The following is a 57671-nucleotide window of genomic DNA, read 5'->3' on the forward strand; positions in this document are numbered from 1 at the left end:
GGTGATGTAATCCACAGCTCCTACTTCAAAGCCTTTGGTTTCATCCATCTCATCTTTTAAGGCAGTGACAAAAATAACCGGAATAGCACAGGTAAGCGGGTTGGCTTTTAAGCGGGCACAGACATCAAAACCTGTTAAGCCTGGCATCATGACATCCAGCAGGATCAAATCCGCGTGTTCCTTTTCCAGCAGCTGTAAGGCTTCTTCGCCGCTTTTGGCAAACAATAAACGGTATTGCTCCTGCAACACAGTGCGCAGCACTCTTAAATTGGTGGGTTCATCATCGACCAGTAACAAGCTTTGTTTTTCTGTCATCAGAGCTGTTCTCCACCCAACTTTTGTTGTAACTGCTGTAGCAGTTGCAGGGCCAGACTAAAGTCAAAATCGTTGATGGCATCCAGTAGCTTTAGAATCATAGGCTGGTGTTCGCCGCTGTAGTGAGACAACTGCTCTATACCTTGATCGTCCAGTTCATGGTGCAATAACGACTGTTGTAATGTACTTAACACAGAAGTCAGTTGCTGATCATTCAGTGGATGCACCTGATCCTCTGGTACTGCAGGTTGGTCAGACAGCAGCTTTTGGTATTCGGCTTCAAACTTAGGCCAGCAGCCCAGAATTTTTTCCAGGACTTCTCTGGCTCGTTGCTGTTGCTGCTGCCGTGCCGCTTGTTCGAGTTCGGCGCAGGCTTTGCTCAGCGGATCCAGACCTAAATTCGCGCTGACGCCTTTGATAGCATGAGCTTGTTGTTGTACGGCTTGATAATCGCCACAGTTCAGCTGTTCTAACGCGAGCAGCACTGTTTGCCTTTGTTGCTGCAAAAAAGCGTGCAGTTGGGGCAGATAGGTTGCCAGATTGCCCCAAAGTTGTAGCGCTTTGGGTACATTCACTAATAGATCGGAGGAGGTTGTCTGTACCTGCAGTGACAAAGGCTCCCGGACTTCAATAGCCAGCACCCTTGCGATTTCAAAACATAAAGCGGCAAAATCTATCGGCTTGCTGGCAAAGCCCTGCATTCCTGCTTCCTTCGCTGCGGTTTTGTCGTCATCCAGCACGCTGGCTGTTAAAGCAATAATGGGTAACGGGGTTTTGTTCTGTTGTTGCTCCCACAGCCGGATTTGTTGGCAGGCTTTCAAACCATCCAAATGTGGCATCTGGATATCCATCAATACCAAATCAAACTGCTGTTGTTGCATTGTCTGAACCGCTTCGATGCCGTCAGTTACTGCTACCACTTGATGACCAGCTCGTTGTAGCAGCAGTTTCAGCAATTCAAGATTTTGTGGAATATCATCAGCAATCAGCACGTTCAGCGCAGGCAGGGCGGGTACATAACCTTGTTGCTGTGCAGTACTGGCTTTACCCTCCTTCAGTGGCAGACTGAATTCAAAACAGCTACCAACCCCTTCGCTGCTTTGCACTGTGATCTGTCCGCCCATCAGTTCGACCAGCTGTTTACTGATGGTGGTGCCAAGACCTGTGCCGCCAAAACGACGGCTCATGGAGGCGTCGGCCTGAGTAAAGGCATCAAAAATATGTGGTAAACGATCGGCTGCTATCCCTATGCCGGTATCTTTAATACTGAATCTAATGTGTTGCTGTGCTGTGGGGCTAACCCGAACCTGTACCGAGCCCTGATCGGTAAATTTAATCGCATTACCAATCAGATTGGTGAGCACCTGACGTAGCCGATCTGGCGCGCCGTAATAGAACTCACCCAGTTGCGGGTCAAGCTCCAGCTTTAACTCCAGCTGCTTTTTCCGCGCCTGAAGCCACAAAGTGGACACCACGGCATCCAGCACGGCAGGCAAAGAGAAATCCTGCAATTCCAGCTCCAGTTTGCCTTTTTCCAGCTTAGCGCTGTCGAGAATATCGTTGAGTAAATGCAATAATGAATGGGCTGAACCATGAATAGTGGCCAGATGTTTTTTCTGTTCAGAAGACAAATCTGAGCTTAATAACAAGTCGCTGAAGCCAATAATGGCATTCATTGGCGTGCGGATTTCATGGCTCATATTGGCCAGAAAGGCACTGCGACTTTCGGCGGCCAGCTCCGCTTTGTTTTTTGCCTGCAGCAACTCCACTTCCATCTGCTTGCGCTGACTGATATCCATCAAAAAACCGTCCAGCCAGACTATTTCATCTTGTGCAGATTTAATGGCCTCGCCATATTCCAATATCCAACGGATGGAGCCATCTTTGTGCCTGATCCGGTACTCAATAGTGAAATGCCCCTGATATAAATCCAGTTGAGTAGTGGTGCTTCTGTCATCCGGATGCACTACATCAGACCAGCTGCGTTTGGGAGAGGGCAGCATAAAATCACTGGCGGGGTAGCCGGACAAGGTTTCAATGGCGTCACTGATAAACACCATATCCCAGTTTTCATTGAACAGGCAGCGATAGGCAGCTCCTGGGATATTGCCAATTAAAGATCGGAATTTTTCTTCGTTTTCTTTTAATGCCTGTTCCATCTGCAGGCGGCTGCTGATATCAGTGATAAAAGCGACAAAAATGTCTTCATCCGGTAATTTGGCATGACCTATCGCCAGTCGCACCGGCACAGTATGGCCATCTTTATGCACAGCTTCCACATCACGGCCTACCCCTATAATTTTCGCTTCGCCTGTACGCAGGTAGTTCTCTAAGTAGGAGTCGTGATCAGGGCGGATAGCAGCGGGAGTGAGGATATTGACGTTTTTATACAGCAACTCTGCCTGAGTCCAGCCAAGAATTTTTTCAGCGGCTTTGTTCATGCCCTGGATCAACCCCTGAGTATTAATAGTGACTATGCCATCGACTGCTGTGTCCATCATCGCCAACAAACGGCTTGCGTTGGTTTTGGCCGCTGCGCTGGCTTCCCGGTACTTCAATAACAGATTTATAGCGACCACTAAGCTGCTGAGCAGCAAAGTGGTAAAGGTGATGCCCATCGCCAGCACCATAGGGAGTTCACCGGCCTGATAGTCTGGCTGAAAACCTGCTGGCGGAACAAAACGTGCCGCCGCCATGCCGGTGTAATGCATGCCACTGATAGCAGCGCCCATCACTACACTACTTAATAGCGTCAGCCAGTGGGGGGCCAGATTTAAGCGTTTTAAGCCAAAGCGGATCCAAAGAGCGAGAATAGCCAGTACAACAGCCACCAGAATAGAGAGTAAAAAGATGGCTAAGTCATAACGCAACGCCACTGACATTTGCATTGCGGCCATACCGGCATAGTGCATAGTACCTATGCCCGCGCCTACCAGCAGCCCTCCGAGCAACAGCTGAGGCAGACTAAGGTGTTTTTTACTAATAAGATCCAGCGCGACCCAGGAGGCAGCAATACTGGGCAGCATGGACAAAGCGGTAATACCGAAGTGATAACTGACGTCTGTGCATAAGGTAAAAGCCAGCATGCCAATAAAATGCATCGACCAGACACCGCCGCCAAGAGCGATACTGCCACTTCCCAGCATCATCAGGCGCAACGACCTTTTACTGACACTGATGGCCTGAGCTGTCACCTGCATCGCCATGGCAGAAGCAAACACAGCTATTAAAAACGACAGTAGCACCAAACTGAGATCGTAACTACCCCAAAGCAGTAATGGATCGGCCGGGTGTTCGAACAACTGACGTAACCAATCCATTACTTTAACCTCTTACTACGCTGTATTAATGTTTAGCTGCATAATCCTCTACAGCACGCCAAACCCGCAATGTATTGCCGGACAGTACTTTTTCAATGTCTTGCTCTGTGTAACCACGCTCTAATAAGCCACGGATCAGGTTAGGGTACATAGAGACATCTTTTAACTGCTCAGGTAAGGAATCACCTACACCATCAAAGTCAGAGCCTATGCCGACATAGTCGATGCCGACCAGATTTTTTACATAGTCGATATGGTCGAGCACCTTTTCTAAAGAGGCAAATGGATAAGGATTTTTCTTTTTATACTCTGCCGTAAAAGCGTCTTTATCGGTTTGGCCTGAGGCTTTAAACGCACCGTCCCGCTGCAAGCCCCATTGATTGGCTGCTGAAACGACAAAAGCCGAGCCGAAGTTAATTTGGATCACACCACCGTTTTTCGCTAGCGCCTTGATCATGTCATCGTCCATATTGCGCTCAAAACCCGGCACAAAAGCGCGTAATGAAGAGTGAGAGGCGATCACCGGTACTTTACTGATCGCAACGGCCTGATAAAAGGCATCGTCAGACACATGAGAGATATCAATCATCACTCCGGTTTCATTCATGGCTTTCACCAGCTCTTTACCAAAAGGGCTTAAACCTTTCCATTGTCGGCGTAAATCGTAGCTGGAGTCGGCTATATGATTGCTTTCAGAGTGAGCGAGGGTGATGTAACGAATACCCCGGTCATAAAAGTGCTGCAGGTTTTCCAATTTACCTTCAATGGGCGTGCCGTTTTCCATCCCCAAGGCTAAAGATATTTTGCCTTCTTTAAAGTGTTTGGCTAAATCGGCGCTGTTGTAGGCCATGGCGAATTTATCCGGCGCGCGGCCTACCAAAGCTTCCATATTGTCGATTAATTGGTTCGCCAGCAAATAACCGCCACCTTTTTTCTCATAAGAGGATGGAATATAAATCGACATAAAAGGCGCATTTAAACCACCGGCTTTGGCGCGGGGGTAATCAAATTCACCTCTTTTGGTGGCTTTGGTCACATCTTCCCAGTCGTCATATAAACGGTAAGGCACGTCGATGTGAGTGTCGATAATAAGCGTATTTTGGGCGATTTTATTCGCTTGTTGCGTGAAGTCCGCGGCCTGAGACTGCAAACTCAAAGCGGCTATTAAACTGATACTAAGTAGAGTAAAGCGCATAGATCCCTCGATAGTTTTCACTGCAATGCAGTTATTTTTTTCTTAATCTATCGCGCTTTGTGCTTTGGGTATAGCTATCTGGTCGCAGTTTTTGCTGTTATGGCAGCAACCAGCCAGATAACCATAAGCTATACAGAGCTGAAGTGTTGAGTAAGACCGTCAGCCAGAACAGCAGTTGAAAACTGACTTTACGGTTTTTATGCCGCAACCAGTGCTGAGCGACAAAAGCTGCTGGCCAGCCACCCGCTAAACCTAATAACAGCAATGTGCTTTCCTGAGTGCGCCAAGCCTGTTGTTCCGCCGCTTTTTTATCGCGCCAGTAACCAAACAAGGCCACAGCGTTGATCAACAAGAATACATATTTCAACCAGGCCGGTACTAATAATTGCCAGTCCAGATAAAGCAACCACAAGGTCAGCAGCACAAAAAGGCCAATACTGAGTTTTAAACTAAAGCGTAAAGTGCTGGTATTCGATTGCATGGACTGATCCTTTGGAAGCCTTTGATAAGAGTTCAGAGCAAAGAGGTTATAAAGCCTGTTGACTCTAAAGAATACTAGCTGAAATGCTGCTGAACCAGAGTTCTTTGTTATTGTTTTTTCTGAAGATATGTTTCACTCCAACCAGACTTCGTTCTGTGCGTCTCTGAATGGAAAACTCTATGAACTCTCTGACTACTACCCGCTGCGCTTTGTTTGCATTTAGCAGCTCTGATCTATCCAGCAGAGCTCCCTTTTTTTGGGATGGTCTTACAGGAACAGTTGGAATAAGGTTAATGAATGGTAAAAAATGTAATTGAAGTGGGAGGTGCTTTAACTGAAGTTATCAATATCGACCATGGTTGTGTAAAAAGCAGGCACAGAGACGGCGCTGTTGCTGGTTTTTTGGGCAGGTGCTTTAGAGCTGGCAAATTCAATATAGTTAATAAAAGGAAATTAAATGAAACAACAGATCCACGCTCTTAGCCTGTTCACGCTAACCCTGTTTTTCGTTGGTTGTGGTACGGTCAAAACTCTGGCTCCTGATCAGGGTAAAGTCAGCATCAGCTACAACGACAAGAAAAGTTATTGCCGCTCTATTCCCCGGATTTATAGCGGAGTTTCACATAACTTTTGCCTGATGTATGGCGAGCCAAATAAAACCAGCTATACCACTGCGGCGGACGTACCTGTCTGGGCTATAGATACACTACTTTGCGCTGTCACTGATACCCTGGCTTTGCCTTACACTATCAGCCGTCAGCTGAAGGATGGTTCACTTAAAGTAGTACGCTAAAGCGTGTTTTTACTATCGTGCCGTACAAGTGGCCTGCCTGCACCTGTAGCAACCCTGGTTCGTAGTCATGAAAGGGTACGAGCTGTAATTGAGGATAGAGGTGCTGATAAAGCTCAAGCGTGCTAAAGCCAGATCGAATACCGACCGGAGAAGACGATGGAATATCAGTCACTGAGCCGATAAAAGCTATAATTTTACTTCATGGGTTTTATTAGTTAAATCAAAGAGCGCCGACACTCATTAGCCCGAGTTCAGGTTAAGTAACAAAATGCCCCGTTAAGGGGCATTTGCGGACAGACTATGAATTTTGCTTAGTTGGCACTAGCTGTCAGCAGCTTGCCATCTTTTACCGGAATACGCTCAGCCGGTTCTTCATTTAAACGGGTTTTATGAACTTTACCGTCCAGCAGGTAAGTGACGTCATAGCCTATGACTCGCTTTTCCTGTTTCTGTACTGTTTTACAGACGCGGCGTGTTGTAGCTTCGACATCCTTGTTTTGCATGTCAGTTTGCACTTGCTTGCCGGCGTAACCACCAGCCGCAGCACCTGCAACAGTAGCAATCTTTTTGCCTGAACCACCACCGACCTGGTTACCCAGCACACCACCGACTACAGCACCTAATACTGTTCCTGCGATTTGGTGTTGGTCCTGGACAGCTTTCTTTTGTTGCACTATCTGATCGGTACACTGTTCAACCGGGACGTTATAGCTTTCATATACGGCTTTACTCGCCACGACTTCCGCATATTCCGGTTCTTTGTCTAAATAACTGTAGCCTGCCATAGAGCCTAAAGCAGTAACGGCGATACCACCTACTACTAAACCTGCAATAAGAGACTTGTTCATGCTGCACCTCAATTCACTGTTATAAAGTTCAATTGCCTTTTGCAATCAAGTTGACAGGAGTTTAGGCGCGTCAAGCTGTACTCAAACTGAATCGCAATACCAAGGTTCAGTTTTTTAACAAAGGCTGCACATAAGAGCAACTTGCCTCTATTTCATAGCCTTGCGTTGTAGCCCATTGCAGACCAGTCTCAACCAATTTTCGGGCCAAACCTTGCCCTCTGGCACTTTCCGGAACATAAGTGCGGTAAAAGTTGATTTTCCGGCTATTTAGGTCAAGGCTATATAAAAGTTCCGCTTGTTCATTGACCCACTGAATTACAAATCGCTGTTCTTGGGGGTAGTGCCTGACTGCAACTGATTCTGACATAAAGACTGCCTTTGATGGCTAAGGAACATTTGATTCAGATTAAAGACTTTCTTCCGGTTGGCATAGAGGTATACGCATGAGATGGTTGTTGTTTTTATGTATCGCCTTTAGTTTTAGTCTGCAAGCTAAGACTGAACTGACCATACTGGTAGGACTGGATAAACCTCCTTATATAGATTTGAACGATAGCTCTGGTTACGAACTGGATTTACTGCGTTTACTGATTAAAAAAATGGGTTATGACGCAGTGTTTTTACATGTGCCTAATGCCCGAATCAAAGATCTGATGCTGGATGGCAAAGCAGACATCGCCACGTTACAAAAACCTGATCAAGCACAGCCACAGTTGTATTACTCACAACCCTATATTCGTTATCAGAATGTTGCGGCTAGTCTTGCCTCAAAAAGCTTACAACTGCATCAATTAGCGCAGCTAAAACCTTATTCTGTGGTCGCTTTTCACAATGCCCGTACCCTGCTGGGCCCGGAATACCAGCAACTGGTGCCTTTTATGGCAAATTATCAGGAAGTAGCCAACCAAAGTCAGCAGCTACAAATGTTATTACTGGAGCGTTGCGACGTGGTGGTGATGGACAGAAACATCTTTTATTATTACGCCAAAGAAGCAGGGCAGAGTATGCAACCTTTTGATATAGCTGCTGTATTTCCAGCCAGCTTATATAGTGCTGCTTTTAAAAATGAGAGATTAAGAAACAAATTTAATAAGGCTCTGGCTGAAGTACAGCAAGAGCCTATTTTTACTCAGCTGCAGCTGAAGTATTTTTCGGATGTAAATCAGCAACTGCAGGCTCCACAGTGGTAGCGTCCGTTGAGGCGGCCTGAGCTTCCTCCGCCTTTTGCTTCAGGCGGATAGAGTTTTTCACCAGAATATTTTTCTTTTGTTTAGCTCTTTTACTGATTTTCTTTTTTAACGCTTTGCTTGAACTCATGATTTCTTTTCTCACGCCAGATATGGCGCTTAGTTTACCTCAGTCTGCTGAATTACCCCAAACACTTGCTGCGTGGGTCATCAAAACCAGCGATCTTTTACCATACCGTAGTGAAAATAACCCCATTGTCCTAAACGTCGCAGTGCAGGTAGCGGGAATCTTGGCAAAGCAGTCTGATACAGCGGGATTTGCGGCAAAGCGATACCCATTAAACCTTCTGCCAAACGTTTGCCAGCCTGCACAGAAAAGGTCAGGCCGCTGCCACAGTATCCCATGCTGTACAGCACATTGCCTTTATCATCGGCCTGTGCCAGATGGGGGATATCGTCCAGCGTCATGCAAATCCAGCCTGACCAACTGTACTCATAACGCAGCGATTGCAAAGCCGGAAAGCTGAGTTTAAGTACTTCCAGCAGACGTTTCGCAAAATAAGGATCTTCAGCGCCCTGGCCCGTAATAGCGCCACGACCACCAAACAAAATTCTGTTATCCGGCAGCTTGCGGTAGTAATACTTCAGTGCTCTGGTATCCATAATCACCTGCGAGGTTAAAAAGTTGCAGGCCGCCAGTTGAGCTTCAGACAAAGGTTCAGTGACAATAATTTGTGATAACACAGGCAAAGTGCGGGACTGCACGCCACTGTGCAACAGTTTGGGTGTGTAACCATTACTGGCGATCACTACTTTTTTGGCCCGCACTAAGCCTTGTGGCGTGATCAGCAACTGCTGCTCCCCCTGCTGTTGCCAACCGGTGACAGGGCTGGCGCTATAAATCTTAGCTCCGGCTTGTCGCGCTAGTTGTTGATAACCCCAGGCCAGTTTCAGTGGGTTCACCCCAAAACCATCATAAAAACGTAAGGCGGCGTATGCATGTTGGTCTGCGACAAATTTCTGGTGCAGTTCATCACGGCTGAACAACTCCACCTGATAACCAAACTCTTTTTGTAATAAGCTGGCTTGTTGCTGCAGAGTTTTTACCATAGAGGGCTTGTGTGCCATTCGCAGATAACCTGCTTCCTGCTGGTCGCAATCTATGCCTGTAGCGATCAGTGATTTGACGGTTTCAAGACCTTCACAAAATTCCCGGTAAATACCATGCATAGCGGCTTCGCCATACTGGGCCCGCATCACTGAATAAGGTTTTCGACCCGAAGATTTCAGTACAAAACCTGCATTACGACCGCTGCAGCCCCAAGCGGTTTGATTGGCTTCCAACACCACAGCTTTGACATTATGCCCAGTCGCCAGATGATAAGCACAGGACAAGCCGGTATAACCAGCACCAATAATGGCCACGTCAACAGATAAATCCTGTTTTAACTGACCATCATCTGCAGGAGCTGTGCCTGAATGAGCAGCCCAATAACTGTTTGGGTAAGGTTGGCCCTGGCCTGGATGGGGGTCTAGCAGCGGGTCGTACATCCGTTTTTCCTTTTAGTTGTATTGGATGAGCATTTTGGCGATCATGGCAAGAACTATAGAAAAAACCAAGAGTGTTTTATGTTTTCCAGCGCTATTGAGTACCGCCAGCTGCAGTTGCAGGATTACGTGGCCTTGTTGCAATTAGCCAATCAGGTACATGGTGATGGCTATCTGGATGCTCAGTCGCTGGCTTATTACCATCAGTTAAGTATCAAAAAAGGCATAGATGCCAGCTTCGTGGCCTATGCTGATAAGCAACTTGTGGGGTTTCGTTTATGCTGGGCAGCAGGGCAATGGCAACCTGATCTGTGGTGCAGCACTGAACTTTGGCAAACCGCTATAGCCGATACCAGCTACTTTAAATGCAATACCATAGCGCCACTTTGGCAAGGGCGGGGTATTGGCGGTGAACTGATGAACCGCTCTATCACTGCGCTGAAACAGCAAGGAGCAAAAGCAGGGGTGGCGCACTTATGGCGACAAAGTCCGGGTAATGCCGCAGTCAAGTACTTCACCAAACAAGGTGGTCAGTTGGTAAAAATTCATCCGGATAAATGGCGGCAAGACAGCCACAACGGTTATGAATGCGTGCGTTGCGGTTTTGATTGTAGGTGTGAGGCTGCCGAGATGATTATCTATTTCTGAAAATCCTGCGTCCTTGGCGCCGCAGCGGCGTTGACTGCGCGCTTTCGCCCCAGTTACATAGGTGAACTATGCTCCTGGGGTCTCTATCGCTTGTCGCCTTGCTGCAACACCAATGCCTTTGGATTTTACGCTGTGTCCTTGGCGGAGCTGCGGCGTTGACTACTCTCGTTCACCCCAATCACATAGGACAACTATGTTCATGGGGATTTACTCGCTTGTCGCCTTGCTGCAACACCAATGCCTTTGGATTTTATGCTGCGTCCTTGGCGCTGCAGCGGCGCGGGTTTATCCCCGCCCGTGCAGCGTTCTGCCTGTGATAAGCCAGCTTATTCCGTCACCCAGGGCATTTCCGGCAATAACGCCAGATGTTCGATATAACGCTGCAAATTGAACGTTTCATTACGTTCAATCACGGCTTCCATTTCTGGTGCCAAAGCGCAGGCCATCAGTTCCAAAGCATCTTCCCTGCTGTGGCCTGTCATGCAGAGACGCATCAGGGTTTCTTTCACTTGTTTTGGATTATTGTCGGCTAGCTGGTTCTCCAGCACTTCAAAAATAATTTCCTGATCGACTAAGGGTTCCTGACTCATTCGGTATTTTTCCAAGCATATGTATCTAAGGGCGCAGCATGCCAGAGCATAGACAAAGCGGCAAGCCGAAGGACCGACCTCTGAATTTTTTCCGTGAGTCTGATGGTGTTCCACTTTGGCTTTGGCTAAGCTGGGCCACGACTTTTTAAATATAAAAACAAAAACTTATGCAACAGGGATATTCGTCGAACTGGCAGAGCAGGCTAAAAGCTTTAGGGCCAGGAGTTTTATTGGCTACTGCTGCTATTGGTGGCTCACATATAGTGGCTTCCACTCAGGCTGGAGCTTTATTTGGCTGGCAACTGGCAGTGCTGATTTTGCTGGTGAACGTGTTGAAGTACCCCTTTTTCCGTTTTGGAGTGGAGTACAGTCTGCACAGTGGTGAAACCTTACTTGAGGGGTATCAAAAACAAGGCCGGGGTTATTTATTAAGTTTTGTCTGGCTGAATTTAATAGCTGCTGTGGTCAATACAGCTGGCGTGTTGCTACTGACCGCTAGTTTGTTGCAGTTTTTTATGCCGGTGCAGTTATCTCTGACTCTGCTTTGTTTGATTTTGTTAGCGGTATGTTTGCTGATTTTATTAGCAGGTCAATACAAGTTACTCGATAAGGTTTCCAAATGGGTGATGGTATTGCTAACGATCACTACAGTGGCTGCGGCTATCATCGCCTTTAACAAAGGTCCAACGGCGGCAGCAGATTTTGTCGGCCCTTCGCCATGGCAGTTGATGTATTTGGGCTTTTTAGTAGCGCTGATGGGCTGGATGCCTGCTCCTATTGAAATTTCCGCTATTAACTCGTTGTGGCTCAAAGCCAAGCAGCAGCATACGCCGGTGAATACACAAGATGGTTTATTTGACTTTAACTTAGGCTACTGGAGCACGACAGCACTGGCATTGGTATTTCTGGCTTTAGGTGCTTTGGTGCAATATGGCTCGGATCAGAAAGTAGAATTAGCAGGCGCTGCGTACACCAACCAGTTTGTATCCATGTATGCCAGCACTATAGGTGATTGGTCAAAGCTGTTAGTGGCTTTGGTCGCTTTTCTTTGTATGTTTGGTACTACGCTGACGGTGCTGGATGGTTATGCCCGTACTATCAATGAATCCTTTCAACTTTTAGGCTGGCAAAAAGCAGAACGAAAACATAGCTACAACTACTGGCTGCTGGCGCAGGCTGCTTCTGGTATGGCGGTAATTTTGTTTTTTAAATCTGCGCTTGGCCCTATGCTTACTTTTGCCATGAGTCTGGCTTTTGTCACGACTCCGGTCTTTGCCTGGCTGAATTATCGTCTGATGCGGGGTCAGCAGAAGCATCTGATGCAACCTTGGATCCGCTTGCTATCCTGGCTAGGGTTAACTTATTTATTTGGTTTTGCGTTGCTGTTTATCTGGTGGTACCTGAGTAAATAACCTGAATAAATAAAATGCCCATACAATCATTCGCTTAAGCTGTATTTACACAAATCTGCTTGCGCTGGTTTAAACCGCTCTGTAGTCTCGAATTCAGAGACCGGTTTAAACTGGCAGCAAGGCAACAGAACACAACCTTTTCCCCGATAAAACAACAACCTATACATCAACGATAATAGAAGTATAAATGATGAATTCATTGGAATTTGTGGGCACCTTTTTGTTGCAACTGGCTGTTATTTTGGTCGCGGCGCAACTTTTCGGTTATCTGGCGCGTTTTATTGGTCAGCCGAAAGTAGTTGGCGAGATGATCGCGGGCGTGGTGTTAGGTCCTTCGTTATTTGGCTTGTTCTGGCCGGATATTCAACAACAGATATTCCCTGCCGACACTATGCCTGTGCTGTATTTTGGCGCTCAGGTAGGCGTAGGTTTGTATATGTTTTTAGTCGGGCTGGAATTTAATACCGGCTTATTTAAACAACAGGCCCGCAGTGCTATTGCAGTTTCTTTGGCTGGTATGCTGGTGCCTTTTACTGTTGCAGCTTTGTTATGTATTTGGCTGCTGGATATGCCAGGCCTATTTGCCGCTGATATTTCTTACGGTAATGCAGCATTGTTTTTAGGGGCTGCTATAGCTATTACCGCTTTCCCTATGTTGGCCCGAATTATTTACGAGCGGGGTTTATCTGGTACTTCGTTGGGTGCTCTGGCACTGGCGGCCGGTGCTATAGATGATGCCGCGGCCTGGACTGTAATGGCTGTGGTGCTGGCTAGTTTTGGTGGTGGTGCTTTGTTAGCGGTCAAAGCTGTAGTGGGCGGTGTGGCGTACGCCACTTTAATGTTTACCAAAGTCACGGGCTGGTTGCAGCCTCTGGCCGACAGGATTGAAGCCAAAGACGAAATAAGCTGGGGGCAGTTTGCTTTCCTGCTAGTACTTTTTGCTATCTCTGCCTATTCGATGGAATGGGTTGGCCTGCATGCTGTTTTTGGTGGTTTTATTTTAGGTATCGCCATGCCCCGTGGTGCCATAGTGGAACTCTTACGTAAACGTTTAGAAAAAATCACCATTTTTGTCTTATTACCGATGTTTTTCACCTACTCAGGCTTAAAAACTCAGCTGACTATATTGGCTGATTGGGAAGTGATGTCTGTTGCTCTGGTGATACTGGCTGCTTCAGTTTTTGCTAAAGGCATAGCCTGCTGGGCCGCGGCCCGTCTCACTGGCAGCGACAATAGAACCGCTATGGCTGTTGGTGCTTTAATGAACGCCCGTGGCCTGATGGAGCTGATTATTATCAATATAGCGCTGAAGTTTGGCGTGATAGAACCTGCGTTATTCTCCATAATGGTGCTGATGGCGATAGTGACCACACTGATGGCCACACCACTGTTTGAGCTGGTGTATGGCCGGCATATGAAAAAGCAAGTACTGGATAAAAGCCCTGTATCAGCGCAGGTTGCAAGTGAAAACCAAAGCTAGAGCATAAAAATAATAAAGCGGACCGAAGTCCGCTTTATTCATCGAATTAAAAACCAGAGTTATTACAAACTCAAAGTCCGTTCACCGCGGGATATGCCAGACACACCACTGCGCACTGTTTCCAGTATTTGGATGCCGCTAAGTGCTTCAATAAAAGCTTCCAGTTTATCCGAGGTGCCCACTACCTGAATGGTGTAGGTATTGGCGGTGATATCAATAATCTGGCCACGGAAGATGTCTGCGCAGCGTTTTACCTCTTCGCGTTGTTCAGCCGTGGTTTTGACTTTGACCATCATCAGTTCACGTTCAATATGAGCTGATTCACTTAAATCGGCCAATTTCACCACTTCAATCAGTTTATGCAGCTGCTTGGTGATTTGTTCTATCACCTGATCATCACCCCGGGTCACCAGCGTCAGACGCGAAATAGTCGGGTCTTCTGTTGCCGCTACCGTCAGTGAATCAATGTTGTAACCACGCTGAGCAAATAACCCTACCACGCGGGCTAAAGCGCCGGACTCGTTTTCCAGCAATACAGATAAAATATGCCGCATTTTAAGTCCGCTCCGTTTTGCTTAAAAACATTTCATTCATAGCGCCGCCTGGTATTTGCATTGGATAGACATGCTCGGTCGGGTCGACATGAATATCTAAAAACACCAGCTTGTCTTTCAGGGCAAAAGCGCGTTCTAAGGCTGGCTCTAACTCTTCGGCTTTGGTGACCCGAATACCGACATGGCCGTAAGCTTCGGCCAGTTTGACAAAATCAGGCAAGGAATCCATGTAAGAGCTGGAGTAGCGGCTGTCGTAGTTCATGTCCTGCCACTGTTTGACCATACCTAAATAACCGTTATTCAGGTTGATGATTTTTACATTCAAGCCATATTGTTTACAGGTCGACAGCTCCTGAATATTCATCTGAATAGAGCCTTCGCCTGTCACGCAGACTACTTCAGCATCAGGGTAATGCAGTTTGACGCCCATAGCGGCAGGTAAACCAAAGCCCATAGTGCCGAGGCCACCTGAGTTGATCCAGCGATTGGGTTTATCAAACTTGTAGTACTGAGCGGCAAACATCTGGTGCTGGCCTACGTCGGACGTGACATAAGCGTCGCCTTTAGTATGACGGTGCACAGCTTCAATGACGGCCTGAGGTTTTAAATGCGATGCGCTGCTGTCATAACGGCCACCATGCACTTCACGCCATTGTTGGATTTGTTGCCACCATTGGCCTAAAGCGTCTTGATCCAATTCGCCCTGGTTTTTCTCCAGCTGATGCAGCATTTCCTGCAATACAGGTTTGACTAAACCCACAATAGGAATATGCGCATTGATGGTTTTGGATATGCTGGCCGGGTCAATATCGATATGAATAATGGTCGCGTTAGGGCAGAATTTTTTGGTGGCGTTGGTAACGCGATCGTCAAAACGGGCGCCTACGGCAAAAATCACATCGGCGTTATGCATCACCTGATTGGCTTCATAACTGCCGTGCATACCCAGCATACCAATAAATTGTGGATCGGACGCAGGATAAGCACCCAAACCCATTAATGTGTTAGTGACTGGTAAATTCAGCTTGCGGGCTAACAGAGTCAGCTCATCTGAGGCCTGGCCTAAAATCACACCACCGCCGGCATAAAGCACAGGTTTTTTCGCCGCTAATAAAGTGGTCAGTGCTTTTTTGATCTGGCCCGGATGGCCTTTCGCGTTCGGGTTATAAGAGCGCAGTTTGATTTCTTTTGGATACTCGTACGGGAACTTCTGGCTTGGTATCGTCATATCCTTTGGAATATCCAGCACCACAGGACCAGGCCTGCCACTTTGCGCTATATAAAAGGCTTTTTTGACTAAATACGGAATATCTTCGGGGCGGCGCACCGACATATTGTGTTTCACGATAGGGCGGGAAATGCCCAGCATATCGGTTTCCTGAAAGGCATCATCGCCAATCAGGTGACTCATCACCTGACCACAGATCACCACCATAGGAATAGAATCCATATAAGCAGTAGCTATGCCGGTAACCGCATTAGTAGCACCAGGGCCAGAGGTGACGAGCACTACACCAGCTTTGCCGCTTGCTCTTGCGTAGGCGTCCGCCATATGGGTCGCGGCTTGCTCATGGCGGACCAGCACGTGTTTCACCTGATGCTGTTGGAACATGGCATCGTAAATGTGTAACACGGCACCGCCGGGGTAACCATAGACATACTCTACGCCTTCGTCAGCTAAGGCGCGGATCAGCATGGCTCCACCAGACAGCAGTTCTGGTTGGGTGTTTTGGCTTGTCATTGTTCAGGTCTCATAGTTTGCACGTGCGAACTTTAAACCCTGTTGCGGGCGCAATAAGGCTTAAAGCAAAAATCACCGCTCCGCTTACGCAGAACAGCATTAATTTTTCTTTTACGTGGACGGACAGAGTAAGGGGTCTGTCAAACAAACTAATCAGGCCTGGTTAGTGACTCGTTGGTCTTTTATTATTTAGCAGGCTTGATGGCTAATTTAAGGGAAGAAGCTTGGAAAGTCGACCGCTTTTTCTGGTCTGACCAAAAAAAGTCTCGCTGCAGCAGCGCAGCGATGATTGCCTGTTGGGGGGAGGGCTGAGAATACAAAATCCTCGGAATAAATTTGAATGTTGGGGCGAATTAGATAAACGACATTTAAAGGCAGCATAGCCTCATATAAACAATGCTCTCCCCCGACTTGCAAATCTAAAGCCCCGGCCACATAGTGATGCAAAGCATTCCATAAAACCGGAGCTATCCGGTTCGCATAAAAATAGGTGAGTTGTGTCCGCTAATATCAAGCCCGTTACTATAGAAAATGTTCGTGAACTGTTAGAGCTGTCTTTTGCCCAGCCTGTGCTGTTTTATTTTTATTCTGAGCGTAGCCCGGCTTGCTTAAATTTAGGCCCTGTATTGCAGCGCATTGCCCAAAGCTATCCGGATGCCCTGACGTTGGCTGTAGTGGATTGTGATCAGGAACAGCAACTGGCAGCGCACTTTGGGGTACGTTCAGTGCCGACTGTGCTTTTTATTAAAGAAGGTCAGCCGGTGGATGGTTTTGCTGGTGAAGAGCCTGAACAAGCTATTTTGCAGCGTTTAAGCGCATTTTTACCTAAGCCTGAAGATCAATTACTGCAGCAGGCTCTGCCTTTGCTGGAGCAACAAAACTGGACTGAAGCTTATCCTTTGCTTAAACAAGCCAATGAACTTGCCTCGGAACGGGTAGATATCCGCTTACAACTGGCGTTAGTGCAAGTGGAACTGGGCCAGTTAGAGGCTGCTGAAAAAGCACTGTCGACCATATTGATGGCAGATCAGGATGCGCTGTATCACAGTGTCAAAGCGCGTTTGGAATTGGCGCAGCAAGCGGCTGACAGCCCTGAAATCAAAGCGCTGGAGCAGGCGCTAGCCACAGACCCTGATAATAAAGAACTGCAACAACAGCTGGCGGTGCAGTACCATCAGGTACAACGTTCGGCTGAGGCCTTGGCCTTGCTGTTTGAAATATTGAAGCAGGATCTGAACTTTGGTGAGGCGAAAAAACTCTATCTGGATATTCTGGCCACTTTACCCAAAGGTGAGCCTTTAGCGTCCAGCTACAGACGTAAACTCTATAGCCTGTTGTATTAATTCCTGATTTAAAAGGACTTCCTATGCTGCAAAAAACATGGACCAGCTTGCTGCTGCTGGTTCTGTGCTGTTGCTCAGCCCCTGGTTACAGCGCTGCTGTTGCGGAAAAAGTATTTGCCGATTATGCCGATGCCTTGTTGCAAATTAAGGTGCTTGAGCACGCTTCGGGAGCGAAGTCGGCCATCGGCAGTGGTTTTTTACTGGCCGAACCTAATCTGGTCGTCACCAATTACCATGTAGTGTCTGAAGCTGTGTTATTCCCGCAAAAATACCAACTGGAGTTTCTGGCGCAAAACCAGCAAAAGGGCAAGCTGGAGATAGTGGCCGTGGATGTGGTCAACGATTTGGCTCTGCTAAAAACCGACTACACAGCAGCCAAAAGTTTTCAGTTGCAACAGCAAGCGCCAGTGCAGGGCGCTGAAGTCTATTCTTTGGGTAACCCGCATGATTTAGGTTTAATCGTGGTGCCAGGCACTTATAACGGCCTGCAAAAACATAGTTTTTACCCTCGTATTCATTTTACCGGCGCTATTAACAGCGGCATGAGCGGCGGTCCTGCAGTGAATGAAGCAGGTCAAGTGATAGGGGTTAATGTGGCATCTGCTGGCAATGGTTTAGGGTTTTTAGTTCCAGCAGCCGCCTTGCAAAAGCTACTAACGAAACAAGCTGTGGCTGATTTAAAACAGGATATTCAGCAGCAACTGATCAGCAACCAGCAGGACATGTTTCAGCAAATCCTGAACGCCAATTGGCAGCTTAAAAGCTTTGGTCCTGCCACAGTACCGGACGAAATAGTGCCTTTTATCCGCTGTTGGGGCACATCCAATGTGGAAAAAGACAAAGATGATGTCAAACGAGTGAATGCCTTTTGTAATCAACCGGAAGAAATCTTTTTATCATCTGAGTTCAGTACTGGCCGCATTGAAATGCAGTTTGAATGGTTGCAGGGCAAAGATTTGCATCCATTGCAGTTTTTCCGCCGTTATCAGCAAAGCATCAACCAAATGAACGCAGATAACAGTGCAGGCGAAGACGATGTGACCGCCTATTCCTGCCAGAATCAGTTGCTCAGCCCCGCAGAGGGGCAGCATGCTAAAGCGGTTTTTTGTTTAAGAGCTTACCGAAACTATCCGCAACTTTTTGATGTGGCTTATATTTCTGCTTCTTTAGACCATCAGCAACAAGGGGTGATCAGTCACTTTACCTTAGCAGGTGTGGATCAAAAAATGGCGCTGGAGTTTAGTCATAAGTTTATTGGAGCTGTGGTATGGCAGTAATAGTGGAAGTACTGAACAAGCAGCAAAAAGTCATAGAACGGCATAAATTTTTACAACAACAGGTCAAACTAGGCCGGGCCTTTGATAATGATGTGATTCTGTTTAACAAGCATGTCTGCCCTTATCACGCCACATTGCAGCAAGATCAGGCGGGGCAGTGGTGGCTGGAGGACTTAAGTTCAGTCAATGGCAGTTTTGTATCAGACCGTAAAGCTGTGCTGGCAAAAGAGCCACTGCGTTCCGGTGAAGTTTGCTGGTTAGGTGAACAGGCGCTTCGTCTGTATGACGATGCCCATCCTGTGCCAGCTACTTTGCCTTTTAGCGCTGTGGGGCAAAAACTGCAGGCTATGGGGCACTGGGCTTTTATTCTGTTATTTGCTTTGATCCTGGCGGTGGATCAGATGGTTGAAATCTGGCTGACACTGCCAAAGCAGCTGGAGCATTTATGGACAGTAAGGTTACTGGAACTGCCAAAAACCTTGCTGATGTTTTGTATCTGGCCAGCCATCCTTGCACTTTGGGGCAGATTTAACCAGCAGGAAAGTCATTTTCTACCTCAGCTTAGCCTGACTTATGCAGCGCTGGCAGCCAGTGCGGTGTGGGGCGTTTTTTGTTATTGGCTGGGTTTTAATCTGGATGGTTCTGTTGTAGCGCAGATCACTGAAGTCACGGGTTATAGCCTGATTTTAGTTGCGTTATTTTGTGGCAATTTATGGCTGGCGACTCATTGGCCGGTCAAAGCTCAGGCTGCAGTCGCTGTGGTTGTCGCGTTGTTGGCCACATCAGGGCAGTGGGCTGGTTTACTGACACCGCCTTCACCTTTTGACCGTAGCTTGCAATACGATTCACGTTTATTGCCTCTGTCTTTTTATCTGGGCAAGGGCAAAGATATGCAGCAGTATGAGCAGGAATTACAGCAGCTATTTGAACAGGTCGAACAGCAGCGACAGGATGTAGATACACAATAAAAGGTCAGAGCTCAGGCTCTGAACTTTTTCGTCACTGTAGCTTTTGCCAGATCTCGCGGATTTGATCAGACAAGGTCATAGGGTCAAAAGGCTTCACCACCACATCGGCAGCGCCTAGAGCTTTGTAGGATTCAATCTCATTGGCTTGTACTTTGGCGGTCATAAAGACTACGGGGATAGCACTTAAATCAAAGTCAGACTGCATCTTTTTTAAAGTGCTGGGGCCATCCATACCTGGCATCATCACATCCAGTAAGATCAGTTGTGGTGCAAAGGCATGGAAGCTCTTTAACGCCTCTTCGCCACCGCTACAGGTTTCTACAGTAAAGCCACCCACCACCTCCAAAGCCACTTTAGCCACAGCCTGAATGGACGGGTCGTCTTCTACATGCATAATACGTTTAAGTTCTGTCACCGCAATCTCTCTTTCATCGAACCATACTGATGTAATTGAGTGTGCATTATTTTTTATGGCTGTGCCAGATGCAGACACTGACTGTTCCGGAAATATTTCCGTGGCAGAGCCTCACAGCTTTTGAGGTATTGGATGCTATAGTAGCGCTAGTTTTCTTGCTTTGGTGTCGTCTTGTTTATGTCCCGGCTTTTGTCTGAACAGTTTTTGCAATTGGATTTATTGTTAGCCCGCTATCAGGCTTTCTGGCGCTTTAGCCCATTCCATTTCTCTGAGTTACCCTGGGGCCAAACTGCGTTAGCTGCCGCTTTACAACAACTTGGGACTGAGCAGAACGAGCGGTTGGAGCTGGATGAAAGCTATAGGCGCGACTATTTTTCGGTATTTTTCCCAGAGTTAAATCAAATCAGTGATTTTGAGCGGACAAGTTTTAATAACACAGGGTCGATACACACTGAACTACCATTCTGGTTTAGTCGTGATATTAAAGGGCGGAAATTAGAACAAATTCAGGCTTTTGCCACGCAGATGCAACAGGGGGACTTACCTGTACTGGAATGGTGTGCCGGTAAAGGCCATCTTGGACGCTGGCTTTGTTTTAGCCAGGAGCGCAAAGTCACCAGTCTGGAATGGCAGGACGTCCTTTGTGCTGAAGGACAATTGCTGGCTGGACAACTCAAGCTGTCACAGCATTTTATTCAGGCAGATGTGTTAGTTGAGGAGACTGCAAAACACCTCAATACTGACCAGCAGGTGGTAGCTTTGCATGCTTGTGGCGATTTGCACATCCGCTTATTGCAGCAGGCCAGCCGTGTGGGTACGACCCAACTAGATATAGTGCCTTGTTGTTACCATTTAATAGCGACTGAGCAGTATCAGGCTTTATCTATCCAGGCGCAGCAAAGTCGTTTGGGGCCATTGAGCCGGGATGAGCTGAAACTCGCTGTGCAGGCGCAGGTCACAGCTGGGGAACGGATAACACGCTTGCGCCAGACTGAAGTGCTGTGGCGTCTGGCTTATCAGGAACTATATCAGGCGGTGCAAAAGGTAAAAGACTACCGGCCTTTGTCTTCTGTGCCTAAACATTGGTTTAGCGGCGAATTTAGTGCTTTTGCGTATTGGGCTGCTTCAGAGCACCAGTGGCAAATTCCGGTGGATACAAACTGGCAGTATTATCTGCAGCTTGGGCAGCAACGGCATGCTTTAGTGAAGAAAATGCAGCTGGTACGCTCTTTATTCCGGCCTTTACTGGAGCAGTGGCTGGTGCTGGACAGAGCCTTGTTTTTAGAGCAACAAGGTTACCAGGTGCAAGTGAAACAATTCTGCGACTACCAACTCACCCCTCGTAATCTGATGATTAGTGCCAGCAAAAGCTAAAGCTCTTGCCGGCCACCCAACCGCTGGAAAGTACTTAATGTGAACAAAGGTAAAGTTGCAAATAAAGTTTCGAAAATTTCAGCCTGAATTTGTTCGTAGTTCGCCCAGACTTTATCAGCACTGAAACAATAAATCTCCAGAGGTAAACCTACTTCGTTAGACTCCAGCTGACGCACCATCAGGGTCATATTCTGATTAATATGTGGGTTGTGTTGCAGCATCCACTTGGCGTAATAACGAAATAGTTTCAGATTGGTCAGGTGAGGCTGTTGTAATAACTCTTTGGCTATATCTGTTGTCAGAAAAGGTTGTAGTACAGTGTGCTGCATTAATTGCTGCTTTTCTGCCTCATCCAGAAAACCTATGCTGTGAATATCAATTTTGATGGCTCTTTTAATACGGCGTCCACCGGATTGCTGCATGCCACGCCAGTTTTTAAAGGAGTCTGAAATTAGCGCATAGGTCGGAATAGTAGTGATGGTATTATCCCAGTTCTGTACTTTGACCGTGGTTAGCGCGACTTCAATAACAGCACCATCTGCACCGTATTTGGGCATTTCAATCCAGTCACCCGTTGCGACCATTTTATTGGTGGCTAACTGAATACTGGCGACTAAACCTAAAATAGTGTCTTTAAACACCAGCAATAACACGGCAGTTAAAGCACCTAAGCCGCTGAGTAAATAGACAGGGGATTTGCCGAGTAAAGTGCTGAGGATTAATATACTTACGACAATAAAGTCGAGTAATTTGAGCACCTGAGCCAGGCCAAGGTAAGGCACATTACTTTGACGATCCACCGCACTGTAGATAGTGGTCGCAAAATTAATCAGGGCAGCAAAAGCCAGACCAGCAAAGCAGTACAGATAGATCCACAAACCTAAATGCACCGTGGCTTTGAAATCAGGCCAGTGCTGGAAAAATTGTTCGGCTGAGCTGATCAACACTACTGCGGGCACTAAATGTGCCAGATGACTGGCCAGCTGTAGTCGTTGTTTTTCAGTTTGATGTTGTAAGTCTCCATCGACTTTATCCAGCAGATGGGCGATAGCGGGTAACAAATAACGCCGTGCCAATGTAAACAGCAAGCTAAGTAACACTATGGCCAGCAGCACTCTGACCGCTAACATCAAAATATGCTCCGGAGCTAAATTCAAGCCAAAGTAGCTGGCAGCCTGCTGTAAATACAGATCTAACATAAGGCGTTTTCCGCTCTGGCAGCCTGCGGCTGATGGTAAGCGCTAATCGCCTGATCTTTTTTCAGCCAGCGTTGATTCAGCCAGTTTTGAAAGTTGATTCTGAAACCCTCGTCGTTGAAATAATCGCCGATAATCTGATGATCGACAGGCAGAATTTCTACCAGCACCACCACACGTTTTAACCGACCACACAGCATATCCAAAGCGACATGACCCGGATTGTCAGGGTATAAAATGGTCACATCCAGTACTGAATGAAACTGCTGCCCCATGCTGGCGAGGGTAAAAGCGATACCACCTGCTTTAGGCGGCAGTAAATGCCGGAATGGACTGCGCTTTTGCTTGTGTTTTTGTTCGGTAAAGCGGGTGCCTTCGACAAAGTTAATAATGGTGGTTGGGGTGTCTTTGAACTTTTCGCAGGATTTACGGGTGGTTTCTATATCCTTCCCTTTGAGTTCCGGCTTCTTCGCGACTTGTGCCTGGCTGTAGCGCTTCATAAAAGGCATATCTAAAGCCCAGGAGCCTGAACCAATAAAAGGCACCCATTTCAGCTCTTCTTTTAAAAAGAACTTAGGCTCCGGAATACGGTTTAATGCAAACTGACTCAGGACCGGAATATCTAACCAACTTTTATGATTGGAGATCAGCAAATACCAGCTGTCTTGTTTTAAATCAGCTACACCGCTGACTTGCCATTCCACTTTATTAAATAACTCCATCAAAGCTTTGTTATAACGCGACCAACCCCGGTAGGCCCAGTGGGCGGGTTTAGACCAGAAGGCTCTCGCTGTAGCATTAGGGGAGACTAATTTGGCTACACCAATCAGGGTTACAATACTGCCCCACAAGGCCAGATTGCAGCTGAACAGCAAAAATGCCAAAGGGGCTTTGAGTACGACAGGTAACCAGTGCAGCATCAGCTCCGCTCTCCTTGTTTCAGCTCTGTTAATAACACGTCTTTATCCAACCAGAGTTGATTGACCCAGCTCTGGAATCTTTGTCTGAATACCGGGTCTTCATAATCGCCAATTAAATTCGGATCTATAGGTAACACTCGCACCCGTACTTTAATGTCCTGCACTTTGCCGGAAATATAGTCCCAGAAGGTTGGGATGCCCTTAGGATAACAAATGGTCACATCCAGCAGCTTATGCAAGTGTTCGCCCATAGCGTTCAGTACAAAAGAGATTCCACCCGCTTTAGGTTTGAGTAGATGAGTAAATGGCGACTGTTGTTTGTCATGTTTATGTGGAGTGAAACGAGTACCCTCAAGGAAATTCATCACAGAGACTGGCTTGTAGCGGAATTTTTCGCAGGCTTTACGAGTAGTGGCTATATCTGTGCCTTTAAGTTCAGGTTTTTCCGCCAGCTGCTTGGCAGTTAAACGCTGCATAAAAGGAAAATCCAGCGCCCACCAGCACAAGCCAATTACAGGCACATAAATCAGTTCTTTTTTCAGGAAAAATTTTAAAAAGGGCGCTTTGTGGTTAAAGACTTTTTGCAACACCAGAATATCAACCCAGGATTGATGGTTGGCCAGTACCAAATACCAGTCTTTGACACTTAAATGGTCTATGCCTTTGATATCCCAGCGAATACGGGTGAAGGTGCGGCTGGTTAGGTTATTTAGGCTGATCCAACTGGTGGCGCAAAAGTCGAGTAAATAGGTGATCCAGGTTTGCCATAGTTTGACAGGAGGTAACTTAATGATGGCCAGAAGTAATATAGGAATGGCCCAAAAAATCGTGTTGATAAAGTACAGCAGAAAAGAAAGCGAGCCACGTATTGGGGCTGGTAGAAAGTGCAGCATTCAGTTACCACCTCGTTCGTTATTTCCCTCTTTCCAAGGTGCAGAGCCTGTGGTTATCTGGGATATAGTTTAAAAAAGAAAAGCAGGCGGGCCTGCTTTTCTCTCATCCGATCAGTGGCAAGTTTACCTTAATCTTCGAAGTAGGTGTAACCATAAACCCCGGCTTTTAGCTCATCTAAATAAGATGTCTGCATTTCCGGGCTAAAGTCCATCCGTGCTAATTGCTTCTGATACGCGGCAAGTAGCTTCTTCGCGTCAAACTGCACATAACGTAATACGTCGGCCACTGTGTCACCTTTAATGGCATTCGTCAGACGGTAACCGCCTTCGTCATCCAGTTCAACATGCACTGAGTCTGTGTCACCAAACAGGTTATGCAAGTCGCCCAGAATTTCCTGGTAAGCGCCGACCATAAACATACCCAACAGGAACTGTGAATCTTCTTTGTACGAAGGCAGTGGCAAGCTGGATTCAATGCCGTTACCGTCCGCATAACTTTTCAGTACGCCGTCTGAGTCACAGGTAATGTCCTGAATGATAGCGCGGTGTTCCAGCGATTCATTCATCCGCTCCAGTGGCATCACCGGGAATAACTGGTCAATACCCCAGGCATCCGGCATAGACTGGAACAGCGAGAAGTTCACAAACAGCTTGTCGGCTAATTTCTCGTTTAACTCATCGTGAATGTCACGGTGTGAGCGCGAGGATAAATCCAGCTTGTTTTTCACTTTGTTGATGGTGGCAAAGTAAATTTGCTCAAGCAAAGACCAGTCTTTTAACGTCAGCAAACCATGCACATACTGAGCATGAGCATCGGTAAAATAATGCACTGCATCGTGATAGGCTTCGACCGCTGTGCGTGGTGTGACGTTTTTATAAGAATCCCACAAAGCCCAAATCACGGCTGGTGAGTCTTCGCTTGGCTCCGGCATATTGACTAAGCCTGGAGCGCGTTCAACATCAATCGCATCAGTAATTAACACGGCGTGGTGAGCTGTCATAGCACGGCCAGACTCAGTGATAATGTTCGGATGCGGTAAGTCGTACTCGTCACAGACTTCTTTTAAGCCATACACCACGTTGCGGGCGTACTCCAGCATGGTGTAGTTCATCGAACAGGCCGAACGTGAGTTGGAACCTTCGTAATCCACACCTAAACCACCACCTACGTCTACCGTAGTGATAGGCACACCTAAAGTGCGCAGTTCAGCGTAGTGGCGGGCACATTCACGAATCGCATTGTGAATATCGCGAATATTGGCGATTTGCGAACCGATATGGAAATGCACTAACTGCAACAAGTCCAGTTTGCCGGCGTCACGCAGAATGTCGATGGCTTGCAGTACTTGAGTGGCAGTTAAGCCAAACTTGCCTTTTTCACCGCCGGTGTTTTGCCATTTGCCTTTACCAACCGAATTCAGCTTGATACGGATACCAATCATAGGCGCCTGGCCTAAGCTGTCGATTTCACGGATTAAGGTTTTTAATTCAGTGATTTTTTCAACTACGACATACACCTGATGGCCCATCATCTGGCCAATAGTGGCTAAACGCAGGAACTCAGAGTCTTTGTAACCGTTACAGACAATGCGCAGAGGTTTGTCGGTGACACCTAAAATTGCCATCAACTCAGGTTTGGAACCTGCTTCTAAACCTACTTTGCCGCTGTCATGGCTCACCAGCTTTTTCACTACGGAAAATTGCTGGTTTACTTTAATAGGGTAAACAGCTGTGTATTCGCCCTGATACTCACGTTCTTGTTTGGCCTGAGCAAAAGAATTAATTAAGGTGCCAACACGGTGCTGCAAAATATCGGTAAAGCGCACCAATACAGGCAGAGTTAAGCCTTCCTCTTTAAAGCGGGCAGTCAGTTCCGGGAAATTAATACCGGGCTTTTTATGATCCTGATCCGGATAGGCCACCAGATCGCCATTTTTGTTTACATCAAAATAGCCTTCACTCCAGACTGCTACGTTATAAATGGATCGTGCTTTTTCAATACCCCAATCTGCCATTGTCGTGCCCTTAAAAAAATGATGCGCTATTTTAAAGCCAATGCTGTGAAAAAAACATGAAAAGTTTGTCTCATCCAGCCCTGGCTGGCAAAATACTTAGCTTAGTTTGTTTATGAGGGGTTTAGTATGTCGGGCGACAACAAATGGTTCACTGAAATTTTTGCAGCCAGTGGCAGCGCTTTTGGTTTGGCCATCACAAAAAAACTGGATGAGGTGCAGTCGCCTTTTCAACATATTGAAATGTTTGAGACCACGCACTTTGGCAATCTGATGGTGATAGACGGCGTTATTATGCTGAGCAGCCGTGATAATTTCCTGTACCATGAAATGTTAAGCCATCCCGTGTTATTTACTCACCCTAATCCAAAACAAGTGGTGATTATTGGCGGCGGTGACTGTGGTACTTTGCGTGAAGTATTAAAGCACCCTGATATCGAACAAGTGACCCAAATTGATATCGACGAACAAGTCACCCGCATGGCAGAAAAATACTTTCCAGAGCTTTGTGCGTCCAATAACGACCCACGCGCTACCTTAAAATTTGCCGACGGTATTCAGTTTATGCGTGATGCAGCGCCAGAGTCTTTGGACGTTGTCATAGTCGACTCAACCGACCCAATAGGTCCGGGCGAAGGTTTATTTAACCGCGCCTTTTATGAAAGCTGCTTAAAAGCGCTGCGCCCAGGTGGCATCTTAGTGCAACAAAGTGAATCGCCATTGATCCATATGCCACTTTTAAAAGCTATGCGTGATGCGATGTCAGACGCTGGTTTTGCCGACTTACAAAGCCTGTTATTCCCGCAGATGGTGTATCCATCCGGCTGGTGGACTTGTACTTTAGCCCGCAAAGAGGCCAAATTTGATGGCTTCCGTGTAGAAGCGGCACAAAACCCGGCTTTTGAAACTCAGTACTACAATGCCGAAGTGCATCAGGCTGCTATGGCTTTGCCTAATTTTGTAAAGAAGGCTTTTTCTACGATCTAACCTGAAAGATTTGGGAGGCAGTTCTAAGTTCGGTAGCTGTAATAGTGGTTCATGGAGGATGGCGAATAATGAAATGGCTTCTCAGTGGAGTGGCGTTGTTACTGATGGCTGGCTGGTTTTGGTTCAGTGGTAGTGTTGAGCCGGAGCAACCAGAAGCAGCGCCTTCGATGATCTCCAGAGTTCAAAATACAACCCAGCATGTGGGGTTGGAAAAAGAGCCTGAATCATCGGGCCAGGATGTAGCAGTTGTTTATAGCGATACTTCGGTGCAAGAACCTACAAAGGCAGAGCCTGAGCAGGCCAGTTCGATATGTCTTGAAGGTCGGGGTTGTACCTTAGATTTGCAAGAAAACTGGCATTTGAGGCTGATCAGCTCAAATGCAGAATTGTCTCGCGCCAAAATAGAATTGCTATTCAAAAGCAGAAATTTTCGCGAAGCGGCGGAACAGCTGCATTATTCTCATCAGTATGAGCAAGATAACCAACTTGAACACAACCTGGAACAGGCATTGTCTGACCTGGAGAGCAAGTTTGGCGCCAGAGCAGAGGCGTCAGGCTGCAGGGATAATATCTGTTTGGTGCAACTGCGTTTGCCGATTGAAGTCAAGGCGGACGAAGTGCTAAAGCAGCTGTCCGGGATGCAGCCGCCTTGGCAGCATGTATATATGTCGGAGTGGAAAACTAAAACTCATTGGCAAATACGGCTGCTGGTTAAAGCCGAGCCATAGCCATGAGTGGTCTGTGTTGCAGTTGCTCTGATTTAGTTGGTGTTTTGTCTCCCGGCCCATAACAATGAAACTAAAATCAGCGCCGAGCCAGCGCTTAACGTAAGCCAGTTGACATTCTGCTGCCAGAATACAAAGTTCACCACTAAACCCGCCGGGATCAGCACGTTATTCATCACTGCCAACTGGTTAGCATTCACCTGCCTGGCGCCAGCATTCCATAACCAATAACCTAAACCAGAAGCCACCAGACCTAGCCAGATTAAAATGCCGTAATCCAAAGTCGTAGTTGGTATTTTGTTCCAGTCGGCAAATAGAGCTGTTGCCAGTAGGCTGATCATTGCAGCGCCCATAAAAAACCAGCCAAAGTTATAGCGTTGTGTGGCGACTGAACCTAAATCCAGTTGGCGATAAGCCACCTGACCAAAAGCAAAACATAAATTGGCAGCCTGGATCAGCAATAAACCCCACCAGAAGTCTGTACTAAGGTTTTGATAACGAATCACTAAAGCGCCCAAAATAGCCAGCAGGGCAGGGCCTAACCAGCGCAGATGCAGCTTTTTATAACGCCAGAAGTAATCCAGTATTGAGATATAGGCAGGAGTCAGAATAGTAAATAACAGCACTTCGGCCACAGTTAAATACAGGAAACTATGATAGAGCAGCAGATACATCAGACCAAGCTGTACAGCACCAATACCAGCCAGAGCCATAGCCTGAGTTTTTGAGCTGGTACTTTTGAGTAACCAGGGCAGGAATAACACTAAAGCCAATAGCATACGGCTGCTGACGGCCAGATAAGGGTCAACCCGGCCAGATAGGAATTCACCAATTAAGGAAAAACTAAAAGCCCAAATTAGCGTGACTAACCACAATAAACCCATAAAAAAACTCCGGTGCGCTGCTACTGCAATAAATGCAGCGGCAGCATAGCCGGAGTTTTAAATTTTTAATAGCTTTGGCTTTCTCGTTTTAGCCTAAGCCATTGATGTGGCAGCTCGGCGCGCAGTCAACAAAACTGCAGCGACAAGAACGACGGGTATTTTATTGAGTGATGGCTTCGATATGTATCTCAACGCGGCGGTTCATCGCTCTGTTGCTTTCAGAATTATTAGGCACTGCCGGGTAGCTTGGGCCTAAACCCTGAGTTTCAATCCGGATTGGATTTAAACGCTGCGCTACTAAATAATCTTTGACGCTTTCAGCACGTTTTTTCGACAGCTGCATATTGTAGTCATAAGCACCGGTATCGTCGGTATGACCGCTGATCACCAACAGGGTTTTGTCGTATTCACCCAGTACTTTAGCCACGTCATTTAATACCGGATACAACTGAGGCTGAATAGCCGACTGATTCACCGCGAAAGTGATTTGCGATGGAATTTCTAAACGCAAAATATCGCCATCACGGTGCACTTTGACACCAGTGCCAGATAACTGATCACGCAGCGCCATTTCCTGATGGTCCATATAACGACCTACAGCAGCGCCAGCTAAAGCACCAATGGCGGCACCTATCGCCAGTCTTTTGTTTTTATGATTGCCAGTGGCTTTACCCAGCACAGCACCCACACCGGCACCAATAGCCGCACCTTTAGCAGTATTCTGATTTTCCGGCGCTATATTCATACTGGCACAACCGGATAAAACTAAGGTGCTGCATAAGGCAACTAAACCTAACTGTTTGGCAATCATGGGAAATCTCCTGAATTATTGTGCGGCTATTGTACCTCAGTTCAACTGAATTAGCGCTGAACTAAAACATTGTTCGGCGCAGTGGTTAACAAGACAGAGCCTTGACCCTTTAGGGAAATCGCCATGGATGGCGGCGAATAAAGCTGAAGCTTGTAAAGGCCGGAGAGTCTGAGTAAGAGGCGCTCCCCGGTATTCTGGTGAAGAAATAGTGCAGCGATTAGGTTTGCTTTCACAGCTTTAAAAGTTCGCGCTCAATCGCAAACACATGTTCGTCTTGCTGATTCATATCGCGTAGCGCCTGTGCCAGTTGAAGCACGTATTCACTGTTAGGCCCACTTGGACCATGACTTCGTGCTATATGCGCAGCTATAGCTGCGTCTGTGTCCGGGCCCAAATAAGCCTCATTATCTGCGCTGGCTACATACACAACCCCTTGCACTTCGCCTGTTTCATTCAGCCAGTGCAGTGGGGTAAATATACGCAAATAACCATTTTTTTCACGATGGTCCAAATGTTTAAAGGTCGCAGGTGTTACTTGATAAGCCATGCCGGCGCAACGTGCTCCAACGGCTTCAATCAAGGTCAACACCCGTCCAGGCGCCTCAGGGGTACCACGATGATCATGGGAGCCCTGCCAAAAACGGCGTTCCCAGCCATAAATGCAGGCTGGTTTAGCGGCCAAATAGTCAAAGTCAGTTTTATAAATCAGCGAGCCGTAACCAAATAACCAGACCGAGTCGAGGTGATCCAAAGGTTGGCGCTGTTGGTTCAGGGATATAGTGTTGTGCGACATCAGGCTCTGCTTAAGACAAAAAAGTAATGCATTATTGGTCAGATTTTACCGAAATACCTTTTATTTATGCTACATGCCATTGACTGTTGTTATGCGTTATTTTGAGGCCACAACGAGTCGCCAAAGTAATTGCGGCTACAGCAAGGCGACAAGTGATAGAGGCCCCAGGAGCATAGTTCACTATGTGTTTATGGATTGAGGCGAATACTCGCCAGTAAGCAAAATTAGTCTGCTGAAATAAGTGACTGGGTAGTCAACGCCGCTGTGGTCGTAAGTCCGAAGGTATATACCCTAATTAATTGGAGTTGTAGCGAGGCGACAAAGGATTGAGACCCATGAGCATAGTTTTCCTATGCGATTGGGCGAAAGCCTGTAGTCAACAAAGCTACAGCTTCAAGTAAGACGGGTATAGACATATATACGTCTAAATAGGTATGCTCGGGTGCTTAAAAAATAACTGGAGTTAAATGGGTGTTATGGCTGGGTTAAAGTGGCGACGTCTGGTGCTGAAAGTGGGCAGTGCCCTGATTGCACCGGAAGCAAAAGGTTGCTCCACCCGTTACTTACTTGCTATTGCTGGCTTTATCAGCGAATGCAGGCAACAAGGGGTTGAAGTGGTATTAGTTTCTTCAGGTAGCGTGGCTGCAGGCCGTGCTGCTATTCCCTTTGCCCATCACCCCTTACCCATTAATGTTAAACAAGCGATGGCCGCTGTAGGCCAAACCCGCATGATGCAAAGCTGGCGTAATTTGCTCGACTTTGATTGCGCGCAAATTTTACTGACGCATGATGATTTGCAGCACCGCAACCGCTATTTAAATATCCACAATACGCTGCGTACTTTGCTCGATCACGGTGTACTGCCTATTGTGAACGAAAACGATACCGTAGCAACCGCTGAGTTGAAAGTTGGGGACAACGATAATCTGGCGGCTTTGGTGGCGACAGTGGTGGATGCGGATGCCTTGATTATTTGTTCTGATGTGGATGGTTTATATACCGCCAATCCACGTTCTGACAGCAATGCGCTGCTTATTCCTGAAGTACATCAAATCACAGCGGATATTTATGCCATGGCTGGAGGCAGCCATCATGCCATTGGCACAGGCGGCATGACCACCAAGTTGCAGGCTGCCAGTAAAGCCACATCGCAGGGTATTGATACTTTAATTATTAATGGCCAGAAAGCTGAAAGCTTTGCTGCGCTCTTAGCAGGCAAAGCCTGCGGTACGCTGTTTCATAAACAGCAGGAACGGTTAAGTGCAAAAAAACACTGGTTGTTACACAGTTTAAAAACCCGTGGCGAGCTGCAACTCGACAGCGGCGCTGTGCAGGCTTTATTGCATAAGGGCGCTTCTTTGCTGCCAAAAGGTATCAGCGCGGTCAGTGGTGATTTTGATAAAGGTGATGCAATTTGGTTGTGTGACGAGGCAGGTAAACAGCTGGCCAAAGGCATCAGTCAATACAGCAAATCAGAGCTGAGCAAAATCCGTGGCGTACACAGTCAGCAGATTGAAAGTATTTTGGGCTATTGCCCAAGCGAAGTGGTGGTGCACCGCGACGATTTAGCGCTGGTGGAGGGCTGAGCATGACAAACGTAAATATTAAAGCTATTTGCCAACAAGCCAGGCAAGCGGCCTTACAACTGGCGCAGCTATCAGAAGCCGATAAAAATCAGCTGTTACTGGCGATGGCTGATCAGTTAGAAGCAGACAGCGTTATGATCCTCGCTGGCAATGCTAAAGATATGGCGGCAGGGCGCGACAAGCAGTTGGCAGAGGCGATGTTGGACCGCCTGCTTTTGACTGAAGATCGGATTAAAACCTTAGCCAATGCAGTGCGTTATATTGCAGCATTGCCAGACCCTGTAGGCCAAATTCGCCAGATGGTGCCTCGACCCAATGGTATTCAGGTCGGTAAAATGCGTATTCCGCTTGGTGTCATCGCGATGATTTACGAAGCCAGGCCTAATGTCACAGCAGATGCTGGTGCTTTGTGTTTAAAATCGGGTAATGCGGTGATTCTGCGTGGTGGTCGTGAAGCTTTGTATTCCAGCATGGCGATTGCAGACGCTTTGCATAAAGCTATGGCAAAACATGGTGTGAACCCGGCCGCCATCAGCGTGATCCCTGATCCTGACCGGGCTTTATTGCTGGAGTTGCTACAACAAAAAGACAGCGTTGATTTAGTGATACCCAGAGGTGGCGAAGGGCTGATTCATTTTGTCAGCGATAACAGCAAAATTCCGGTGATCCAGCATTACAAAGGGGTCTGTCATTTGTATGTGGACCAGGATGCGGATCTGCAGAAAGCTATTGCGTTGCTGATCAATGGCAAAGTGCAACGACCCAGCGCCTGTAATTCGCTGGAAACCTTGCTGGTGCATCAAGCTGTAGCGCCACAATTTTTGAAGTTGGCTGCCGCCGCATTGGCCTCTGAGCAGGTTGACGTCTTTGCTTGCGAACAGTCGGCTTTGTATTTCAGCAATGCAGTATTGGCACAACCTCAGCAGTTTGATACCGAATATTTGCGTTTAGCAATTTCAGTAAAAATAGTGTCTGATTATGATGCCGCCATTGCACATATTCAGCAGCATAGTTCGGATCATACCGAAGTGATTTGCACACAAAATATCAGCACAGCGCAGCGTTTTTTAAAGCAAATTAACAGTGCAGTAGTGATGGTCAATGCGTCGTCGCGGTTCAGCGATGGGGGTGAACTGGGGTTGGGGGCTGAAATTGGTATTTCTACCTCTAAGCTGCACGCCTACGGCCCTATGGGTCTGGAATCTTTGACCACAGAAAAATATATTGTGATAGGGGACGGTCAAATCCGCTAAAGATTCAAGTTTATCCAGCCCGCGCCGATAACAGAAGGATTCTCTGTTTTCGGTGCAAAGCTGATGATAAAAATGGACTTAAATCAGGTGCTCAATCTTGGTATTCAAAATGCCATGCCTCCGACCTCTGTTGTTGCAGAGAACAAAAACTTCCGCTTCGAAAAAGCCAGTACAAGAGCTACAGCCGGTATTCATGTCGATTTATCCCCACTGGGCTTAGAAAAATCTAAAAAAGCCGAAAGGGATAAAGACATTGACGAGAGCGAGCTACCGGATAACGTCAAACAGGCTTTGAAAGCTATTCGTGATAAGCAGGACGAGCTGGAAGAAAAACAAAAAGAGCTGCAACAACTGATGAGCAACAGCTCGATGCCTGCAGAAGAAAAGCAGGAAAAGCTAAAAGCGCTGCAGGCTGAAATCAGCTCCTTAAGCCGGGGGTTGATGGATTCTAAAAATAACTTAGTCAAATCGATGCAGGATCAAGACTTAACTGAACAGCAAATACAAACCGCTATGGCGCTGATGAACTAAGGTACTGTTTTTGTTTTGCAATCAGGTTTAAACACCCGCACAGCTGAAGGCGGATTGGTCGCTAATTTAGCTTCAGGTCGTATCGGTCTTCTGACTAATTCTCCGCCACAGTTTGGGCAGATTCCAGTCAGTTTGTCAGTACACTCTGGACAAAAAGTACATTCAAAAGAGCAGATGTAGGCCTGATCTGCTGGTGTCAAATCTGCATTACAACATTCACAGTTGGGTCTGAGTTCTAGCATCAGTTTCTCCTCTGATTTCTTTTTAGCCTATTTCAACAGAGACAGGTTCAGCCGTCTGCCCGCATCCAGGCCAATCTCTGCTACTTACCAGCCAGTTGAAACCCGTGAAGCAATTCGACAAAGTCGCTTGATTCTGCTTTGATAGATCAAAGACTTAAGAGAATACGATATGAAAATTGCTGTGATAGGTGGTGGTATTAATGGCTTGTCATCCGCCTGGCAATTAGCGTTGGCTGGCCATCAGGTGACTTTGTTTGAACGCGATGAATTGATGCAGGCGACCAGCAAATCCTCTTCTAAGCTGCTGCATGGTGGTTTACGTTATCTGGAGCAGGGCGAATTTCGTCTGGTGCATGAGGCTTTGCAGGAAAGACGCTGGTGGCTGAAAAAAGCACCGCACTTAACCAAAAGATTACCGCTTTTGTATCCCATCTATCAAAAGGGTCAAAGACCACGCTGGCAAATCAAAATTGGCTTGTGGCTTTATGATGTGCTGAGTGGAAAAAAAGGTATAGGAAGGCATCGCTGGTTAACCGCAGAGCAGGCAAAACGTTGTTCGCCACAATTAAAAATGGATGGCTTGACCGGGGCCTATTTATTTTTTGATGGCCAGATGGACGACAGAAAACTTGGGCTTTGGGTGGCGGAGCAAGCTGTAAAAGCCGGAGTACAGATTCACCAGCATTGCCCTGTCCGTCAAATCACAGCAACAGGTGGGGTATTTGCGGCTAACAGCGCTGAGTGGCAAATCTTTGATCTGGTCGTGAATGTGGCCGGGCCCTGGAGTAATCAGCTCTTGGAACAATCAGAGCTACCGCTGCAACAAACTTTGGATTTGGTGCGTGGCAGCCATTTGCTACTGCCTGCAATCAGTAGGTATGGCCATATGCTGGAAGTGCCGGGGGAGAGGCGTATCGTCTTTGTATTGCCTTATCAGGGTCAAACTTTATTAGGAACAACAGAAGTACGGCAAAGTCTGGCAGAGCCTATCGCCTGCAGTGACGAAGAGCAGGCGTATTTACTGAAGCTGTATAACCACTATTTTGATAGCCAACTTAGCTCAGCTGATGTAGAGAGTACATTTGCCGGAGTCCGCCCCCTGTTGGGTGGCAGTGACAGCGCCAGTAAGGCCAGTCGGGAGTATGCACTTAATTGGCAACAGCAATTGTTGACTGTGTCCGGAGGCAAGTGGACCACAGCCAGGGCCTTAGCCCGGACTGTGGTAGAACAAATACAACAGAAAAACGCCTTATAAATCCAAAGCCAGAATTTTTGAACGGCGTTGGTAGTTATACAGCTGTTGTTTTTTCTCTGGTAAGTCCTGCACCGTCACCAGTTCAAAGCCATGCTCCTGGAACCAGTGAATACTGCGGGTGGTCAGCGCAAATAAGCGGTAATACTTACGTTGGCGTGCCAGCTGAATAATGTTTTTCAGCAAAGCACTGCCACGGTCGGCGTCACGGTACTGTTCATGCACAGCTAAGCAGGCAAATTCACCGACGTTTTCTTCCGGGAATGGATAAAGGGCGGCACAGCCGATAATTAAGCCGTCCCGTTCAATGACGACAAACTGGTCAATTTCCATTTCCAGCTGTTCACGCGAACGACGCACCAAAAGCCCTTGTTGCTCCAGTGGACGGATCAAATCCAGAATACCGCCAATGTCAGTGATACTGGCGGCACGCAAACGTTCGGCTGCCTCAGTTACTATCTGGGTACCTATACCGTCACGGGAAAACAACTCCTGCAACATAGCGCCATTTTCGCTATAGCTGACTAAGTGACAACGCGAAACACCAGAACGACAAGCCGTAATAGCTGCGTGTAAAAAGGCGACTGTGGCGGTGCAGGCGTCTTCTTTTTGCTCCATCTGCCACATTAAGTGTTCGGCATAATTAGGCATAAGTTCAGCGGTAATGTCACCATCTTCACCCACTATGCCGCCCACTTCGTTAAAGCCGATAATTTTTTCAGCTTTAAGTTTTATTGCCACTTGAGTGGCAATTTCTTCGGCGGTCAGGTTAAAGCTTTCGCCTGTGACAGAAGCGGCTACAGGGCCCATTAAGACGATGCCGTTGTTATCCAACTGGCGGCGAATACCCTGCACATCAATACGACGCACCCGGCCGCTGTGTAAATAGTCGATACCATCGTCCACGCCCAAAGGCTGGGCTATAACAAAATTACCGCTGACCACGTTGATTTGAGCATTGTGCATAGGGGTGTTGCTTAAGCTCATCGACAAGCGAGCAGTAATATCCAGCTGCAAAGCCCCTGCGACTTGTTTGATCACCTGGAAGGAATCATCGTCCGTCACCCGAATACGGTTATGGTAATCGCAGTTTAAACCGGCTTTTTCCAAGGCTTTATTAATTTGTGGCCTGGCCCCATACACCAGCACTATTTTAATGCCGAGCGTATTGAGCAGAGCTATATCATTAATAATACTGCGAAAGCCGGGCTGATCTATGGCTTCACCTCCCAGCATCACGACAAAGGTTTTGCCGCGGTGAGAGTTAACATAAGGGGCGGACTGACGAAAGCCATCAACAAGTTCTGTGGTGCGCACTTTGTTTCCTTCTGGCAAAAACAAAATAAGACTAAGGCTGCCTTGTGACAGTATGACGACAGCAGCTTAAGCATAGCAAACGAATGCCTAAGCCATAGCTGACGCAGCTCGGGCAGTGCAAATGAGCGCGCACTTTAAACAATTTTGGATAAATAACCAACATGTAATTTAATGGTATAGAGTGATATTTTAAGTATTTCTTTATAAATCATGTTGTTGATTTTTTACTTCGAACTTTGAGAATGGTCTGTTTGTGCCTTTTTATCTGACTTTTATGCATCAATATGTTTTTTTGCGGTTAATGCAACACTTCAAGATAACCGCCTGCCAGCATTTTATTGACCAGCGCAATACGTACATCGTCGCTGACATCGCCAGGGATCTCAGACACACTAAACTCTTGTCTGGATAATATAAAACGCACTGACGCTTCGGCGCCCAAATGAATTAAATGCTGTTGACCGGGTTGTCTGAAATCTAAAATATCATCAGTTGCAAAGAGTCCTGCGATCGCCAATGGGTTATGCCGAACCTTAGTGTGAACTGAGTTAACGTTTTGCATTGCATGTACAGGTAATTTAGGTAGTTGTTGGATCATTCTGGAACGACGGAAATTCAGCGCATCCCGGATAAACAGATCGGACTGACAAATCTGTTTTAGCTTCTCTACCCCTTGACGGATTTGCATGTGGATCTGTGCTGCACTTTGGCCTGTGGCCAGATGATCAGCTCGTGGTGCCAGATTGCTGCGTAGGGGCTTATCCAAATCAGACAATAAATCCAGCGCCGCAATGATGGCATCTCTTTGAGTGACAGGTACAAAGCCTATAGACAGATGGATAGATTCGCTTATTGACTCTACGGTATGCACAGTGCCCCTGGGCACATAAAGCAAATCGCCTGGTTGGACATCATAAGTTTTAAAGGAGTTCATAACGGCAGATGTTTCGCCCAGACCCCGCCATTGATTTGGCAGCGTAGGAGTGGCGTCGGAAATAAACCATCTTTTTGTGCCTACCAGTTGGATCACTATGACATCTACTTCATCATGGTGCACCGGAGCTTTAGCTCCTCCCTCACTCCAGAACACTACGACGCCAGCCGGATTTTGGAAAACAAATTCTAATGCACGGGTAAACTTGCTTAATTCTGGAGATAATTCGGTGACATCCGGAAAACGCACTGTGTAATCGCGCTGATGAAATTCCCGGATCAAGGCTGCAAAAGCCTCAGCACTTTCTACAGCTTTTGCTTCAGGCGGAGGTACTGTTGCTTTTTGAATATGACAGGTCAGGTTTTGCGCATACTTTGCGAAACCGCTTAGCAAGGCAGCCTTGGGATCCAACCCTGCTAGTTGAGCTCTGCGCTGATTTGAGCTGCCCAACAAAACCAAAGGTTTTTCTGCCGCGATGAGGTCAAAAAAATCGTCGTATGTAGCGGGGCCAAGAATATCCGCTAGTATTTTTTGTGCTTCACTAAGTATCAAGGAGTAAGTCCATTACGTCATGTTTCCAAAGTACACACTTTAAATTTTTTTCGTCATTAGATCTTCAACAGGGGTGGTAAAAGTATGTAATCCTTTGTAAGGGGATATTTAGTTTCGCCATAAATACAAGCCTATAAAGCGACCTGTCATCAGTCAAAAATGACGCTGCAGCTTGCAAGCTGTTAAGTGCCTGAATGTGCAAAAACAGAGATTCTGATATCAAGACAACTTTAACAAATAGCTTATCAACTGCCTAAAAATCGGATGTATTGCTGAATTGAATCAGGCTCAGCATGAGGTGTGTGCTGAGCCTGCTGGTTAATCTAGGATAATATGAGGTAAAAATCTGGAACTGTCTTTGGTGATCAGTGAGTTGTCTTCGCGAATACCTATACCGGCCGCGCTGTTGCCTACCACCCAGCTGCCAATCATGCTGTAGCTGTCGCCAAACTTTGGCAAAGGCTGCAACTTCTGGCGGATAAAAGGCGAGTCGGCGTACGGGCCTGGTTCACTGATTTTTTCGCCTGAGTGCGTGACTAATTCCACATTAGCGCCTTCACGGGAAAACAGCGGTTTACGCACCCAACCGGCAGCAAAGCTTTGGCCAGGTTGTTCGAAATGGCTTTCCAGCAAATTCGGATGGCCCTTATATTTTTGCCACAGCAAAGGCAAAATGCCTTTGTTTGACAACAACATTTTCCAGCCAGGTTCCAGCCATTGAGTTTGACTGCTTAAAATGACAGAAGCAAAATCTTCCTGCAGCATAAACTCCCACGGATACAGCTTAAACAAGCCGCCTATGGCATAACCTTCCAGATCCACCAGTTGACCACTGGTTTCGCCCAGCTGCTCCAGTTCGATAAAACGACTGTCGACCCCTGCTTGTTTAGCGATATCCATCAGATACATCACTGTACCTTTGTCTTCGATACTGTTGGCCACAGATGCAAAATACAAAGGATTGGCCAGAGGCAGGTTAGCAAAGGCGGCTTCTAACTGATCTTGCAGGGAATTAAACTGATCGGCGCCTTGTGGCACTTTGCCGCGCATGATCTGATCTTCCAGCCACACCCACTGGAAAAAACCTGTCTCAAATAACGACGTTGGCGTGTCGTAATTCAGTTCCAGCAATTTAGCCGGGCCAGTGCCGTCGTAGACTAAATCCAGCCGGCCATATAAAGACGGCGCTTTGTTGCGCCAGGAGTCTGCGACAAAATCCCAGAACTTTTCTGGTATGGCGAGTTGCTTTAACTTTTCCTCATCATGAATGACGTCGTCGACTAAACCCAACGCCATCTGATGCAGCTCTTCGGTCGGTTCTTCTAAATCCTGTTCAATCTGACGCAGATTAAATTGGTAATAAGCGGTCTCATCCCAATAAGGTTCGCCATCAAAGGTATGAAACTCAAAGCCTACAGATTCAGCATAAGAGCGCCAGCCGGGGCGCTCTTCACAAGCTACTTTTTTCATGCGCCTTTAACCACCAAAACTGCTGGCTGAGCCGGAGCGTTTTTGCGCCTGAGCACCAAAACCACCACGATTGACCACACCGGCAGGTTTAGGTTGCACAGAAGAAGGTTTGATATAAGTTGGGCCTACACCTTTAGCCACAGGCGTATTGGTGGCAGTACGGAAGGTGCTGCGATCGTCTCTCGATTTATACAAAGGTTGAGCCTGTACAGGTTGTTTTAACTGTGAGCCTGAACGGTTCAGCATTTGCCCTGCTAAAAAGCCCATCATCATTGGCATAAAAAAGCCGCCGCTGGAGGCCTGAGCTTGTTGTGGCACTTGTTCTGTTCCGGCAGCCGCTGCTGCCTGGGCCTGAGTTTCACACTGGCCTACCCCAAAGTCTGTTTCACAGGCAGCTTTGTCGGTGTATTTAGGCGCAACCTGGGTATGCATGGCCAAAGCCTGACCTAAGTCAGCTTTACATTGCTCCGGATTGTAATAAGCGGCACATTGGTCAACGGTTTCAAATGCTGCGGTTTGCACAGCTTCTTCCTGACCACAACCTGCCATTAAAAAAGTTGCGGTAGGCACCATCAACACTAAAGCTGCTTTTTTACTACGTTTCAGCACTTTCTGTTTCATCAGTGGCTCCTTAAAAAGTTGTGCAGATTAATAGGTCATGCTGGCGGAGTTGATCAGACCTATAGCGATAGAGCAACCGGCAGAAAATACACCAGCGGCTATTTCGCCTTTGTTAATACGTTCCGGCAGTTGTTTCAGTGCAAAACGGACCACGGCAAAGGTCAGTACTTGAACCACCAGGGCAATAGCGCCCCAGATAGCACAGTCAGCCAGGGACAGTGAATGAGTAATAGCGCTGGACAAAGGCAAAGCAAAACCAATTAAAGCGCCGGCAAAAGCTATAGCTGCAGCACTGTTATTTTCTTTGATTAAGGCCAGTTCGTCGTGTGGTGTGATCCAGGTATAAAAACGACAAAATAAAATGATTAATAAAATGGCCAGAAAAAAGAAGCTGATAAATTCAGGAAAACCAGCCACAGAGGCCAATAAAGTATCGCTCATTACAAAATCCTTTCTTTTAATTGAGGGGCTTTGCCGATGATCCAGAAAAGCCGGGTAAAAGGCAACAACTGAATCAAAGCCGATGCTGTATTCATCCATTGACGCAGGCCGTTTTGGGCTATGCTCAATAGGAAAGTCAAACCGCTAAGCTACTGATCTGTTGTGAGGTTCATTCGAATGTTAAATCAAATGTCGGTAAAAATCCGCTTGTTACTGTTGGTGTGTGTGCCTTTGCTGGTATTAATTGCCATCAGTTTGATTTCGGTCAGGGAAATGGGGCATTTAAGTGATGGAGCCACCAGTATTTATCAAGACCGCGTTGTGCCGCTAAAACAAATCAAGCAGGTGGCTGACGCTTATGCTGTCACTTCTGTGGACTTGCTACATAAATACCGTGGCGAGGTGATAAGCGCTTCAGACGTTGTGCAGCAGTTGCAGCAACAAGGTCAACTGGCCGATCAGGTCTGGCAGGCTTATCTGGCAACGACTTTAACTCAAGAAGAAGCTGGATTAGCTGAAAAAGCCAAACAACAAATGACAGTCTTCCGGCAAAAACTGCAGGAGTATCAGCGGCAAATCAGTGATGGTTCTCTGGCACAGCGCAGTGCACCAGACTTTAATGCAGAGTTATACCAACTGGCTGACCCTTTAAGTGCCTCACTGGCTGCTTTGATAGATGTTCAACTGGTGGAAGCTGAGAAGTTTAAAATAACGGCAGCAGAGCAGTATCAGTTTTTTCTGCAACTTTTTGTCATTGCCTTGTTAGTGGTATTGATCTGCTTAGGGGTCTTGTCCTGGTTGATTTACCGTTCTATTCACGAGCCGCTGAATCAGCTGCAACAAGCTATTTCTGTGGTTGGAGATCAATCAGATTTACGGATCCGGGCGCAAATTACAGGTTCGGACGAAATTGCCGTCACCGCCGCCGCTTTTAATCAAACGATCAGCCGTGTCCATCAGTTTTTCACCGAATTGGGGGATGCGGTGTCACAACTTGCCGCCGCCTCAGAAGAAATGAGTCAGATCAGCTCTCAGGTTAGTGGCACTGCTTTTGAACAAGAACAGCAGGCTAATTTAATAGCCACAGCTGTGAATCAAATGTCGGCTGCTATTCAGGAAGTCGCGAACAGTGCGTTGGCCACATCTGAGCAAGCCAATGACGTCGATCAGAAAACCCAGCAGGGCTATCAGAAAGTTATCCAGAATGTCAGTTCTATTGAACAATTATCCACAGTAGTCAATGGCGCCAGTCTGGTGATTGAACAACTCAACGGTGAATCAGAGAAAATTACCCAGGTGCTGGCAGTGATCCAGACTATTGCCGGTCAAACCAACCTGTTGGCATTAAACGCCGCCATCGAAGCTGCCCGTGCCGGTGAAGCCGGCAGGGGTTTTGCTGTGGTTGCAGATGAAGTGCGGACTTTAGCCACCAATACCCAAAAAGCCACAGAGTCTATCCGCGTGATGATTGATACTTTACAAGCGTCAGCCCGCGAGGCGGTGCAAGCCATGGCGCAATCAGGTCAATACGCCAGCAGCAGTGTCACCAATGCACAGGAAGCTGGTGTGGTGCTTGAAGAGATTAAGTCTGCAGTCGGCACTATAGTCGATATGAACGTACAGATTTCTGCCGCGACTGAACAACAAACCATAGTGGCGGAAGACATTAATAAAAACATCAGCGAGTTTAGTGTCAGCATCAGCGAAATGACCCGCAGTGCTACTCACAGCGCCGATGCCAGTACTTCATTGGCTCAGTTAGCGGCACGTTTGCAGCAACAGGCTGCATCGTATCGGGTGTAAGTTAATTAAGAAGGCCGCTTTGATCGCGGCCTTTTTTCACTGTCCGTGCCTGTTTGTGTCTACCCAAAATAACTGCTGAGCAGCATGTGCTGCCAAAGCAGTGTAACGTCTTGATTCCGCAACCGAGAAAAGCTGAAAGTCCATCCATTTGCAACTTTGATGAATTGGGCTAGGTTTGCATTAAGTTAGAGCATAGGTTGTTGCCCACTCATTCAAATAACTCAGGCGGTTGAGCAGGGGGCTTGCACCATTAGGATGCAAAATCGCGCAAATGCCCTGCAAAGGGGCGTCATGACGGGAGTTGAATACGTATTCATGTTGAACATTGGCTACGATAAGTTTAACTAGTATGGTCAGACTAGTATCAATAACCAGGCAGATATAAGTCTGAAGCAGAAAAACAAACAAATCCGGGGATAAGGGCATGAATAAATTTAAGTTAAGCATACTCACTATGGCTATTGCGACTGCAGGTATCAGTTCGTACAGCTATGCACAAGAACAAGAAACGAAACTGTCACCTACAGAAGCCCGTGAAAAGGCAAAAGCTGATGCGGCTATTGAAACTATTGAAATTAAAGGCTTCCGTCGTTCTATCGTTGAGTCCATCAATGCTAAACGCTTCTCACCAAACGTTGTTGAATCTATCTCTGCAGAAGATATCGGTAAGTTACCTGATTCGAGTATTGCAGAATCAATTTCCCGTTTACCAGGTTTAACCAGTCAGCGTTTGGATGGTCGTGCTAGTCGTGTCAGTATTCGTGGTTTCGGTGAAAACGAAAGTGCTACAACCTTCAATGGTCGTGAGCAGGTTTCTATCGGTGATAACCGTGGTGTAGAGTTTGACTTATACCCGTCAGAAATAATGAGCGGTGTCACTGTTTATAAAACTCCAAATGCAACTTTGGAAGCTGAAGGTATTGCTGGCGTAATCGACATGCAAACAGTGAAGCCATTAAGTCGTGAGCGTACCATTCAGTTTAATGGTCAGTATGAAATGACCAGTTTTGATAAATTGAACCCTGATGGTAATGATAACGGCGCGCGTGGCACTTTCTCTTATATCGATCAATTTGCTGATGACAAAGTGGGCATCGCATTCGCTTATTCCAAAATGAGTTCTCCTAATCAGGAAAAACGTTGGAACGCCTGGGGTTACCCTGAGTTTACTGTCGATGGCGAAAATTATTCGATCTTAGGTGGTGCTAAGCCATTTGTCCGCTCGTCCACTCTTGACCGTGATTCTGCGCTCTTAGTGGTTGAAGCTGCACCGACCGACAAGTTAAAAATGACCTTTGATGCACTTTATGTAGATTTCAAAGATGAGAAAATTCTTCGTGGTATCGAAATTCCTTTTGCCTGGGGTTATAACCGTGGCACTTCTGCGTTAGAAGTTGATCCAGCAACAGGTTTCGTCACTAAAGGTTCTGTCACTGATGAGAACCTTGTCGTTCGTAACGACATGGAAAACCGCGAAGCTGATTTAACAGCTTTGGGTTTTAATGTGGAGTATGACCTGAATGATGATTGGACTTTAGTATTCGATGCCAGTCATTCTGCTGTACAACGTGAAATCTGGAGTTTTGAAAGTTACGCTGGTACAGGCCGTGGCGATAATGAAGGTGTGGGTGACGACCTGACTTATGAGTTCAGACCAGGCAACACAGGCGCTATTTTTACTCCTAGCCTGGATTACAGTGACTACAATTTAATCCGCCTTGGTGGTCCTCGCAGCTGGGGTTCAAGTACTGCATTAAACAACGCTTTTGTGCCTGATTCCAATGGCGATGGCGTGATCGACAGTGACGATCAATATTTTAATTCGGCACAAGATGGTTTTATTAACGCTCCAACCATAGATGATGAACTGAACGCATTCAAACTGGCGGCCTCTCAGTTAGTTGAAGATGCGGGCATACTGACAAAAATCACTTATGGTGTGTCTTATCGCCAGCGTGAGAAAACCAAAGAGTCTGAAGGTTACTTCATGACCCTGAAGGATTTCCCGGATATGGTGAGTATTCCGGACCAATATCGTTTAGGTAGTGTTTCATTAGACTTCATTGGTATGGGCAACATGGTTGCTTATGACGCTGGACGTTTACTGGATGACGGCTTCTATACGTTGACGAGAGAGAGCCTGACCAATCAAAGCCATGCGACGAAGAGCTGGAAAGTGTCTGAGGATGTACTTGCACTTTATGTCCAAACAGATTTAGAAGCTGAAATTGGCGATATTCCAGTGACAGGTAACTTCGGTTTACGTTATGTCGATACCAAGCAGAGTTCTCAAGGTTCAGCTTCGGCTCCTGTGAATGGTCTGATTGTGACTTCTCCAACAGATATTGAACACAGCTACAGTCATTTGTTGCCAAGTGTTAACCTGACTTTTGATGTTGCTGAGAGTCAGAGTGTTCGTTTTGGCGCTGCAAAAACTTTGTCTCGTCCACGTTTGGATGAAATGCATTCTTCATTATCTGTGAACTATGGTTCAACGCCTGATTCAAATGGTAACTTCTGGACAGTAAGTGGTGGTAACCCACTGCTGGAGCCAAAAGAAGCTATTGGTCTGGATTTAACCTATGAGAACTACTTCAATGATGAAGGCTACTTCTCTATCGCTTATTTCTGGAAAGATTTAAATGAATGGATTTTTGACGGTAGCTACGAGGTGGATTTAGTCGGTGTGCAAAATCCGAATACGGGTGAAGTTCCTGCCACCTCTACTGCGACTGGTTCTGGTAAAGTAAATGGCGGCGGCGGTACTTTGCAAGGTGCTGAATTCTCTGTCACTCTGCCGTTAAATGTGGTCAGTGACGTGCTTGATGGTTTTGGTGTGATTGCCAGCTACACTCGTGTTGACCAGGATATGACGGATCAAAATGGTAACGACTATAAATTACCTGGCTTATCTGAGAACATTCAGTCGTATACTGCTTTTTATGAGCAAAATGGCTTCCAGGCTCGGGTCAGCATGCGTAAACGTGGTGACTTCCGTGGTGATGTTTACGGTATAGGTTTTGATACCCAGCAAGTAGACATCATGGGCGAAACTATCGTGGATGCACAAATTGGTTTCGACTTCGGTGATGCTGGTTACAAATCTCTGGAAGGTCTGTCGGTATTCCTGCAAGGCCAGAACTTAACAGAAGAGCCTTTTGTATCTTTACAAGGCAATGCTTTCCAAGTTCGTGACTACCAGGATTATGGCAGTACTTACCTGTTAGGTTTCAGCTACAAAATGTAATGTAGTGCAGTTTTGAATAAGCCCCGGTCCTCATACCGGGGCTTTTTTATAGAGTCTGCCATGACTGATTTTATCTGATATTCCAATAGCGGAATTGCAGATAACGCAATGCTGAGCGGGAGTCGTTATGAATACCAAAGCGGTTAAAAATGTAGTGATTCTGGGGGGCGGAACTGCGGGATGGATTACCGCTTCTTTACTGGTAAAGGTCCTCGGTAAAGCCATTAATATCACTTTAGTCGAATCTGATGATATAGGAATAGTTGGTGTTGGCGAGGCTACTATTCCGCCTATTATTAATTTTAATGCTGCGCTGGGACTGGATGAAAAAGCTTTTATACGCGAAACCCAGGGCAGTATTAAACTAGGAATCCAGTTTGAAAACTGGGGAAAGCCTGGTGACAGTTATATGCACGCCTTTGGCGCCATTGGTAAAGAGTTCCCATTTTGTAATTTTCATCATTTTTGGCTAAAAAGTAAGCAGCAGGGGATGGGCTTTGACTTTTGGGATTTCTCTTTAGCTTATCAGGCAGCACGACAAAATAACTTTGCAAAGTTGGCCAGAATAGAAGGCGTCAACCTACCAGGCTTGTCCTACGCTTATCACTTTGATGCTGGTTTATATGCGCAGTTTTTAAGACGCTTCTGTGAGCCTTTGGGCGTAAAACGAATTGAAGGCACAGTTAAAAAAGTACATTTAGATCCTGTAAACGGTGAGGTTATTCGTTTGACTTTGGCGTCTGGGAATGAAGTTGAGGGGGATTTATTCGTTGATTGCACAGGACTCCATAGTTTACTGATTGATAAAAGTTTAAACACAGGCTTCGAAGACTGGTCACATTGGTTACCAGCAGACAGCGCTTTGGCTGTGCCTTGTGGATCCGTGCAGCCTATTACGCCTTATACAAAGGCTATAGCTCATCCCAAAGGCTGGCAATGGCGCATTCCTTTGCAGCACCGGATAGGGAATGGATTTGTTTACTCCAGTAAATATTGCAGTGATGACGAAGCGAAACAAACCTTGCTGTCGAATCTGGATGGTAAAGCCTTGGCCGAACCACGAAAAATTTCTTTCCGCACGGGGCGCAGATTAAAGCAGTGGAACAGGAATGTGGTTAGCATCGGCTTATCAAGCGGCTTTTTGGAGCCTTTAGAATCGACCAGTATTCATTTAATTCAATCCGGAGTTTTTAGGCTGCTGAAGTTTTTTCCACACAGCGGCATTACTGATGCGGCCAGAGATGAGTTTAATCGCCAGTCAAAAGTTGAATTTGAACAAATCCGCGACTTTATCATCTTGCATTACAAGCTAAACAACAGGGGGGATAGTCAGTATTGGAAAGACTACCAGACGATGGATATTCCCGAGTCTTTACGCAGAAAAATTGACTTATTTTCGGCGTCTGGCCTGATATTCAGAGAGCAGGACGAACTCTTTGCTGAGGTGGCATGGCAGCAAGTGTTTATAGGTCAGGGCATTGTTCCAACTGATACTCATCCTTTGGTGAATGCGCTTAAAGAGGAGCAGTTACAAGATTTGCTCAGCAATTTAAAAGCTGTGATGCAATTAACTTCGCAGCGTTTGGGCTCACATGCAGATTTTCTGCAAAGCTGTCATCCGAAGGATATGTAGGCAGGTCGCCAATTACTCCGGTCATACACAGGTACTGTAGATGTATATTCAAAAAAAAATAAAGACTGTTTTGGTATTTTTCCTGCTGCTCGCCAGTCATTTTGTACAGGCAGCTATTTATCAGTCTCATCACTTACAAGGTAATCAGTTGCAGCTTCAAACTGATGAATACTCAGTGGTTTTGAGCTTTAAAAGTGAAGGCAGCGTCGAAGTGGTGTATCAGAAAGCGGGTCTGAAACAACTGCCTTCTTTTGCTTTGGCTGCGCCAGAACAACAGCTTGCCGCTACGCTGAGTGAGCAACCGCAGCAGCTTGAGTTTGCCAGCAAAGATCTGAAAGTGCGTATCGATAAAGCGCCTTTCCGGTTGAGTTACTACCGTGGCAATGAACTGGTTCTGGCCGAAGAACAAGGTTTTTTTGCCCATGAGACCTTACGTGGTTTTCGCTTTGCGCTGCAGGACGACGAAAAGTTGTTAGGCACAGGTCAGCGGGTTGTCGGCATGGACAGACGTGGTCAGCGTTTGCCTTTGTATAACAAGGCCAGTTATGGCTACACCACAGAAGCGCAGCAGATGTATTTTGGTTTACCTGCCGTGCTGTCGAGCAAAAAATATCTGGTGTTGTTTGATAACAGCGCCAGTGGTTTTGTTGACTTAGGTAAAACTGAAAAAGACGTGTTGCAATTTGAAGCTGCCGCAGGCCGCACCTCTTACATAGTGATGGCGGCAGCTACTTATCCAAAGTTGATCGAGCAGTATGTCACTGTGACTGGCAAGCAACCTCTGCCACCGCGCTGGGCTTTTGGCAACTTCGCCTCGCGTTTTGGTTATCGCACCGAAGCCGAAACTCGCGCCATAGTGGATAAATTTGCATCTGAAGACTTTCCGCTGGATGCCGTGGTATTGGATTTGTACTGGTTTGGGCCTGATATTCAGGGCCATATGGGTAACTTAGCCTGGGATAAAAAAGCCTTTCCCAACCCTAAAGGCATGATCAGCGATTTTAAAGCCAAAGGCGTAAACACTATTCTGATCACCGAGCCTTTTGTTCTCAGCACGTCTAAACGCTGGGATGAAGCGGTTCAAGCCAATGCATTAGCCCAGGATTTAGCGGGTAAGGCGAAAACCTTTGATTTTTATTTTGGTAACACGGGTTTAGTCGATGTGTTTTCAACACAAGGCACGGCCTGGTTTGAGGGGATTTACAACGAACTGGCTGATTATGGTGTGGCAGGATGGTGGGGTGATTTAGGCGAACCTGAAGTACATCCATCAGATACGATTCATAGCATAGGCACAGCCGATGAAATCCATAATGCCTATGGTCATAGGTGGGCTGAACTGTTGTATCAAAATCGTTTAGCTCAGCAGCCAACACAGCGCCCTATGATCATGATGCGCTCTGGTTTTGCTGGTTCACAACGTTTTGGCATGATCCCCTGGACTGGTGATGTCAGTCGCAGCTGGGATGGTTTAAAGCCGCAGGTGGAATTGTCACTGCAAATGGGCTTATTGGGGATGGCCTATACCCATTCTGACTTAGGTGGCTTTGCCGGTGGCGAAGTCTTTGATAAAGAAATGTATATTCGCTGGTTACAGTACGGTGTGTTCCAACCTGTGTATCGTCCTCATGCACAAGAGCAAATAGCGCCAGAGCCTGTGCTGCACGATAAAGAAACCAAAGACATTCTGCGTGAGTACGTGAAATTACGTTACCGCATGTTGCCTTACAACTATACGCTGGCCTATCAAAACAGCAGCACTGGTATGCCGCTGATGCGCCCGCTGTTTTTTGAGAACGAAGCAGACACCAGCCTGATTGCCAACAAAGACAGCTACTTATGGGGGGATGCTTTTTTAGTGACTCCGGTCACTGCTGCTGGGGTTAAGTCTGTCTCTGTAAAGTTGCCTCAAGGCGCCTGGTTTGATTACTGGACCGGTAAAGTCTATCAGGGCGGCCAGACTATTCAGCAACCGACCGATTTAACCACCTTGCCTGTACTGGTTCGGGCTGGTTCTTTTGTGCCTATGGTACCTGTGGTACAAAGTTTAAAAGACTACAGCAGCCGCCAGTTGGAACTGCATTATTACCACGACCAATCCGTGACTACAGCCAGAGGTCAAATGTATGAAGATGACGGTGTATCGCCTGACGCCTTACAAAGCCGTCAGTATGAGCTGCTGAGCTTTAGCGCTATGGCGAACCATAATAACCTGACGCTGGAGCTGAACCGCACAGGTTTAGGTTATGCCGGTATGCCAAAACAACGTGAGGTTACACTGGTTGTCCATCAATGGGGGAAGCCTGCGAAAGTGCTGGTCGGTAGCCAAAGCTTGAAATGGGTCAATTCGGAATCAGAGCTGGTCGCGGGGGCTGCCTGGTTTGATGAGGCTAAGCAGCAAGTGCGGGTGAAACTAAACTGGGAGCAGGTCAAACTGAAGGTGGCATTACAATGAAAACGAGTTATTCGATAGAGGCAGTACTGCTGAGCCTGATTATGCTGGCTCCTGCAATTCAGGCAACTCAAATCCAGCATTTGGAACCAGCCTTTTGGTGGGCTGGAATGAAAGAGCCTAAGCTGCAACTGATGGTGCATGCCAAAGGGATTCAGCACGCTCAAGTGCTGCTGAATTATCCGGGAGTCAAACTTACTGGGCTGCAAAAAGTAGAAAATCCCAATTATCTGTTTGTCGATTTAGAGTTAAGCCCTGATGTGAAACCCGGCAGTTTTGAGCTGGTATTTACAGACAGAGGCAAAGTGCTGGCGCGGCATAACTACAACTTATTGGCTCGTCAGCCAGGCTCGGCACAGCGTCAGGGTTTTCGCCAGAGTGATCTGATTTACCTTATAACCCCCGATCGCTTTGTCAACGGCGACAGCTCTAATGACGAAGTCAAAGGTTTAAGCGAAGGACTCAACAGAGCCAACCCCGGCGGCCGGCATGGTGGTGATATTGCCGGTATGCAACAAGCCTTACCTTATCTGCAGCAACTGGGCGTGACACAAATATGGCCTCAGCCGCTGACGGAAAATAACAGCCCGGCTTATTCCTATCATGGTTACGCCGCGACCGATCTGTACAAGATAGACCCGCGCTTTGGCAGCAACAGTGATTATAAAAACTTTGTGGCAGAAGCCAAAAAGCTCGGTATAGGTATTATTCAGGATATAGTGGTGAATCATATCGGCTCGAATCATTGGTGGATCAAAGACTTACCTGAACAAAGCTGGCTGAACTATAACGCGAGTTTTCACCCGACTAATCATGCCCGCACTACAGTGCAGGATCCGTACGCTGCAAAAGTCGATGCCAAAGCTTTTGTCGACGGCTGGTTTGTCGAGAGCATGCCGGATTTAAATCAGCGTCATCCACTGTTAGCGACTTATCTGATCCAAAACTCTGTCTGGTGGGTGGAGTATGCTCAGTTGTCCGGTATTCGCGAAGATACCTATTCTTACGCAGACAAAGATTTTTTGACGGCCTGGTCTAAACGCCTGATGAGCGAGTACCCCAATTTTAATATTGTCGGTGAAGAGTGGAGTGCGAATCCTGTCGTGGTGTCGTACTGGCAGAAGGGCAAACAGAATGCCGATGGTTACCAGTCCTTTACACCCAGCATGATGGATTTTCCGTTGTATTACGCTTTGCTGGCGGCGCTGACCGAAGACGAAGCCTGGGATAAAGGTTGGATCAAACTTTATGAAGCTTTGGGCAATGATGTGATTTATCCGGATCCAACCAACTTAGTGCTGTTTGAAGGCAATCACGACACTGCTCGTTTGTTCTCTTTGTTAAATGAGGACAGAGACTTGTATCAAATGGCGATGATCTACCTGCTGACAGCACCACGCATTCCACAGCTGTATTACGGTACTGAAATTTTAAAACAAAGCCCAAAACAACGGGATGACGGTTTAGTTCGCAGTGATTTTCCGGGCGGTTGGGCTGGTGATGCTATGAATGCTTTTACTGGTAAAGGTTTAACTAAAGCCCAGCTACAGGCGCAACAACTGGTAAAAACGCTGGCGAATTACCGCAAAAACACTACTGTGTTGCAGCAAGGACAGATGAAACATTTTAGTCCACTAGACGGTCTTTATAGTTATGTCCGTTATCAGGATAACAAGCAGGTCTGGGTGTTTTTTAATAAAAATACCGCAGCCAAAACTGTAGATCTCAGTCGTTATTCTGAGTTGATGCCAGCCAATGCCCGTTTTACTGATGTGCTGACAGGCAAAACAATCAGCACCAAAGGCAAGCTGGAATTGCCGGCGCGCGGCAGCCTGATGCTGGAGCTTCAATAAGGCAAAGGCGGAATTTTCAGCAGCTTTAACAGCAGGTTACGGCCAAAGCGCAGCAGTGGATAACTGAAGCGGGCCCGGCTTGCTGACTGAAACCAATACAACCAGAGTTTGTTGCGCCAACTGCTTTCGTTCAGTGACGCCAGCAATTGCAGCACCTCTGGTCCCTTTAACCAGCGTCCATCCACGCGCAATAACATATTCTGGTTGATGATCAGCCTCTGGTGTTGCAACTCAGCCAATAACAACGGCGCTTGTTCAGCTAAGTCTCGTGCGTTGAATAGGCTAAGCTCACCAAAGTGTTGTTGCAGGCGCTGGGCAGCGGCGAAGTTTCGGCATAAAGGACAATCGCCATCGTAAATAAGTAACAGCTGCTGCATAAAGTGCCTCGTGATCAAAACAGCTACTTTAACGGAATATAACGGAGCGCGGATCTCTGGCTATAAAATAGCTGCTTTTAAGTGGCGAAACAGCGCTATGGGGTTAAACTAGTAAGTAGTTTAATTTCTGGCCGCCAGTCCAGATGGAGTTTTTTATGATTAGTAACCTTACTTCCGGCTTTATTCCTTCAGCTCCTACACTGAATCCAGTCAGCAGCTCCTCTGCAAGTCCCGCCAATACAGCAAGTGCGGAGTCTCCCGGCAAAAAAGCAGAACTGGAATTTCGGGCAGGGCGCAATGCTGCTAAAGATTATTCGGCAGTGCAACAAAGCTTAGCCAAAGGCAAAGGCGCAGTAGAAACTGCTCAGGCGGCAACCAGTGACATCAAAGAATCGCTGGTGAAAGTGCGTGAAGTCGCAACTCAGTTAGCTGATGATTCTCTGGCAGCCCCGCAGCGCGAGAAACTTCAAAAAGAATATTCGGCTCTGCGCTCTGGTATTGAAAAATCATTAGAAGGGGCCAGCTATAAAGGTGCTGACGGTGGCAAGGGGGTGAATTTACTGACCGACAAAGACAGTACTAAAGTGACTATCAATAGTTATGGCAGTCAGTCTGAGCTTAGCAGCAGTAAGCTGGATAAAAGTCTGGGTTTACCAGAGAAAATTGGTTCTGCATCAGAAGCCCGTGAACTATTAAATGGCAAAGAAGGTAAAACCAGTGTATTGGCCGCAGCAGAGAAGTCTGTCAATGAAAGCTCCGAACGTTTAGCCAAAGAAGATCAAAAACTGAAAAGCCGGTTAGAGACAGCAACAGCGGTCAGTAAAGCCGCCGCTAGTCTTGAATCCGAGCGTACTGGTGGCCGCAGTGCTTCCCGTGCTGCGCCTGATGAAGAAAGCAGAGCTGCATTATTAAAACAGGCTGAGGAAACCCGTCAGCAGTTAAAGCAACAAACTCTTGGGTTGGGCAATAAAGAGCAAGGCGCACGTTCTTTACTGAGTTTGTTCAGTTAAGTCTGTCTGATGCGCAGTCCACTGGATGTATATCGTACGACCCGTCTCTTAGCGTCGAACACTAAAGCCCTTGAAGCTCAGGTGTTTCGTCGTGTTTTGTATCAGCTTGAAACAGCGACCCAGATTTCCGGACTTGAGCAAGCCAAAGCTCTGGCTGATTTGCGGCTGCTTTGGGTAACTGTATTGGGGTTAGTGACGGACCCGGATAACCATTTATCCTTGTCTGTGCAGAAGAGTCTGGAGCAGTTGTCTCAGGCGGTGCTGGCCGAACTGGATTTACCTGCTGCCGAGCAGAACAAGAGTTGGTTGATTGAGGTGACCACTCAGATCGCTGAGGGTCTGGAGGGCTGATCTAGAGCAGCTCTCTGCATTGTTTGGTCTGGTTTGATCTGCTGCTAGTCGCAGTCAAAATCTTAAGGCTGGACAATACTCTTGTTTTCTTTACACTGGATTTGCGTAAAAACCAAATAACTATACCCAAAGTAATTGGAGTTGCAGGGAGGCGACAAGAGCGTGAGACCCTAGGAGCATAGTGTCCTATGTGACTGGGGCTAGAGCTCGCAGTCAACAACGCTGTAGCTTCAAGTACGAAGGGAATAAAATCAATTCCAGGAAGAAGCATGTTAAAAAAATCTACTCTGGCCCTTGCCGTGCTGGTTGCACTGGCTGGCTGTGAAAAAGCTCAAACTCCAACGCAATCCACTGATACAGCCCCTGCTGCTGTCGCTGAAGTGAAAACATTAACCTCCGGCATTGAGCTGTCTAATATGGATACCAGCGTGAAGCCGCAGCAGGACTTTTTCCGTTATGTAAACGGTAACTGGCTGGCGAAGACTGAAATTCCGGCGGATAAAGGTCGCTGGGGTAGTTTTGACGAGCTACGTGAAAATGCCGATAAACAAGTACTGGCTATAGTGCAGGAACTGGCAGCAAAAACTGCTGAACCTGGTTCTGATACTCAGAAAATTGCTGATTTCTATCGCTCTTATATGGACACTGCCACTCTGGATAACCTGGGTCTTGAGCCGTTAAAAGCTGACTTTGCGAAAGTGGATGCTTTAACTTCCCATGCTGACTTAGCTAAACTTTGGGGCGAATTACAGGCCTATCGTACTGGTACGCCGGTGGTGCTTTTTGTGGGCCAGGATCAGAAAGCTTCTGAGCAATATATTACGCTCGCCAACCAGTCAGGTTTGGGCATGCCGGATCGCGACTACTATCTGAATACTGATGAAAAGTCGAAAGAAATTCAGCAGAAGTATCAGGCTTATATCACGAAAGTGGCACAACTGGCGGGTTGGGCTGATCCGGCTAAAGTGGCGACCACAGTTTATGCTATTGAAAGCAAACTGGCTCAGGCGCAGTGGAGCAGGGTGAAAAACCGCGATCGTAATGCCACTTATAACAAGCTGACTCTGGCGCAATTGGCTGAAACCGCGCCGGGTTTTGATTGGGCTGCGTTATTGGGCGCCGCTAAACTTGCTGATGTGAAAGAGGTGGTCGTACGTCAACCGACTTATCTGACGGCTTTTGCCAAATTACAAAGCGAAATTCCGCTTGCAGACTGGCAGACTTATTTAAAATTCCATATGGTTCGTGCAAGCAGTGAGTTACTGGCCAGTAGTTTTGATCAGGCTAGTTTTGAATTCTACGGCAAAACCTTGTCTGGTTTGGAAGCGCAGCGTGAGCGTGAAAAACGAGCTGTGGCTGCGTTGGAAGATTCTTTAGGCTTTATGCTGGGCAAGATGTACGTGGAGCGTCACTTCAAGCCTGAAGCAAAAGAGCGCATGGATCAAATGATTAAAAACATGCGGGTTGCCTTTAAAGAAGCTATTGATGGACTGGAGTGGATGAGCCCGGAAACGAAAAAAGCGGCTCAGGAAAAATTGGCTAAATTTAACGCTAAAATTGGCTACCCTGATGTATGGCGTGACTACAGCTGTTTAGAGGTCAAAGCAGGAGACTTGCTGGGTAATATGCGCCGCAGTGGTCAATGTGAGTTTGACCGTATGGTGGCAAAATTAGGTCAACCTGTAGATCGGACTGAATGGGGTATGACACCTCAGACCGTCAATGCGTATTACAGCTCGACCATGAACGAAATTGTGTTCCCTGCCGCTATTCTGCAGCCACCGTTTTTTAACGTGAATGCAGATGATGCCGTCAACTATGGGGCTATTGGTGGTGTTATTGGCCATGAAATTACCCACGGCTTTGACGATCAGGGTCGCCGTTCAGATGGTAATGGTAATTTAACGGACTGGTGGCAAGCTACGGATGCTGAGCAATTCCAGAAACGTGCTCAGTTGATGATTGACCAGTACAGTGCGTTTAACCCTATTGATGATTTAAAACTGCAGGGCGCTTTGGGTTTAGGTGAAAACATCGCCGACTTGGGTGGCTTAACTGTTGCGTTTAAAGCTTACCAAACTTCATTGCAAGGCAAACCTGCTGCAGTGATCGATGGTTTTAGCGGTGATCAACGCTTCTTTATGGGCTGGTCTCAGGTCTGGCGTATTAAGTTCCGTGATGCCTCTTTGCGTCAGCAAGTGATCACTGGTCCTCACTCTCCGGGCATGTATCGTGTGCTGGGTGTGCTGTCGAATATGCCTGAGTTTTATCAGACTTTTGATGTGAAACCTGGTGATGGTATGTACCGTGATGATGCGGTTCGTGTCAAAATCTGGTAACAACGCAAAATCAAAGCCGAAGGACGCTTTTTAGCGTCCTTTTACTTTTCTGTCAGGCAGGGCATAGTAAGCAAGCACCGCTGAATAAATGCAGTTCAGGGCCTGATCTGAATACGTATTCATCTTGTTGTACAGCATGCATCACTGTTCTAATCGGGCACCCTATAAAAGTAAGTTCGGCCACTGATAAAGGCTGACCACCAGATCCGGGATAAAGGTTTGTAGACCAGAAGCCAAAGTGCTTTCCCTGAGATCGATCCTATTTTTTAATTCAAGAGTGGCTGATAAGCGGATCTGATCCGGAATAAAGCTGCCGGACGCAACAGGACAACGATATGCAACAAAAGCCTAATCTCAGTTTCTGGCAAATCTGGAATATGTGTTTTGGATTCCTTGGTATCCAGTTTGGTTTTGCGCTGCAAAACGGCAATGTCAGCCGTATTTTTCAGACGCTGGGCGCCAGTATTGATGAAATTCCTATTCTGTGGATTGCTGCGCCTTTAACAGGTTTGCTAGTACAGCCTCTGATTGGGCATTTTAGTGATAAAACCTGGACCAAACTGGGACGTCGACGTCCATTTTTCCTTTATGGCGCTATAGTCACTACTTTAGCGTTATTTTTTATGCCGAATTCACCGGGTTTGTGGATAGCTGCTGGTATGTTGTGGATTTTAGACGCCGCCATTAACGTCACTATGGAGCCGTTCCGTGCTTTTGTTGGTGATAATTTAAATGCCAGACAACGCCCTATGGGCTTTTCAATGCAAAGCTTTTTCATCGGCGTGGGTGCTGTTGTTGCTTCAGCTTTACCCTGGATTCTGACCAATTGGTTTAATGTTGCCAATACGGCCCCTGAAGGTCAGATCCCCGACTCGGTGAAGTATTCCTTTTATGCTGGTGGTGCGGTGTTGTTATTGGCTGTGCTTTGGACTGTGATCCGCAGCAGAGAATACAGCCCGGCACAACTGGCCGAGTATGAAAAAGCTGAAATGGCTGAGCCGGATCATCAGGCTCCTGTGATGCAAGCTGCAGGTTCAGGTAAAACCTATTTCCATCGCGGCTGGGCTTTTGTGTTAGTTGGTCTCATCTGCCTGACTGTGGTTTACAACTGGGATATGGACAAGCAGTTATATATTCTCGGTGGCGGTTTAGCTGCCTTTGGTTTATTGCAGTGGCTGACCAGTTGGTATAAGACCAAAGAAAACTACAACATGGTTGTGCAAATAGTGGATGATTTGTACAGCATGCCAATTACTATGCGCAGATTAGCTGTAGTGCAGTTTTTCTCCTGGTTTGCCTTGTTTTCATTATGGATCTACACCACAGCTGCAGTGACAGCTACGCATTACGGCAGCAGTGATCCTACTTCGGCCGCCTACAACGAAGGTGCGGATTGGGTGGGGATATTGTTTGCTATTTACAATGGTTTTGCGGCTATTGCGGCTATTCTGATCCCTGTGATGGTACGAAAAAGTAGTATTCAGCTGACCCATAGTTTTAATCTGGTCTGTGGCGCTTTTGGTTTATTTGGCTTTATGTGGATAGAAGACCCGCTGATGCTGTGGATCCCGATGATAGGTGTGGGGATGGCCTGGGCCTCTATTTTATCTCTGCCTTACGCTTTATTAGCCGACAGCTTGCCTGCCAATAAAATGGGGGTTTATATGGGGATATTTAATATCTTTATCGTATTGCCA

49 protein-coding genes (2 of these 49 only partly in view) are annotated in these 57671 nt (G+C 46.9%); 24 read left to right on the forward strand and 25 right to left on the reverse strand.

Annotated features, from left to right (window positions below):
- The 4 genes from IEW88_RS05880 to IEW88_RS05895 form a co-directional block, all read right to left on the reverse strand.
- On the reverse strand, positions 1–315 hold the 5' portion of the coding sequence (locus IEW88_RS05880; protein WP_147903437.1) for a response regulator. The gene continues 666 nt to the left of window position 1, outside the view; 315 of the gene's 981 nt are visible here — the first part of the coding sequence; its start codon is at positions 313–315; its stop codon lies beyond the left edge, outside the window.
- Positions 315–3635, reverse strand: a complete 3321-nt coding sequence (locus IEW88_RS05885; RefSeq protein WP_147903438.1) for an MHYT domain-containing protein — start codon at positions 3633–3635, stop codon at positions 315–317. The genes IEW88_RS05880 and IEW88_RS05885 overlap by 1 nt, the downstream gene beginning before the upstream one ends.
- A gap of 25 nt (positions 3636–3660) precedes the next feature.
- Positions 3661–4830, reverse strand: coding sequence for a dipeptidase (locus tag IEW88_RS05890; RefSeq protein ID WP_147903439.1), 1170 nt, complete (start codon positions 4828–4830; stop codon positions 3661–3663).
- Between the two features lie 97 nt (positions 4831–4927).
- The gene (locus tag IEW88_RS05895; protein ID WP_082335656.1) at positions 4928–5311 is read right to left on the reverse strand and encodes a DUF1294 domain-containing protein; all 384 of its coding nucleotides are present in this window, start codon (positions 5309–5311) and stop codon (positions 4928–4930) included.
- A gap of 457 nt (positions 5312–5768) precedes the next feature.
- On the opposite strand from IEW88_RS05895, the gene IEW88_RS05900 reads away from it, so the two are divergent.
- Positions 5769–6104 carry a YceK/YidQ family lipoprotein gene (locus tag IEW88_RS05900; RefSeq protein WP_147903440.1) on the forward strand — a complete coding sequence of 112 codons (336 nt, stop codon included), beginning with the start codon at positions 5769–5771 and terminating at the stop codon, positions 6102–6104.
- 311 nt (positions 6105–6415) lie between these two features.
- On the opposite strand, the gene IEW88_RS05905 is transcribed toward IEW88_RS05900, so the two are convergent.
- A complete protein-coding gene (locus IEW88_RS05905) occupies positions 6416–6952 on the reverse strand; it encodes a glycine zipper 2TM domain-containing protein (protein ID WP_147903441.1) in 537 nt (178 codons plus the stop codon).
- Positions 6953–7058: 106 nt separating this feature from the next.
- The gene (locus IEW88_RS05910; RefSeq protein ID WP_147903442.1) at positions 7059–7319 is read right to left on the reverse strand and encodes a GNAT family N-acetyltransferase; all 261 of its coding nucleotides are present in this window, start codon (positions 7317–7319) and stop codon (positions 7059–7061) included.
- Between the two features lie 76 nt (positions 7320–7395).
- Here IEW88_RS05910 and IEW88_RS05915 point away from each other — a divergent pair, with 76 nt between their 5' ends.
- Positions 7396–8142 carry a substrate-binding periplasmic protein gene (locus IEW88_RS05915; RefSeq protein ID WP_147903443.1) on the forward strand — a complete coding sequence of 249 codons (747 nt, stop codon included), beginning with the start codon at positions 7396–7398 and terminating at the stop codon, positions 8140–8142.
- Positions 8143–8349: 207 nt separating this feature from the next.
- On the opposite strand, the gene IEW88_RS05920 is transcribed toward IEW88_RS05915, so the two are convergent.
- Complete coding sequence (locus IEW88_RS05920) at positions 8350–9690, reverse strand: NAD(P)/FAD-dependent oxidoreductase (protein WP_147903445.1); 1341 nt, start codon at positions 9688–9690, stop codon at positions 8350–8352.
- 78 nt (positions 9691–9768) lie between these two features.
- Between IEW88_RS05920 and IEW88_RS05925 the strand changes: the two genes are divergently transcribed.
- Positions 9769–10335 (forward strand): GNAT family N-acetyltransferase, encoded by a 567-nt coding sequence (locus tag IEW88_RS05925; RefSeq protein ID WP_147903446.1) that lies wholly within the window; start codon positions 9769–9771, stop codon positions 10333–10335.
- Positions 10336–10661: 326 nt separating this feature from the next.
- On the opposite strand, the gene IEW88_RS05930 is transcribed toward IEW88_RS05925, so the two are convergent.
- Complete coding sequence (locus IEW88_RS05930) at positions 10662–10925, reverse strand: hypothetical protein (protein ID WP_053423112.1); 264 nt, start codon at positions 10923–10925, stop codon at positions 10662–10664.
- Between the two features lie 230 nt (positions 10926–11155).
- Between IEW88_RS05930 and IEW88_RS05935 the strand changes: the two genes are divergently transcribed.
- Both IEW88_RS05935 and IEW88_RS05940 read left to right on the forward strand, forming a co-directional pair.
- The gene (locus tag IEW88_RS05935; protein WP_229670322.1) at positions 11156–12337 is read left to right on the forward strand and encodes an NRAMP family divalent metal transporter; all 1182 of its coding nucleotides are present in this window, start codon (positions 11156–11158) and stop codon (positions 12335–12337) included.
- A gap of 187 nt (positions 12338–12524) precedes the next feature.
- Complete coding sequence (locus tag IEW88_RS05940) at positions 12525–13817, forward strand: cation:proton antiporter (RefSeq protein ID WP_229670324.1); 1293 nt, start codon at positions 12525–12527, stop codon at positions 13815–13817.
- Between the two features lie 62 nt (positions 13818–13879).
- Here the strand turns inward: IEW88_RS05940 and ilvN are convergent, their stop codons facing one another.
- Entirely contained in the window at positions 13880–14371 is a 492-nt protein-coding gene (gene ilvN, locus IEW88_RS05945) for an acetolactate synthase small subunit (protein ID WP_147903448.1), read from the reverse strand.
- 1 nt (position 14372) lies between these two features.
- A complete protein-coding gene (locus IEW88_RS05950; RefSeq protein ID WP_147903449.1) occupies positions 14373–16112 on the reverse strand; it encodes an acetolactate synthase 3 large subunit in 1740 nt (579 codons plus the stop codon).
- Between the two features lie 497 nt (positions 16113–16609).
- Between IEW88_RS05950 and IEW88_RS05955 the strand changes: the two genes are divergently transcribed.
- The 3 genes from IEW88_RS05955 to IEW88_RS05965 are packed head-to-tail and all read left to right on the forward strand — an operon-like array spanning position 16610 to position 19700.
- A complete protein-coding gene (locus tag IEW88_RS05955; RefSeq protein WP_147903450.1) occupies positions 16610–17455 on the forward strand; it encodes a tetratricopeptide repeat protein in 846 nt (281 codons plus the stop codon).
- A gap of 23 nt (positions 17456–17478) precedes the next feature.
- A complete protein-coding gene (locus IEW88_RS05960; protein WP_147903451.1) occupies positions 17479–18732 on the forward strand; it encodes a S1 family peptidase in 1254 nt (417 codons plus the stop codon).
- Complete coding sequence (locus IEW88_RS05965; protein WP_147903452.1) at positions 18723–19700, forward strand: FHA domain-containing protein; 978 nt, start codon at positions 18723–18725, stop codon at positions 19698–19700. The genes IEW88_RS05960 and IEW88_RS05965 overlap by 10 nt, the downstream gene beginning before the upstream one ends.
- A 31-nt stretch (positions 19701–19731) precedes the next feature.
- On the opposite strand, the gene IEW88_RS05970 is transcribed toward IEW88_RS05965, so the two are convergent.
- Positions 19732–20115 (reverse strand): response regulator, encoded by a 384-nt coding sequence (locus IEW88_RS05970; protein WP_053423142.1) that lies wholly within the window; start codon positions 20113–20115, stop codon positions 19732–19734.
- Positions 20116–20292: 177 nt separating this feature from the next.
- Here IEW88_RS05970 and IEW88_RS05975 point away from each other — a divergent pair, with 177 nt between their 5' ends.
- The gene (locus IEW88_RS05975; protein WP_147903453.1) at positions 20293–21489 is read left to right on the forward strand and encodes a methyltransferase; all 1197 of its coding nucleotides are present in this window, start codon (positions 20293–20295) and stop codon (positions 21487–21489) included.
- Here IEW88_RS05975 and IEW88_RS05980 read toward each other — a convergent pair.
- The 4 genes from IEW88_RS05980 to speA all read right to left on the reverse strand — a co-directional run bounded on the left by IEW88_RS05980 (position 21486) and on the right by speA (position 26513).
- Positions 21486–22688: a mechanosensitive ion channel family protein gene (locus tag IEW88_RS05980; protein ID WP_229670326.1), complete on the reverse strand. Its 1203-nt coding sequence runs from the start codon at positions 22686–22688 to the stop codon at positions 21486–21488. The genes IEW88_RS05975 and IEW88_RS05980 overlap by 4 nt on opposite strands.
- Complete coding sequence (gene yihG / locus IEW88_RS05985; protein WP_147903454.1) at positions 22682–23605, reverse strand: 1-acylglycerol-3-phosphate O-acyltransferase, YihG family; 924 nt, start codon at positions 23603–23605, stop codon at positions 22682–22684. The genes IEW88_RS05980 and yihG (IEW88_RS05985) overlap by 7 nt, the downstream gene beginning before the upstream one ends.
- Positions 23605–24498, reverse strand: coding sequence for a 1-acylglycerol-3-phosphate O-acyltransferase, YihG family (gene yihG, locus IEW88_RS05990; protein WP_147903455.1), 894 nt, complete (start codon positions 24496–24498; stop codon positions 23605–23607). Before yihG (IEW88_RS05990) ends, yihG (IEW88_RS05985) begins: the two co-directional genes overlap by 1 nt.
- A 128-nt stretch (positions 24499–24626) precedes the next feature.
- The gene (gene speA, locus IEW88_RS05995; RefSeq protein ID WP_053423122.1) at positions 24627–26513 is read right to left on the reverse strand and encodes a biosynthetic arginine decarboxylase; all 1887 of its coding nucleotides are present in this window, start codon (positions 26511–26513) and stop codon (positions 24627–24629) included.
- A gap of 126 nt (positions 26514–26639) precedes the next feature.
- On the opposite strand from speA, the gene speE reads away from it, so the two are divergent.
- Positions 26640–27497 (forward strand): polyamine aminopropyltransferase, encoded by an 858-nt coding sequence (speE, locus tag IEW88_RS06000; RefSeq protein WP_147903456.1) that lies wholly within the window; start codon positions 26640–26642, stop codon positions 27495–27497.
- 68 nt (positions 27498–27565) lie between these two features.
- Positions 27566–28225 (forward strand): hypothetical protein, encoded by a 660-nt coding sequence (locus tag IEW88_RS06005; RefSeq protein ID WP_147903457.1) that lies wholly within the window; start codon positions 27566–27568, stop codon positions 28223–28225.
- Positions 28226–28257: 32 nt separating this feature from the next.
- Here IEW88_RS06005 and IEW88_RS06010 read toward each other — a convergent pair whose 3' ends face one another.
- The 3 genes from IEW88_RS06010 to IEW88_RS06020 form a co-directional block, all read right to left on the reverse strand.
- The gene (locus tag IEW88_RS06010) at positions 28258–29106 is read right to left on the reverse strand and encodes an EamA family transporter (RefSeq protein WP_147903458.1); all 849 of its coding nucleotides are present in this window, start codon (positions 29104–29106) and stop codon (positions 28258–28260) included.
- Positions 29107–29266: 160 nt separating this feature from the next.
- Positions 29267–29917: a YiaD family glycine zipper/OmpA-like lipoprotein gene (locus IEW88_RS06015; protein WP_053423125.1), complete on the reverse strand. Its 651-nt coding sequence runs from the start codon at positions 29915–29917 to the stop codon at positions 29267–29269.
- A gap of 229 nt (positions 29918–30146) precedes the next feature.
- Entirely contained in the window at positions 30147–30710 is a 564-nt protein-coding gene (locus IEW88_RS06020) for a gamma-glutamylcyclotransferase (RefSeq protein WP_147903459.1), read from the reverse strand.
- 467 nt (positions 30711–31177) lie between these two features.
- Here IEW88_RS06020 and proB point away from each other — a divergent pair, with 467 nt between their 5' ends.
- The 3 genes from proB (at position 31178) to IEW88_RS06035 (ending at position 34080) form a co-directional block, all read left to right on the forward strand.
- Complete coding sequence (proB, locus tag IEW88_RS06025) at positions 31178–32296, forward strand: glutamate 5-kinase (RefSeq protein WP_221411371.1); 1119 nt, start codon at positions 31178–31180, stop codon at positions 32294–32296.
- Positions 32297–32298: 2 nt separating this feature from the next.
- Positions 32299–33549 carry a glutamate-5-semialdehyde dehydrogenase gene (locus IEW88_RS06030; RefSeq protein ID WP_147903460.1) on the forward strand — a complete coding sequence of 417 codons (1251 nt, stop codon included), beginning with the start codon at positions 32299–32301 and terminating at the stop codon, positions 33547–33549.
- A 63-nt stretch (positions 33550–33612) separates the two neighbouring features.
- On the forward strand, positions 33613–34080 hold the full coding sequence (locus tag IEW88_RS06035) for a hypothetical protein (RefSeq protein WP_147903461.1): 468 nt from the start codon (positions 33613–33615) through the stop codon (positions 34078–34080).
- Here the strand turns inward: IEW88_RS06035 and IEW88_RS06040 are convergent.
- The gene (locus IEW88_RS06040) at positions 34077–34322 is read right to left on the reverse strand and encodes a DUF1272 domain-containing protein (RefSeq protein ID WP_147903462.1); all 246 of its coding nucleotides are present in this window, start codon (positions 34320–34322) and stop codon (positions 34077–34079) included. The two genes, IEW88_RS06035 and IEW88_RS06040, sit on opposite strands and share 4 nt — an antisense overlap.
- Positions 34323–34491: 169 nt before the next feature.
- Here IEW88_RS06040 and IEW88_RS06045 point away from each other — a divergent pair, with 169 nt between their 5' ends.
- The gene (locus IEW88_RS06045) at positions 34492–35577 is read left to right on the forward strand and encodes a glycerol-3-phosphate dehydrogenase/oxidase (RefSeq protein ID WP_147903463.1); all 1086 of its coding nucleotides are present in this window, start codon (positions 34492–34494) and stop codon (positions 35575–35577) included.
- On the opposite strand, the gene argA is transcribed toward IEW88_RS06045, so the two are convergent.
- The 5 genes from argA to IEW88_RS06070 form a co-directional block, all read right to left on the reverse strand.
- Positions 35572–36891, reverse strand: a complete 1320-nt coding sequence (gene argA, locus IEW88_RS06050; protein ID WP_147903464.1) for an amino-acid N-acetyltransferase — start codon at positions 36889–36891, stop codon at positions 35572–35574. The genes IEW88_RS06045 and argA overlap by 6 nt on opposite strands.
- Positions 36892–37189: 298 nt before the next feature.
- Positions 37190–38377 (reverse strand): JmjC domain-containing protein, encoded by a 1188-nt coding sequence (locus IEW88_RS06055; protein WP_147903465.1) that lies wholly within the window; start codon positions 38375–38377, stop codon positions 37190–37192.
- A 318-nt stretch (positions 38378–38695) separates the two neighbouring features.
- A complete protein-coding gene (locus IEW88_RS06060) occupies positions 38696–39847 on the reverse strand; it encodes a glutathionylspermidine synthase family protein (RefSeq protein WP_147903466.1) in 1152 nt (383 codons plus the stop codon).
- A 6-nt stretch (positions 39848–39853) separates the two neighbouring features.
- Positions 39854–40468, reverse strand: coding sequence for a DUF1190 domain-containing protein (locus tag IEW88_RS06065; RefSeq protein WP_053426020.1), 615 nt, complete (start codon positions 40466–40468; stop codon positions 39854–39856).
- 27 nt (positions 40469–40495) lie between these two features.
- Positions 40496–40909 (reverse strand): DUF350 domain-containing protein, encoded by a 414-nt coding sequence (locus tag IEW88_RS06070; protein ID WP_053426019.1) that lies wholly within the window; start codon positions 40907–40909, stop codon positions 40496–40498.
- Between the two features lie 177 nt (positions 40910–41086).
- On the opposite strand from IEW88_RS06070, the gene IEW88_RS06075 reads away from it, so the two are divergent.
- From IEW88_RS06075 to IEW88_RS06095, 5 genes are all read left to right on the forward strand, one after another.
- Positions 41087–42712 (forward strand): methyl-accepting chemotaxis protein, encoded by a 1626-nt coding sequence (locus IEW88_RS06075; RefSeq protein WP_147903467.1) that lies wholly within the window; start codon positions 41087–41089, stop codon positions 42710–42712.
- A 424-nt stretch (positions 42713–43136) separates the two neighbouring features.
- Entirely contained in the window at positions 43137–45959 is a 2823-nt protein-coding gene (locus IEW88_RS06080) for a TonB-dependent receptor (RefSeq protein ID WP_147903468.1), read from the forward strand.
- Between the two features lie 127 nt (positions 45960–46086).
- Complete coding sequence (locus IEW88_RS06085; RefSeq protein ID WP_147903469.1) at positions 46087–47592, forward strand: tryptophan halogenase family protein; 1506 nt, start codon at positions 46087–46089, stop codon at positions 47590–47592.
- 40 nt (positions 47593–47632) lie between these two features.
- Entirely contained in the window at positions 47633–50047 is a 2415-nt protein-coding gene (locus IEW88_RS06090; RefSeq protein WP_147903470.1) for a glycoside hydrolase family 31 protein, read from the forward strand.
- A complete protein-coding gene (locus tag IEW88_RS06095) occupies positions 50044–51897 on the forward strand; it encodes a glycoside hydrolase family 13 protein (RefSeq protein WP_147903471.1) in 1854 nt (617 codons plus the stop codon). Before IEW88_RS06090 ends, IEW88_RS06095 begins: the two co-directional genes overlap by 4 nt.
- On the opposite strand, the gene IEW88_RS06100 is transcribed toward IEW88_RS06095, so the two are convergent.
- Positions 51891–52274 (reverse strand): DCC1-like thiol-disulfide oxidoreductase family protein, encoded by a 384-nt coding sequence (locus IEW88_RS06100; protein WP_147903472.1) that lies wholly within the window; start codon positions 52272–52274, stop codon positions 51891–51893. The two genes, IEW88_RS06095 and IEW88_RS06100, sit on opposite strands and share 7 nt — an antisense overlap.
- 155 nt (positions 52275–52429) lie before the next feature.
- Between IEW88_RS06100 and IEW88_RS06105 the strand changes: the two genes are divergently transcribed.
- The 4 genes from IEW88_RS06105 to IEW88_RS06120 all read left to right on the forward strand — a co-directional run.
- Positions 52430–53284: a flagellin N-terminal helical domain-containing protein gene (locus tag IEW88_RS06105; RefSeq protein ID WP_147903473.1), complete on the forward strand. Its 855-nt coding sequence runs from the start codon at positions 52430–52432 to the stop codon at positions 53282–53284.
- A 9-nt stretch (positions 53285–53293) separates the two neighbouring features.
- Positions 53294–53635, forward strand: coding sequence for a flagellar biosynthesis regulator FlaF (locus tag IEW88_RS06110; protein ID WP_147903474.1), 342 nt, complete (start codon positions 53294–53296; stop codon positions 53633–53635).
- Between the two features lie 269 nt (positions 53636–53904).
- The gene (locus IEW88_RS06115) at positions 53905–55974 is read left to right on the forward strand and encodes a M13 family metallopeptidase (protein ID WP_147903475.1); all 2070 of its coding nucleotides are present in this window, start codon (positions 53905–53907) and stop codon (positions 55972–55974) included.
- Between the two features lie 335 nt (positions 55975–56309).
- Positions 56310–57671: the 5' portion of an MFS transporter gene (locus IEW88_RS06120; protein WP_147903476.1), read on the forward strand. 150 nt of this gene lie beyond the right edge of the window; 1362 of the gene's 1512 nt are visible here — the first part of the coding sequence; the start codon lies at positions 56310–56312; its stop codon lies off the right edge, out of view.

This window comes from Rheinheimera tangshanensis (assembly GCF_014645135.1).
GTDB classification, from domain to species: Bacteria; Pseudomonadota; Gammaproteobacteria; order Enterobacterales; family Alteromonadaceae; genus Pararheinheimera; species Pararheinheimera tangshanensis.

Excerpts from the sequence above, each read along its gene's own strand:
- IEW88_RS05925 (WP_147903446.1), top strand. The coding sequence starts at position 9,769 with ATGTTTTCCAGCGCTATTGAGTACCGCCAGCTGCAGTTGCAGGATTAC.
- IEW88_RS06005 (WP_147903457.1), top strand. The coding sequence starts at position 27,566 with ATGAAATGGCTTCTCAGTGGAGTGGCGTTGTTACTGATGGCTGGCTGG.
- IEW88_RS06075 (WP_147903467.1), top strand. The coding sequence starts at position 41,087 with ATGTTAAATCAAATGTCGGTAAAAATCCGCTTGTTACTGTTGGTGTGT.
- IEW88_RS06010 (WP_147903458.1), bottom strand. The coding sequence starts at position 29,106 with ATGGGTTTATTGTGGTTAGTCACGCTAATTTGGGCTTTTAGTTTTTCC.
- IEW88_RS06030 (WP_147903460.1), top strand. The coding sequence starts at position 32,299 with ATGACAAACGTAAATATTAAAGCTATTTGCCAACAAGCCAGGCAAGCG.
- IEW88_RS06070 (WP_053426019.1), bottom strand. The coding sequence starts at position 40,909 with ATGAGCGATACTTTATTGGCCTCTGTGGCTGGTTTTCCTGAATTTATC.
- IEW88_RS05900 (WP_147903440.1), top strand. The coding sequence starts at position 5,769 with ATGAAACAACAGATCCACGCTCTTAGCCTGTTCACGCTAACCCTGTTT.
- IEW88_RS05930 (WP_053423112.1), bottom strand. The coding sequence starts at position 10,925 with ATGAGTCAGGAACCCTTAGTCGATCAGGAAATTATTTTTGAAGTGCTG.
- yihG (WP_147903454.1), bottom strand. The coding sequence starts at position 23,605 with ATGCTGCACTGGTTACCTGTCGTACTCAAAGCCCCTTTGGCATTTTTG.
- IEW88_RS05965 (WP_147903452.1), top strand. The coding sequence starts at position 18,723 with ATGGCAGTAATAGTGGAAGTACTGAACAAGCAGCAAAAAGTCATAGAA.
- speA (WP_053423122.1), bottom strand. The coding sequence starts at position 26,513 with ATGGCAGATTGGGGTATTGAAAAAGCACGATCCATTTATAACGTAGCA.
- IEW88_RS06060 (WP_147903466.1), bottom strand. The coding sequence starts at position 39,847 with ATGAAAAAAGTAGCTTGTGAAGAGCGCCCCGGCTGGCGCTCTTATGCT.
- IEW88_RS05895 (WP_082335656.1), bottom strand. The coding sequence starts at position 5,311 with ATGCAATCGAATACCAGCACTTTACGCTTTAGTTTAAAACTCAGTATT.
- proB (WP_221411371.1), top strand. The coding sequence starts at position 31,178 with ATGGGTGTTATGGCTGGGTTAAAGTGGCGACGTCTGGTGCTGAAAGTG.
- ilvN (WP_147903448.1), bottom strand. The coding sequence starts at position 14,371 with ATGCGGCATATTTTATCTGTATTGCTGGAAAACGAGTCCGGCGCTTTA.
- yihG (WP_147903455.1), bottom strand. The coding sequence starts at position 24,498 with ATGCTGCACTTTCTACCAGCCCCAATACGTGGCTCGCTTTCTTTTCTG.
- IEW88_RS05940 (WP_229670324.1), top strand. The coding sequence starts at position 12,525 with ATGATGAATTCATTGGAATTTGTGGGCACCTTTTTGTTGCAACTGGCT.
- IEW88_RS05905 (WP_147903441.1), bottom strand. The coding sequence starts at position 6,952 with ATGAACAAGTCTCTTATTGCAGGTTTAGTAGTAGGTGGTATCGCCGTT.
- IEW88_RS05975 (WP_147903453.1), top strand. The coding sequence starts at position 20,293 with ATGTCCCGGCTTTTGTCTGAACAGTTTTTGCAATTGGATTTATTGTTA.
- IEW88_RS05915 (WP_147903443.1), top strand. The coding sequence starts at position 7,396 with ATGAGATGGTTGTTGTTTTTATGTATCGCCTTTAGTTTTAGTCTGCAA.
- IEW88_RS06110 (WP_147903474.1), top strand. The coding sequence starts at position 53,294 with ATGCGCAGTCCACTGGATGTATATCGTACGACCCGTCTCTTAGCGTCG.
- IEW88_RS05980 (WP_229670326.1), bottom strand. The coding sequence starts at position 22,688 with ATGTTAGATCTGTATTTACAGCAGGCTGCCAGCTACTTTGGCTTGAAT.
- IEW88_RS06105 (WP_147903473.1), top strand. The coding sequence starts at position 52,430 with ATGATTAGTAACCTTACTTCCGGCTTTATTCCTTCAGCTCCTACACTG.
- IEW88_RS06100 (WP_147903472.1), bottom strand. The coding sequence starts at position 52,274 with ATGCAGCAGCTGTTACTTATTTACGATGGCGATTGTCCTTTATGCCGA.
- IEW88_RS06095 (WP_147903471.1), top strand. The coding sequence starts at position 50,044 with ATGAAAACGAGTTATTCGATAGAGGCAGTACTGCTGAGCCTGATTATG.
- IEW88_RS06065 (WP_053426020.1), bottom strand. The coding sequence starts at position 40,468 with ATGAAACAGAAAGTGCTGAAACGTAGTAAAAAAGCAGCTTTAGTGTTG.
- IEW88_RS05950 (WP_147903449.1), bottom strand. The coding sequence starts at position 16,112 with ATGACAAGCCAAAACACCCAACCAGAACTGCTGTCTGGTGGAGCCATG.
- IEW88_RS06085 (WP_147903469.1), top strand. The coding sequence starts at position 46,087 with ATGAATACCAAAGCGGTTAAAAATGTAGTGATTCTGGGGGGCGGAACT.
- IEW88_RS06015 (WP_053423125.1), bottom strand. The coding sequence starts at position 29,917 with ATGATTGCCAAACAGTTAGGTTTAGTTGCCTTATGCAGCACCTTAGTT.
- IEW88_RS06045 (WP_147903463.1), top strand. The coding sequence starts at position 34,492 with ATGAAAATTGCTGTGATAGGTGGTGGTATTAATGGCTTGTCATCCGCC.
- IEW88_RS06080 (WP_147903468.1), top strand. The coding sequence starts at position 43,137 with ATGAATAAATTTAAGTTAAGCATACTCACTATGGCTATTGCGACTGCA.
- IEW88_RS05920 (WP_147903445.1), bottom strand. The coding sequence starts at position 9,690 with ATGTACGACCCGCTGCTAGACCCCCATCCAGGCCAGGGCCAACCTTAC.
- IEW88_RS05910 (WP_147903442.1), bottom strand. The coding sequence starts at position 7,319 with ATGTCAGAATCAGTTGCAGTCAGGCACTACCCCCAAGAACAGCGATTT.
- IEW88_RS06115 (WP_147903475.1), top strand. The coding sequence starts at position 53,905 with ATGTTAAAAAAATCTACTCTGGCCCTTGCCGTGCTGGTTGCACTGGCT.
- IEW88_RS06090 (WP_147903470.1), top strand. The coding sequence starts at position 47,633 with ATGTATATTCAAAAAAAAATAAAGACTGTTTTGGTATTTTTCCTGCTG.
- IEW88_RS05885 (WP_147903438.1), bottom strand. The coding sequence starts at position 3,635 with ATGGATTGGTTACGTCAGTTGTTCGAACACCCGGCCGATCCATTACTG.
- IEW88_RS06035 (WP_147903461.1), top strand. The coding sequence starts at position 33,613 with ATGATAAAAATGGACTTAAATCAGGTGCTCAATCTTGGTATTCAAAAT.
- IEW88_RS06020 (WP_147903459.1), bottom strand. The coding sequence starts at position 30,710 with ATGTCGCACAACACTATATCCCTGAACCAACAGCGCCAACCTTTGGAT.
- IEW88_RS05890 (WP_147903439.1), bottom strand. The coding sequence starts at position 4,830 with ATGCGCTTTACTCTACTTAGTATCAGTTTAATAGCCGCTTTGAGTTTG.
- IEW88_RS05960 (WP_147903451.1), top strand. The coding sequence starts at position 17,479 with ATGCTGCAAAAAACATGGACCAGCTTGCTGCTGCTGGTTCTGTGCTGT.
- IEW88_RS06040 (WP_147903462.1), bottom strand. The coding sequence starts at position 34,322 with ATGCTAGAACTCAGACCCAACTGTGAATGTTGTAATGCAGATTTGACA.
- speE (WP_147903456.1), top strand. The coding sequence starts at position 26,640 with ATGTCGGGCGACAACAAATGGTTCACTGAAATTTTTGCAGCCAGTGGC.